The following is a 57671-nucleotide window of genomic DNA, read 5'->3' as shown; positions in this document are numbered from 1 at the left end:
AGCGGGGCTGGATGCGCTGCTTGAAGTCGGCGTTGTGCAGCAGTCCGAACTCGCGGTTGTTGACGAGTTCGTGTTCCTGGCGTTCCCGCAGGGCTTCGACGGTGAGCCTGAGTTGCTCCTCGCTCTGGTTCATCGGACCGTTGTAGAGGTCGGAGACGCGGGTGTGGATCCGCAGAACGGTCTGCGCGACGGAGAGCTCGTACTCGCGCGGCTTCAACTCGTAGTCGACGAAGGTGCCGGGTACTTCTGTCTCGCCCACGTGACCTGCCGACAGGGCGATCTCGGCCTCGCCGTGCTTGTTCTGCCGCTCCCGTGCGCGGGAGCGGAAGTCGGCGACGTGGGCCTGGAGACGGGGCGCGGAGGCCAGGACGGCGTCGAAGTCGGCGCGGGAGAGGGTGAGGAGGGTCCCGGAGGTCTCGGCGGTGACCGTGCAGTCGTGTGTGGCGTCGGGATCGAGCAGGGCGTTGTCGCCGAAGTGGCCGCCGTCCGCGAGGATGCCGATGCCGACCTCCCCGCCGTACTCCCCCGCCGAGGTCTGGCTCAGCCGGCCATGGGCGATCAGGTGGATCCGGTCCGCGGGGCTGCCGCGCTCGGCGAGGACCTCGCCCGCGGTGAAGTCCCGCTGCGTGCAGCGCCCGGCGAGGGCGGTCAGGACGTCCGTGTCGTCGAACCCGCGCAGAAGGGCCAGTTCGCCGAGTTCTTCCGGGATGACGCGCACCGTGGCGCCCTCCTGGACGAACTCGATGCGTCCGTCGCCGAGGGTGTGCCGCAGCCGTCGGTTGACGCGGTAGGTACTGCCTTGTGCTTCGACCCAGGGCAGCATCCGCAGCAGCCAGCGGGAGGTGATCTCCTGCATCTGCGGCGCGGACTTGGTGATCGTGGCAAGGTTGCGGGCGGCTGCGGCGCTCAGGGACTGCTGTGGCGCGGTGGTCCGAGCTTCCGGGGTGCTGTCGACGGACATCGAGGGGCTATCTCCTTGCACGACGGGACGCCCGGCGCAGACGGCTGCGCCGACCGGGAGACATGGGCGGAACGGACAACTCGGGGCGGGAACAGCGGCGTTCCGGCCGCCGGCACAAAGCTAGCCACCGAACTGGCCGCCTTCACCGCGGAGACGAGGCGCTTACCTCGAAGCAGTGACAATCACCTGAATGCGTTTATCGGCCCGTCGGGTGTGATCTTCCCGCCTCGCCGGACACCTGACCGGTTCCCGGCGGCGTCCGGGCCTGGACGGCGTGCGGGTTCGGCGCGCCGTGCACGGCGGTGGTGTACGGCGCCATGCCCCCGTCTCCGCCGGAGGCCCCGGCTCACCCGAGGGAGAGATGGTACCGGTGACTGCGTAAGGCGCCTCACGCGCCTGGCCGCACGCCCTGTTGGCCGCTGTTCACAGCGCGTGAGACTGACGGTCGTGGTTCGAGGAAGACCACGGTGGGACCAGTGGAAGACCAATGGAAAGGGAACGACTCTCATGCGCCGTGTCACTCCGATCGCTCTCGCCTCGCTCGCCTTCGCGGCAGCTCTCGGCACAGCCCCCGCCGCCACCGCCGCCGTTTCGGCTTTCCCGGCGGCGGTCGTCTCCGCCGCGTCCTATCACTGCGACCCGGGGCACTTCTGCATCTACAGCGGCTGGGACGGTGGCGGCAGCCGCTGTCAGTGGACGGCGGAGAAGGTCGCCAACACCGCCGACAAGTGCTCCTTCATCCGCAACGGCAAGAAGGTGCTGTCGTTGTGGAACGGAACCGGCCACCGTGTCCAGTACTACACCCAGACCAACTATCACGCGCGTGTCGGCTCGACGGCCGCCGGCCACGGCGGCAACCTCCAGGGCAGCTACCAGATCCGCTCCTTCAAGAAGCAGTAGGCCGGGATCGCTCCGGCTCTTCGGGGCCGGAGACCGACGGAGGCGGACCGGGAAGGTGGTGCCCGAGGGATGGACCCGGCCATCCCGCCCGGCGATCCTCTCGGCCGCCCCGCCGCCGTCCTCGGGCTAGGAGAGCTTCGCCTGCTGGTACTGGCCCAGGAAGAGCGGGGTCCCGTGCTCCACCCGCCACAGGAACAGCCCGGGTTCCTCCTCCACCTCGCCCGTCGGTGCCCGGAAGGCGTACGTCCGGGTGATGCCCCGGTAGGACGCGGTCCGCAGCCGGTGGGTGAGGGTGCCGCGGTCCGCGGGGCCCGTCCCCGGAGTGGCGAGGACCTGTGCGAGGAGACCGAGGGCGTCGTAGGCCTCGGCCGCGCCCCGGCCCACGCTCCGCACGCCGTACCGCTTCTTGAACGACCGTACGAAACCGGCGGCCGTCGTCAGACGGGCCGGGTCCACGAACGTCGCCGAGAAGACCCACCCCTCGGCCGCCGTCCCCGCCGCGCGCAGGAACTCGGGTGTGAGGACGGCCTCGGTCGCCGCGGGGGTTCCGGTGAAGCCTGCCGCCTGTAGCGCCCGTGCGCAGGCGGCGGCGCGCCGCGGGGACTCGCCGCAGTAGACGACGGCCTGCGCGTGTGCCGCGAGGGCGGCGGCGACGGCGGGGCCGAAGTCACCGGTGCCGGCGGCGACCTGGTGCCGGGTGACCGTGCCGTGGGACGGCGGGTTCACCATCAGGTTGTGGGCGATGAGCCAGCTGTAGTCCGGGGCCGCCTGGTCCTCGACGAGGAAGACGCGGCGGGCCGGGCGCAGGCTGGTGAGACAGCGGACCAGGGGCGCGCCCATCGCGCTGTCGGAGGGGCGTAGCTGGAACACGGAGGACGTGGGGTTCTCGGTGTCCACGGCGGCGTACAGGTCATCCGAGCCGGCCCAGGCCGTCATCATCGGCAGCAGCGCCTTCTTGTACCGGTCCTGGGCCGCGAGGGCGGTGGCGTCGGAGGTCGGCCCGATCACCGCGCAGACCCGGCCGTCCGCGACGAGGCGCCGGGCCGCCTCGTCGGCCCGGCCCGCGTCTCCCCCGTCGTCGAGGACCGTGAGGGCCAGGTCGAATCGGCGGTCCGTGCGCGCGTTGTGCTGTTCCGCGGCCAGTCGCACTCCGTGTACGACCGAGGTACCGAGTTCCTTGCCCGAGCCGGAGAGATCGGCCTGCACGGCGACGGTGCGGCGCGGCCGGGAGGCGGCGCTGGAGGACGGCCCCTTGCCGCTGCCGGCCAGCCAGGCGGCCGTGGAGCCACCGCCTGCCAGCACGACGGCAGCCGTACCGCCCAGCACCAGCAGGTGTCGGCGGCTCGGCGCGGGCGGCTCGTCCACCAGGGTCGCGGGCACCGCGGGCCGCTCGGGCTCGGGCAGGTGCAGCACCTGGGCCGAGCGTTCGGCGATGACGGCGTGCAGCCCGGGTGGCAACCAGTCGTCCGAGCCGAAGTCGCCCAGTCCGGCGCGGAGTTCGGGCACGGTCGGGCGGGCGGCCGGGTCCTTGGCGAGACAGCGGGCGACCAGGGTCCGCAGGCCGTCCTCCGTGATGCCGCCGAGGCCGGGGTCCTCGTGGACGGTGCGGAAGATCACGACGGGCGCCACTCCCCCGCCGAACGGCGGCCTGCCGGACGCCGCGTAGGCGAGGACGCAGCCCAGGGAGAAGACATCGCTGGGCGGACCCACCTCCTCGTCGCGGGCGCGGGCCTGTTCCGGTGAGAGATAGCCGGGCGTGCCGATCACCACGTCGGTCGCGGTCAGGGCGGTGGCCCCGCCGGCGCGTGCGATGCCGAAATCGATGAGGCGGGGCCCGTCGGGGGCGAGCAGCACATTGCCCGGTTTGATGTCGCGGTGCACCAGCCCGGCCGCGTGGACGGCGGCGAGCGCCTCGGCGAGCCGCGCCCCCAGTGCCCGTACGGTGTCCGGGGGCAGCGGTCCGTGCTCCGCGACGGTCTCCGCGAGCGAGGGCCCGGGGACGAAGGCGGTCGCGATCCAGGGTTCGGCCGCCTCGGGGTCGGCGGCCGTGACGGGGGCGGTCCAGCGGCCGTCGATCCGCGCGGCGGCCTGTGCCTCGCGGCGGAAGCGGGCCCGGAACCCGGGGTCGGCGGCGTGCTCGGCGCGGATCACCTTCAGGGCGGCCAGGGCACCGCCCTTGGAACGGGCGAGGTAGACGACGCCCATGCCGCCCGTGCCGATCCGCGCGAGCAGGCGGTGGCCGCCGACCGACTCCGGGTCCTGCGCGGTGAGCGGACGCACCGTCACTTCCCTTTCGCCCGCGGCGCCTTGTCCGGGGCGGGTCCCAGGTAGTGGAAGGCACCGTCGCGCACCTGGTGGACGAAGCTGGCGGGGGTGCTGAGTTGCAGGAGCTTCGGGTCGAAGACGAAGTCCCGGGTGAGACCGTGGTACGTGGCGTTCTTCAGCGGAGCGACCAGCGCCTTGCGCGCCGGGCGCCTGCCCTTGGTGGCGGTGAGCTGCCGTATCAGCAGGTTGGCCGCGTCGTAGCCCTCGGCCGCCCAGAACCCGGGCGGGTGTCCGTACCGCTTGTGGAACGCCTGGGCGAAGGTGCGGACCTGAGCCGCGCCGGGACCGATCGCCCCGGCCACGACCGTCCAGCCGGCCGCGCTCTTCTCCGCGGCGAAGCGGGGGTCCAGGGCGGGTTCGGCGGCGTACTTCGGTCCGTCGAAGCCGGCCAGTCCCTCGGCGGCCCGGATCGCCCCTTCCAAGGGCCCGGCGTAGACGAACGCCTCGATGCCGGCCCGGCGCATGTCCTCCAGGACAGGTCCGAAGTCGGTCGTGCCGGCGGGGACGACGCGCGGGTGGGTGGTGTCGCCGTACGACCGGACGACGAGGTTGACCATCTGGACGGTCTGCCAGGAGACGTCACCGCCGGTGCGGTCCAGCAGGACGCCGACGGGGGTGGCCGCGCTGGTCGCCTCCAGATGGAAGGCGAGCTTCATGGCGACGGTGCCGTGCAGGGGGCGGCCGCGCACGAAGGAGCGGACGTTCTGGTACAGGTTCTGTCCGGCGGACATGCTGATCAGGGGCAGCAGGGCCGTGTCGTAGACGGGCAGCGCGGCCTGGGTCGTCTCGTCGGTGCTCGAACCGAGCACGGCCAGCACGTCCGGGTCGTCCACGAGGCGCTGGGCCGCGGCGGCGGCCCGGTCGGCCCGGCCCGCGTCGTCGGAGGTCTTCAGCTCCAGTGTGAACGGCCTGTCGCCGCGGGCGTTGAACTGCTCCACCGCGAGCCGTGCCCCCTGCTCCTGGGACTGCCCGGCCGCCCGGCCGGCACCGCTGAGGTCGGCCTGCACCCCCAGCGCCCAACCGGGCGCGCCGGCCTGCTTCTTCCCGGTGCCGGGACGCAGGGCGGCCCAGGCGGCCACGCCCCCGCCCGCGGCGACCACGGCTGCGGCGCCGGAGGCGAGGGCGAGGAACCTGCGGCGCGACGGGGCCGGCTCGCGCGGCGCCTCGGCGAGTGTGGCCTCGATCTCGGGCAGGGCCAGCATCGCGGCCGACCGTTCGGCGACCATGCGGACGATGTCGGCGGGCAGCCACTCGGCGGTGCCCGGGGACACGTCCTCCACCAGGGCGGCGTCCAGTTCGGCCGGAGTGGGCCGGTCGGCGGGGTCCTTGGCCAGACAGCGCAGCAGGACGGCACGCATCTCCTCGTCCACGCCGTCGAGGTCGGGGCTGTCATGGACGGCGCGGTAGAGCAGGGCGTCGGCGGTGCCGCTGCCGAAGGGCGGGCGGCCGGTCGCCGCGTAGGCCAGCACGCAGCCCAGCGAGAACACGTCACCGGCCGGACCGAGGTCCCCGCCGCGGGCCATGGCCTGTTCCGGGGAGAGGAAGCCGGGGGTGCCGACGACGAGGTCGGCCGAGGTGATCGCGGTGTCGTCCAGGGAGCGGGCGATACCGAAGTCGATGAGGCGGGGGCCATCGGCGGCGAGCAGGATGTTGCCCGGTTTGACGTCCCGGTGCACCAGACCGGCGTCGTGCACCGCGGTGAGCGCGCGGGCCAGCATCTTGCCGAGCAGACGCACCGTGCGCAGGGGCAGCGGGCCGTACCGGCCGACCGCGTCGGCGAGGGACGGGCCGGGCTCGAACGCGGTGGCCAGCCACGGCTGTTCGGCGGCGGGGTCGGCACCGGTGACCTCGACCACCCAGGGGCTGTCCACGCGGCGCGCGGCGTTCGCCTCGCGGCGGAACCGGACGCGGAAGGCTTCGTCGTGCGCGTACTCGGCCTGGATCACCTTGACGGCGGCGAGCGCTCCCGACTCCGTACGGCCGAGATAGACGACGCCCATGCCGCCCTCGCCGAGCCGGGCGAGGAGGCGATGTCCGCCGACGAACGACGGGTCGGAAGGGTGCAGGGAGCGGTCGGTCACTTCCGGGCCCCCAGTTCGGTGCGCACCTTGGTCTCCATCCCGGCCACCGCCCGTGCCTGGACGGTCAGCAGGTCTCCCTGGGCGAAGCCCCTGCCGCCCTCGACGACGACGGCGATGGTCACCGGACCGAGCCTTACCTGGTCCCAGAGGTAGTACGTCGACCCCTTGCCGAGCGCCGGATCGTCGTACGTGCCCATCTCGATGAGGCAGTCGTCGGCGGAGGTGTCGCCGTTCGTGCCGTAGCCGGAGCCGATCGAGTTCAGGCCGCTGATCCGCTCGGTGGCACGCAGTTGCTGGTCGGGGCAGCGCAGCGCCTCCTCCAGCGTCTCGGCCATCTCCTGGTCGGCCTGGGCGGCGGTGCGGTGCAGGGTGACGGTGGCGGCGGCGCGGACCTCGCCCTTGGAGCCGGCCGCGGGCAGCCGGCTGTGGCGGGTGAAGGTGGCGAGGACGTCGCCGGGCAGGGGCTCCTGCCGCCAGACGCAGTCGGTGCCGAGAGCGGGCCAGGCGGCCGGATCGCTCTCGTACGGCGGGCGCTTGACGTAGCCCGGACCGTAGCTGTCCGGGCCCGCGGTGACGGCGCGGACCAGGCCGAGGGCGGCGGACGGGGTGGTGGGGACGCGCGCGGGGTCGACCGTGAAGCGCGTGGCGGGGCCGGCCGTCCCGCGCTGTGCGGCCGGTGAGGTCACGGCGGAGGAGGCGCTCGGACCGGTCCGGTGCCCGGCGTCGCCCGAGCTGGAACAGCCCGCGAGCAGCATCCCGCCGAGGGCCAGTACCACCTGTCCTTGTTGTGTGCGGCTTGCGCGGTTTGCGCTTCCTTGCCTCGTCGCGTACGTCATGAAGCCCCTCGCCATGCGCCTGTGCCAGTGTGCGACCGGAGTGAGTGTAGAGGGCAGCATCGTGCAACTCGCCCCGCTCGATGAGCTGTTGGCTGAGCCCGGAGCCGTGCTCGCAGCACCGAGGGGCGCCGGTGGGTGAGCGGGTTCCGGGCGTCCGCTACTCGGCGATTCCCGCGGCCCGCAGGCTCTCCGGGTCCTGGAACATGTCCTTGAAGTACTTCGAGCGGGTCGGAGCCACGACCACCGGCGTCGCGGGCCTTGGCGAGGGAGGAGCGCGCACGGGAAGAGAAGCCCTCGGCGTCCGCCGTCCCGGCCCGATCCCGGTGGAGGAGGAACTGGGTCTTCGGGTCGCGGTGGACGAGAGGCCCGGGGACGCCGGAGAACTCGGCGACGGAGAACTTCGCCGCGGAGATGTCCAGCGCCCGGTCGGCCGAGGCGCAGAAGCGCTCCGCGCCGTCCCGGAAGGCTTCCTGGACCCCCACCGGGAGGGATGAGTGGGCCGGTCGCGTCATCAGTCGCGGGATACGTCCGGAGAGGGTGACGTGCCGGAAGACGCAGGCGAACGGCGACACCCGCTCGCCGGAAGCGAGGTCGTGCACGGAGACGTCGTTGAACCGCACACCGTGCAGCACACCGCCGGCCCGGCAGTCACGCAGGGAGAGATCGTGCACTCTCAGCCCGGACTCCGGGTCCTCGTACTGGGCCAGGCTCCCGCCCTGGAAGGTGCAGCGTCCCCTGCCCCGGACGGGGTTTCCACGGGACTGCCCCGATGGTTGCCCCGGCGTACCTGGACGCCGTACGTCGCAGCGGGTGCCATGGGAGCGCCGTATCCGGTCCGGGACGACGCCCCGGGACCGGCCGAACTCTCCCGAGGACCGCAATGCGCGAACGCAAGGAGCGGATGTCCGACGCCGCTCACCTCCTGCAAGCCGTCGCCGCACAGCGAAACGAGGCGGCCTCCCCGGCCAAGCTCCTCGCCTCGGCCAAGCCGATGACGGCCGACGCCATGCGCTTCCTCCAGCGCGCGGCGGGCAACACGGCGGCGACGCGGCAGCTGGCTGTGCAGCGGGCCCCCAAGGAGGGCAACAACTGGGACGAGTCGCTGGTGTTCGACCATTCGGCGGACGCCAAGAAATACGGCCGGAACGTCTGGGGCTCCGCCATGGACCAGATGTCCAGCGGCAAGCGGCGGGCGCTCAGGGACTACACCGACGAGCCCAACAGTGACTTCGAGTTCGACTACCCCACCTACCGTGAGACCAACAAGTATCTCCGCGGGCAGCACGTCAAGAACGCCGGCAAAGACGGAATCGACAAGGTGAAGTCCCAGGTCAAGACGCTACGTGCGGCACTTGACGTGCAACCGATACCTGACAACGTGATCGTTTCCCGTGGCTCCGACTTCGTCCCCGACGGCATGGAGAACTCACCGTGGAAGCTTGAGGGGCGGAAGTTCACGGAACTCGGGTTCCTGTCCACCTCGCTGGGCTCGAAGCCCGTCGGGAACTACAAGCACAAGCGGTTCGTCTTCCGGTTCCGGGTGCCCGCGGGCACGCCCGCGATGTGGATGGAATACGTGTCGCACTACGGCTCGGGAGAGCTGGAGCTGCTGCTGAAGAACGACTGCAAGTACCGGGTCGACAAGGTCACCCCGGATGTGAACAAGTACGGCGAAGAGCAGTGGTACATCGACGCGACTATCCTGAAGCCTTCGAAGGAGCTCGCGGAGGCGAAGACCATGGAGGCCGCCAAGAAGACCGGCAAGCCCGGCGCGCACCACGGTGGCGGCCACCACCCCGCGCCGGGGCCGTCGTCCCAGCACCACGCATCAGGGTCGTCGTCCCACCACTACGCACCGGCGCCGTCGTCTCACCACCACTCGTACTCGGGACACAAGTACTAGCCGGTGGGGGCGGCGGGCCGCTCCAGGGGGAAACGGCCGACGCGGCACCACATCGAGCGCGCGGGAACGTCGACGCGCTGTAAGAGCACCAGCAGCAGGAACGGACGGCTGAAATTCACCATGAGTGACGGACGAGCGAACAATCCGCGCTTCGACGAGCGACTCTCCTTCACCCCCGAGCCGGGTGGCCCGGTCGACTACGCGAGCACGGCCGACGGCCCGGTCCAGTACGTGGAGGTCGTCGACGGGCAGGGCACCCTCGGCTATCTGTGGTTCCAGGACGCGTCCGACGCCGCCGACTTCATCCCGCGTGCCGACCGGGGTGTCGAAGGGATGAAGGCGGGAGTGGAGTGGGGCCGCAGGCTGCGCGCCCACAAGGAGAGCGGTCTTACGCCGTCGCGAGCCGTCGCCGAACTCTCGGCCGAGACCGCTGTTCCTGCGGGTCACGTCGCTCCGGGGGGCCCGTCCGAGGCCGCGAGCGACTCCGCCCTGCGGGCTCTCGCCCGCGGCCGGTGACTTCGTGGTCTCCGGCCATCGCCGGCGGACGCCTCACCAGCCCCCCAGCGGACCTCTCATGAGAAACGAGATCACCTTCGGGCCGGATGCCTCGCCGGTCAAGGTCCCGCTCGTCAAAGCGGTGTTCAGGGACGTGACCCCGATGCACGTCTCCCGGTCGGCCGCGTGGACCGCCGCGTCGGTGACGCGGACAGTGCTGACGGAGATCATCGACGGCGCGAGGAGAGCGGCGGCGGAGGAGGCCCGGAAGAAGCTGGTTCCGGGCGACCTTCTCGCGGCGATCGACCGGAACGTCGAGCTTGAGGTGGGCACCCACTGGTACCACCACAGCCCGACGTTTCGGGGTCTGACCGGTGTCCTGTACGACGCCGAGGGTGTCGTCGTACCTTCTCGTCAGCGCCGCGGGCCGCGCAGACCGAGTGCTGTGGCCGGCGCCCACAGGTTCGAGGCCGGGATCAGGAGGCTGCTGCGGAGCCGAGGGGTGACGGCCGTCCCGGCGATGGTCCGCGACCTGGACGGCATCGCGAGCGTGTTCCTGACGGATCTCGCCCGGGACGCGGCCGGGGTCGTCCGCGGGGGTTCCCTCCGGGCCCCGGCCGACCGTATCGGGGACGGACGGACCATCGGCAGGGATGACGTGCTGACCGCCACCACGATCCAGTTGTTCGGTGGCGCTCTCAGGCAGCAAGCCCTCGCCGGGGCAGGCGTGGCGGCGCGGGACACTTCGGTCGGCTGAGCGGGAGCGGGTGCGGGTGCGGCGCGGGGGTGGTGCGACCGATGTCGCCGCCCGCAACCCCACCTGGTGCTGCCGACCGGGCAGTTGAGACGTTCTCCCATGGCCTCCTGTGCCGACTCGGATCGTTCCGCGTCCGGGACGTAGGCGGGCAGGGCGGCGTGGCTGTCGCGCACGGCCTCGCCGCCGTACTCGAACCTCTGCCGCTCGTAGCTGGCGACCGCGGAGAGGAGGTCCTGACGGCTGGTGCGACCACCCGGATGGACAGCAGGGTGCTGTTGTCCGGGTCGGCCTGTTCGATGAGCGCCCGCAGGTCCGGGTGCCGGCCCGGCAGATCCGCGACCAGTACCTGAGATACCCCGGAGTCTCCCGGGCCGCGCTGGGCATGGTCCCGACCAACCACCTCCGGAACCGGGCACGACCGGTTCGAGTTCACCCTCGGAATGATGGTCGACAACCTCCCCCGGTCCCGCCTGAAGTGACGTGGCCGCCTGGATCACCCTCACTTGACACCCGTAACCAACAGGCGTTCACTTAATTCACCAACACTTGTTCAGTCATGTGGTCGACAAGTGTGCGCCGATGAGAGGGGCGTCATGCGCATCGCAGTGCAGAAGAACGAGGCAGCGCGCGGAGAGCGGGTCCTCGTGCCGGTGGCGAGCCTCTGATGGGCGGCTACATCGCCCTCGAAGAGGCCATCGCCCTCCCCGGGCTCGCCGAGCGGCGGCCGCCGTTCCCCCCGCCGGACAACATCGCCCCCGAGTTCTACGCCGACATGGCCGCGCGGCTCCCGGACGTCAAGGAGCTGCGGCTGCCGGACATGGATGCCAACGGCATCGCGACACAGGTGCTGTCGCTGACCGTGCCGGGCATCGAGGCCGACGCCGACCCGGTCCGGGCGGTGGAGAACGCCCGCTACGTCAACGAGTCCCTCGCCGGGATCGTGGCGGCGCACCCCGGCCGGTTCGCGGCCTTCGCGGCGCTCCCGCTCCAGGATCCGGCCGCGGCTGTCATCGAACTCCGCCGTGCGGTGAGCGAGTTCGGGTTCAAGGGTGTTCTCGTCAACGACCATGTGCAGGGGAGGTATCTCGACGATCCGCTGTTCGACGCGGTCTGGGCCGCGCTGGCCGACCTCGGCGTGCCGCTCTATCTGCACCCGGGGATGCCACCGGCCGACTCGTGGCATGTGCTCTCGGGGCACCCGGAGATGGACGGCGCGCTGTGGAGCTGGCAGGCGACGACCGGCGGGCACGCCCTGCGCGTGGTGCTCTCCGGTGTCTTCGACCGCCATCCGAACGCGCGGATGATCCTCGGCCACGCGGGAGAGTTCCTTCCCTTCCAGCTCTCCCGGTTCGACTCGCGGTACGCCACGCTCACCCACCCACGCCCGCTGCGCCGTCTCCCGTCGGCGTACTTCGGCGAGAACGTGCTGGTCACGACCAGCGGTGTGCTCTCCCCCGCTGCCGTCGAAGCACTTGTGAGGGTGCTCGGCGCGGACGCCGTCCTGTTCGCGGTCGACTACCCGTACGAGCGGACGAGCGCCGCCGTCGCCGCTCTCGAGGGCACCGCCCTCACACAGGCCGAGAAGGACAAGATCGGAGCGGGCAACGCCCGTCGCCTGCTGGGACTGTGAGGGGGCATCATGAAACTGTTCGTCACCGGTGCGCCCGGGTTCATCGGGTCCGCCGTCGTCCCCGAACTGCTCTCGGCGGGCCATCAGGTTCTCGGTCTGGCCCGCGGTGACCTCGACGACCTCGACGCGCTGCGCACCGGCGCCCGCGCGGCCACCGGCGTCGTGCACCTCGCCTTCGTCCACGACTTCGGCGACTTCGGCGACTTCGCCAAGGCCGTACGTACGGACCGTGCCGCGATCGACGCGATCGGTGCGGTACTGGCCGGAACGGGCAAGCCGTTCGTCGCCGCCGCCACCGTCCCGGCCGTCCCCGGCAGGGCCGCCACGGAGGAGGACGACCCGCAGGACACCGGGCCCCTGGCGGGGCGGGCCCAGAACGCGCGCGCCGTGCTCGCCCTGGCGGCGCGGGGTGTGCGTTCCGCCGTCGTACGGCTGCCGCACACCGTCCATGCCGAGGGCGGACGCGGAGGGTTCGCGGGTGCGCTCTTCGACCTGGCCCGGCGCGGCGGCGTGTCCGGCTACGTGGGAGACGGTTCCGCCCGCTGGCCCGCTGTCCATGTCCGCGACGCCGCCCGGCTCTTCAGGATCGCCGTGGAGGAAGCCCCCGCGGGCAGCGTGCTGCACGCCGTGCACGAGGAGGGCGTCACCCTGCTGGACACGGCGACGGCGATCGGACGGGCGCTGAGCGTCCCCGTCCGGTCCGTCGAGGCGGACGCGCTCGGGTTCCTCGGACACCTCGCCACCGTGGACAAGCCGGCATCGAGCGCACGCACGCGGCAGCGGTTCGGGTGGTCCCCGTCCGGCCCGCGTCTGCTGGCCGACCTGGATCCTGAGGGCGCCTGACTCTGACTCGTCCCCCAAAGATGCGGTGAACGACCGAGAAGGCGAGGGTTTCCGCTTGCCGTGGCGCCGGGCGGTCAGAGGCGGAGCAGGTCGGTCGAGACCGCCCAGAGGCGCTCTGCGGTGGCGGGATCGAGCGCCCATTCCTTGACCCCGTGCGGGTGCTGTGCGAGGTCGGCGTCGTTCGTCACGATGCAGGCCTCCCGCCCGTCGTCGAGGTAGTGACCTCCGGAGCGCGCGAACTGCGGGGCGACGGCCGCGACGATGCTGGTGGCAGCCCCCTGCTCGACCGTCTTGTAGGCGAAGACTCCGGCGGCTTCGGCCGCGTCGAGCGACTCCTTCTGCCGTGCGGTGAAGTTCCGTTGCAGTCCCGTCGCGACACCGCCGGGGTTCACCGCGTTGGCGACGATGCCGTCGGATGCCCACAGCCGGCTCGCCTCGACGGCGAAGAGGGAGTTCGCCGTCTTCGACTGGGCGTAGGCGATCTGCGGATCGTAACCGCGCCGCTCGAAGTGGAGATCGTCGAAGTCGATACCGGCACGCATGTGCGCCGTCGAGCTGACCGAGACGATCCGTGCTCCGTCGCGGTCGGCCGCTCCGAGGGCCAAGGCGCCATGAAGGCCGGTGGCGAGCGCGAAGTGGCCGAGATGATTCGTCGCGAATTGCAGTTCCCAGCCCTCAGGCGTGCGTTCGAGCCCGCCGGTGACCACGCCCGCGTTGTTGATCAGCAGGTGCAGCGGACCGTCCCACGCGTCGACGAACCGTGTGACGGCGGCCCTGTCGGCAAGGTCGAGCCGGACGACTCGGGGCCGTGTCCCGCCGGTCGACTTCCCGATCGTCTCGGCGACGGTGTCCCCCGCCGTCGTGTTCCGGACAGCAAGCGTCACCTCCGCCCCGGCGGCGGTCAACGCGCGCGCGGTCTCGATCCCGATCCCGGAGGAGGCTCCCGTCACGATCGCGCGGACACCGGTGAGGTCGACGCCCCGCAGTACCTCGTCCGCGGTGCTGGCGGCGGTGAAGGGCGTGGAGACGGGTTCGCGAGCGGTCATGGCGGTCACTATACGTACTGAGCTTGGTTTGTATAGTTGGACTACCGCTCGTAGGGTCGGTCCATGACCAGGTCCACGACCAGCTCCACCACCGGCGACTCCCCGGCCGCCGTCACCGACACCGACCGCCGGACCATGGTTCTGGACTCCGCCATGGTCACGTTCGCCCGATTCGGCTACCGGAAGACCTCGATGGAGGAGGTGGCACGGGCCGCGGACATCTCCCGACCCGGGCTCTACTTCCTCTTCTCCTCGAAGGAGAGCCTGTTCCGCGCCGCCGTCACCCGGGCGCTGGAACGCGACATCGCAGCGGTCGAACACGTCCTGGGCGACACCGGCCGTCCTCTCGGAGAGCGCCTTCTCGATGCGTTCGACCACTGGGCCGGCCGCTACATCGGCCCGCTGGCCCGCGATGTGGCGGTGGTCATCGAGGACAACCCCGGCCTGCTGGGGGAGATCGCCGTGACCACGCCGCAACGCTTCGAGCAGCTGGTCACCGACGCGATCGCCGCCGAGACGGGACAGGTGACGGCCCGGCAGATCGCCCAGACGCTGATCAGCGCCTCGACCGGCCTGAAGCACCAGGCGGCGGCACAGGAGTTCTATCTCGAACGGCTGAAGGTCGCCATCGATCTCCTGATGCGCTGAATACGCCCGCCTCTTCTTTTAGTTTGAAAAACCAGCGAGAAAGAATTTTATACCTTGGTACCGTGGCCTCGACGCCGCTCGAAAAGAGGAGGAGAACGTGTTCACGGTGGAAGAAATACCGGAATTCCGTATCGCCTATCTGAGACGAACAGGTCCCTATGGGGAGGCGAACGGAATACAGATGGAGAAGCTGAAGTCCTGGGCCGCGGCGAACGGTCTGCTGAGCGCCGGCTCCGCCGTCCTGGGCATCGCCCGCGACGACCCCGCCCGCACTCCGCCCCGCGACTGCCGCTACGACACCTGTCTCGTACTGCCCGACGACACCGAAGTCCGCCACCCCGAGGTCCAGGCCGGTCATATAGCCGGTGGCCGCCACGCGGTCCTCACCACCGCGCACACCGCCGAGGGCCTCGCACACGCCTGGGCCGGCCTGTTCGACGGACTTGCCGCACAGTCCCTCACCTTCGACACCGCACGCCCCGTCCTCGAACGCTACCGGCCCGCCATGCTCGCCCGGCACCTGTGCGAGATCTGCGTCCCCGTTCTCTGACCCGGCCGGCGGCCCGTATCCCCCGCGGGGGCAATCGGACAGACGTCGCCCTGACCCGGGACCCGCTCACAGGTGCCGGTGCCCAGGTGGGTTCCTAGCCCATGTCGTCGGCGAGGGCGAGGCGGGCCGTGACGCGCTTGCCGACCGGCTCGCGCTGTGCCGTGAACTCCTGGGCGACGGCCCTCACGATCTCCAGGCCGTGCTGCCCGACGCGGGCGGCGTCCGCGGCTCGGGCGACGGGCAGCACCGGATCGCAGTCCCACACCGCGATCTCGACCATGTCGCCGGTGATGCGCAGGTCCAGCGCGGCCGGGCCGGGAGCGTACTTGCGGGCGTTGGTGACCAGCTCGCTCACCACCAGCTGCGTCAGATCCATCGCCCGCTGCGAGACGGGCAGACCGTGCTCGGCCCGCGCCCTGGTGAGGAAGTCGACGGCCAGCCCACGGGCGCGGGCGATGCCGGGGCCGCCCCCGTCCAACGCGGCCGTGGTCCTCAAACCCTGTCCGTCCGGCGTGATGCCGTCCTCGCCCACCGGCGCTGTCACCACTGCTGCCGTCCTCACTGACCAGATCCCGTCACGCGCGCATACCCCCGCTCGTGCGGAGCACGCCCCGCACCTTGTCGGCTCGTCCGCGCCGTGCGGGGCGGTACTGCCGGGCGAGGTCGCGGTGTGCCAGTATCACCCGCATGGCCGAAGGACACACGACAGACACCCAAGCCGCCGCCCAGGCACCCCAGCCGGTCGGGCTGTCGGTCACCGCCACCACCTGCGACGACGTCCGCGTCCTGACCCTGGCCGGGGAGATCGACCACGACACCGGCGAGACGCTCCGCCGGGCCCTGGAGGCCCCCGGACCCGCCCGCGTCGCGGTCGACATGCGGCAGGTCACCTTCATGGACTCCAGTGGCATCAACCTGCTCCTCAACGGCCACCACGCCGCCACAGCGGCGGGAGGCTGGCTGCGCCTGGCCGCCCCGTCCCCCACGGTGCTGCGCACCTTGCAGATCGTCGGCGTCGACGAGGTCATCGGCTGTCATCCCACCCTCCCCGACGCCCTGGGCCGCTGAGCGTCGCCGCCGGCGTCTTGGGGCTCGCGGCGGCCGTCCGGCGCACGGCCGCCTCACACGTCACGCCGGAGACGCCGGAGCGACGCCGCCGGCCCGTCCTCCAAGTCGCCCGCTCCGACCGCCCCTCCGTGCCGCCGCTCTGCCGGGTGACTCCGGGGGATCTGGCCGGTCGGGCGCCCGGGTCTCTGGTCTAAGCTACGGAGTCGCGTTGCTCTCACAGAGCAGCACCGGGACTTTCAGGCAGCGGAAGCCCGGGTTTCGCGGCAGGTCCCTCGGGCCCGCCGGGGAACCGACACGTCGCGCGGAGTGTCCGCAGCGCTGGGGGCTGCCCTTCTGCTGAACCGGCATCGCGTGAACACACCCTCGGGGGGTTCACGTGAATGATCCGTGCGTGCGTGGCCAAGGGGATTTCGGGCATGGACGAGCGGGACGAGGATGCGCATGACCAGCGAGGGGACCAAGGCTGTCGAGGCCGTGCCGGACGCGCGGGAGCTGCGGCAGCTCCTGGCGGGTCTGACGGCCGTACGGGACGGTGACTTCGGCACCCGACTGCCCGAGGACGCCGCCGGTCTCATGGGCGACATCGCGACCGTGTTCAACGGCATGGTCGATCAGCTGTCCGTGTTCACCTCCGAGGTCACCCGGGTGGCCCGGGAGGTGGGTACGGAGGGGACGCTCGGCGGGCAGGCGGAGGTGCCCGGGGTGTCCGGGACCTGGGCCGTCCTCACGGATTCCGTCAATGCCATGGCGGGCAACCTGACCACGCAGGTCCGTGACATCGCCCAGGTGGCGACCGCCGTCGCCAAGGGCGACCTGTCGCAGAAGATCGACGTCCCGGCGCGCGGCGAGATCCTTCAGCTGAAGAACACCGTCAACACGATGGTCGACCAGCTCTCCGCCTTCGCCGACGAGGTCACCCGCGTCGCCCGCGAGGTCGGCACCGAGGGCCGCCTCGGCGGCCAGGCCAAGGTGCCCGGCGTCGCCGGTGTGTGGCGGGACCTCACCGACTCCGTGAACTTCATGGCGGGCAACCTGACCAGCCAGGTCCGCAACGTCGCCCAGGTGACGACGGCGGTGGCCAAGGGCGACCTCTCGCAGAAGATCACCGTGGACGCCCGGGGCGAGATCCTGGAGCTGAAGAGCACCATCAACACGATGGTCGACCAGCTCTCCGCCTTCGCCGACGAGGTCACCCGCGTCGCCCGCGAGGTCGGCACCGAAGGCCGCCTCGGCGGCCAGGCCGACGTCAAGGGCGTCAAGGGCACCTGGCGTGACCTCACCGACTCGGTGAACTCGATGGCGGGCAATCTGACCAGCCAGGTCCGCAACGTCGCCCATGTGGCGACCGCCGTCGCCAAGGGCGACCTCTCGCAGAAGATCACGGTCGACGCCCGGGGCGAGATCCTGGAGCTGAAGACGACCATGAACACGATGGTCGACCAGCTCTCCGCGTTCGCCGACGAGGTCACGCGCGTGGCCCGCGAGGTCGGCACCGAGGGCCGCCTCGGCGGCCAGGCCGACGTCAAGGGCGTCTCCGGCACCTGGAAGGACCTCACCGACAACGTCAACGTGATGGCGTCGAACCTGACCGGGCAGGTCCGCTCCATCGCGCAGGTCGCCACCGCCGTGGCCCGGGGCGATCTGTCCCGCAAGATCACGGTGGAGGCCGAGGGCGAGATCGCGGCCCTGGCCGATGTGATCAACACCATGGTCGACACGCTCTCCGCGTTCGCGGACGAGGTCACGCGCGTGGCCCGCGAGGTCGGCACCGAGGGCCGCCTCGGCGGCCAGGCCCATGTGCCGAACGTGGCGGGCACGTGGAAGGATCTCACCGACAACGTCAACTCCATGGCGGACAACCTGACCGGCCAGGTGCGCAACATCGCGCTGGTGACGACCGCGGTGGCCCGGGGCGATCTGTCGAAGAAGATCGACGTCGACGCGCGCGGCGAGATCCTGGAGCTGAAGACCACCATCAACACGATGGTCGACCAGCTCTCCGCGTTCGCCGACGAGGTCACCCGCGTCGCCCGCGAGGTCGGCACCGAGGGCCGCCTCGGCGGCCAGGCCGAGGTGGAGGGCGTCTCCGGCACCTGGAAGCGGCTGACAGAGAACGTCAACGAGCTGGCGGGCAACCTGACCCGCCAGGTGCGGGCGATCGGCGCCGTGGCCAGCGCCGTAGCCGAGGGTGATCTGACCCGGTCCATCACCGTGGAGGCGTCCGGCGAGGTCGCCGAGCTGAAGGACAACATCAACTCCATGGTGGAGTCCTTGCGCGAGACCACCCGGGCCAACCAGGAGCAGGACTGGCTGAAGACCAATGTGGCGCGGATCTCCTCCCTGCTCCAGGGGCACCGGGACCTGCCGGTGGTGGCTGAGCTGATCATGGAGGAGCTGACACCGCTGGTGTCCGCCCAGTACGGCGCCTTCTACCTCGCCGAGGACGGGGAGCGCGGCCCCGAGCTGCGGCTGGTCGGCTCCTACGGCCGGGCCGAGGACGACATCCGGCCCACCCGCTTCTCCTTCGGCCGCTCGCTGGTCGGCCAGGCCGCCCACAGCCGCCGTACCATCGCCGTCGGCGACCTGCCTGCGGGATACGTCACCATCTCCTCCGGGCTGGGCCAGGCCGTTCCGCGTGCGCTGATCCTGCTGCCGATCCTGTTCGAGGACCAGGTCCTCGGCGTCATCGAGCTGGCGTCGCTCACCGCGTTCACGCCGGTCCACCAGGACTTCCTGGAGCAGCTGCGCGAGGCCCTCGGCGTCAACGTCAACACGATCGTGGCGAACGCCCGTACCGACGAGCTGCTGGAGGAGTCCCAGCGGCTGACGGCAGAACTCCAGGCCCGCTCCGCCGAGTTGCAGTCCCAGCAGGACGAACTGCAGCGCTCCAACGCCGAGCTGGAGGACAAGGCGTCGCTGCTGGCGGACCAGAACCGCGACATCGAGGCGAAGAACCTCCAGATCGAACAGGCGCGGCGGGAACTGGAGGCACGGGCACAGCAGTTGTCGCTGGCCTCGAAGTACAAGTCGGAGTTCCTGGCGAACATGAGCCACGAGCTGCGCACCCCGCTCAACAGCCTGCTCATCCTCGCCCAGTTGCTGGCGCAGAACCCCTCGCGCAACCTCACGCCGAAGCAGGTCGAGTACGCGGGCATCATCCACTCGGCAGGCAGTGACCTGCTGCAACTCATCAACGACATCCTCGACCTTTCCAAGGTCGAGGCGGGCAAGATGGACGTCACTCCCGAGCGGGTGCCGCTGGACCGGCTCATCGAGTACGTGGAGGCCACGTTCCGGCCCATGACCACGCAGAAGGGCCTGGAGTTCGACGTCAGCACCGCGGCCGGTACGCCCGCGGACCTGCTCACCGACGACTCCCGGCTGCGGCAGATCCTGCGCAACCTGCTGTCCAACGCGGTGAAGTTCACCGAGCAGGGCAGCGTGGAACTGGCCATCGAGTCCGCCACGGACGACGAGGTGCCCGAGGGGGTCGTACGCGGCGGCGCCGTCGTGGCCTTCCGGGTCAAGGACACCGGCATCGGCATCTCGGAGCAGCACCTGGAGTCGATCTTCGGCGCCTTCCAGCAGGCGGACGGCACCACGAGCCGCAAGTACGGCGGCACCGGTCTGGGCCTGTCCATCACGCGCGAGATCGCCCATCTCCTGGGCGGCGCCGTGGTGGTGGACAGCACGCCGGGCCGGGGCACCACCTTCACGCTGTTCCTGCCGGTGGCCCGGCCCGACTTCGAGCGGCTGCCCCTCATCGGCCGTCCCGCTGAGCAGGCACCGGACGAACCGGCCGCTCTCGCCGGGCCGGTGACCGGAACGGTGCAGGCCGCCGGTCCGGCCCGGCAGCACCCGCGCCGGCTGCTCGTCGTCGAGGAGCGGTCCCGTGGGCTGCTGACCCTGGTCGCCGAGAGCGTGGTCGCGGACCTGTCCCGGCACAGCGCGGACGACGGCACCGCGCTGCCCGCGGTGGACGTCATCACCGCGGTGGGAGCGCAGGAGGCGGCGGGCGCGCTGGCGGCCAGGCCCTGCCACTGCGTCGTCCTGGACCTCGACATGCCCGAGGGCGAGGCGGACCGGTTCCTGACGGCGCTGCACAGCGACTCCGGGCTGACGGGTGTGCCCGTGCTCGTCCACGGCGGCCACCGTGCCGACGCGGGCTCGGGCGAGCTGCTGCGCCGGTACGGGGACGACGGGTCCGTGGAGTTCCTCTCCGGCCTGGACGAACTGCGCGAACGCATCGTCCTGCACCTGTCGGCCGAGGAACCCGGGGACGTGCTCTCCCTCGTACGGCCCGAGGAGCCCCATGACCTCGCGCCGCCTGTCGACGCGAGCTTCCGGGGCCGTACGGTCCTGGTCGTCGACGACGACGCGCGCAACCTCTTCGCGCTCAGCGGGATCCTGGAGATGTACGGCTTCCAGGTGCTGCACGCGGAGAACGGGCGCAAGGGCATCGACACCCTGCTCGGCAACCCCGGCATCGCGCTGGTGCTGATGGACGTGATGATGCCGGAGATGGACGGCTACACGGCCACGGCGGAGATCCGCAAGCTGCCCCGGTACGCCGATCTGCCGATCATCGCCGTCACCGCGAAGGCGATGCCGGGTGACCGGGAGAAGTCCCTGGCGTCGGGGGCGAGCGACTACGTCACCAAGCCCGTGGACGCGCACGACCTGATCGCCTGTGTCCGACGCTGGCTGTCCGCGTGAGCGAGCGAGCACCCTTCAGCCGAGGAGCATCCGCATCGTGAGCACCACCGAAGAACCGCACGGGCCGCGGGACACCGAGCACCGCCCGGAGCCGGTCGCGCCCGTCCTGCCGGCCGCCCGCGGCGCCTCGGCGCCGCCGGACGCGCCCGGCCCCGCACCGGCCTCGCCCGTCGGCAGGCTGGCCGCCACGGTGGAACGGCTGCGCCGCGAGGTGCGCAGCGCGCAGGCGGAGGCGGAGGGCCGGGCCCTGGTCGAGATGGCCAAGGGCATCCTGGTCGAGCGGCTCGGGTGCGGTCCGGCACAGGCGGCCCGGCAACTCGCCGAGCTGACCGCGCAGGCCAGGATGACGACGCTGGAGTTCGCGGTCGAGGTCATCAACCAGGCCGCCCGGGACCGGGTGGCGGAGGTCACGGACGCCTTCCTGGCCGCCGCCGGTGGCGCGGTGGAGCGCGACACCGCCGCCGTACGGCTGCGGGCGGCCGAGAGCGGGGTGCTGGCGGCCGACGACACCCAGGCCGTCGCCGACTCCCTGCTGGAGCACGCGTTGCGTCCGCTGGGCGCGGTGGCCGTGGCCGTGTGGGCCGCGGGCGCCGACGGCTCGCTGACCCTCGTCGGCAGCGCCGGGTTCTCCCCGGCGGATGCCACCCGATGGCGGTACGTCCCGCCGGAGGTGGCGACGGTGGCGCGCCGCGCCCTGACCGAGCGGGCCGGGCAGTGGCTGCCTTCGCTCTCCGGAACGGGGCTGCCGACCATCGGCCGGCACGCGCACCCGGACGGCGGCCGGGTCGCGGTCCCCGCGGGCACCGGCGGCCGCATCCACGGCGTGCTGGAGATCGCCTGGCCCGAACCGCTCGAACCCCAGCCGCCGCAGATCGTCCGGCAGGTGGACGCCCTGGCCGAGCTGTGCGCGCACACCCTGGAGACGTACACGCTGCACCGGGACGCGGGACACGAGCCGGGGATCCTGCCGCCCACGGCCGAACTGATGGACCTGGCGGACGGGTTGCACGATCCCGCCCTGGTCCTGGTCCCGCACGTCGACGGCTCCGGGCAGTTGGTCGACTTCCGCATCCAGCACGTCAACAGCCGCTTCCTGGACCCGGCGGGCCGCCCCCGCGCGGTCGTCAACGGGGCGTTGCTGCTGGAGGCGTATCCCATGGCCGCGGGCAAGAGCGAGCTGTTCCAGCGGGTGGAGCGGGTGTGGGCCACGGGCGAGCCGTTCCGGGCCCGGCGCATGCAGCTGATGTCGCTGGTCGACCAGGTGCCGCTGTCGACGGTCGCGGACATCAGCATCAGCCGGCACGGCAGCAGCGTCCTGCTGCTCTGGCGCATCGAGGACGAGACCGCACGGCTGGCGAGCCTCCTCCAGCACGCCCAGCGCCTGGGCCGTATCGGCGGCTTCGAGGAGAACCTGCTCACCGGGGAGATCACCTGGAACGACCAGCTGTTCCACCTGTACGGGCGTGAACCGGCCGGTTCGCCGGTGCCTCTGGAGGAGTTGCCCCAGCACGCGCACTCCGACGACGCGGTGCCGCTCGGCAGGTTCCTGCGGACGGTGCTGCACCAGCGCAGGCCGGCCTCCGCGGCGTTCCGTCTGCAACGGCCCGACGGGGTGACCCGGCACATCCGGGTGGTCGCGGAGCCGGTGCTGGACACCGACGGCCGGCTGTTCGCCGTCCGGGGCGCCTACCAGGACATCTCCGCCCAGCACTGGACGGAGGTCGCGCTCGCCGCCACCCGGGACCAGCTCGCCCACACCGAGCAGCAGGCGACCGAGCGCAACCGGCTGACCCTGCAACTGCAGCACGCCATCATGCCGCCGACGCAGGCTCCGCTTCAGGTGTCGGGGCTGGAGATCGCCGTGCGCTACCGGCCGGCGGAGACCGAGCACCTGGTGGGCGGCGACTGGTACGACACCGTGGTGCTGCCGTCCGGGCTGGTGCTGCTGTGCGTGGGCGACGTCGCCGGGCACGGCATCGAGGCCGCGACCAGCATGGTGGTGCTGCGCAACGCCCTGCGCGGGCTCGCCGTGACCGGGGCGGGGCCCGGCCAGTTGCTGTCGTGGCTGAACATCGTGGCGCACCACCTCACAGGCGCGGTCACCGCCACCGCGGTCTGCGCGCTGTACGACCAGGACCGCCGGGTCCTGCGGTGGGCGCGGGCGGGCCACCTTCCGCCCGTGCTGGTCCGCGGGCCGGAGGCCACTCCCCTGCCGCTTATCAAGGGCCTGCTGCTGGGCGCGGTGCCCGACGCCGTGTACGAGGAGGCGGAGCTGGAACTGGCGTCCGGGGACACCGTGCTGATGTACACCGACGGGCTGATCGAGCGCCGGGACCGGAGCGTGGAGGAGTCCCTGGCCCACCTGCTGGCCACGGCCCGGACGGCGCCGAGGACGCTGGACCAGCAGCTCGACCGCCTGCTGACCTACAGCAAGTCGGACACGGACGACGACACCTGCGTCGTCGGCACCCGGGTGGTGTAGGCCGGGACGGCTGTCCCGCACACCTCCGGCGGCCGGCCTCCCGTGTGTGTGGTGCGTTCGGGCGCGTGTTTCAGCGTACGGGCCGGGGCCAGGGAGGGCGTCGCGGGCCGAGCGCGGTCAGGGCCGCCCGGTCGCGCGAGCCGCCCGGTCCGCCACGGCCACCACCTCTCCTCGTTCCTCGGCGGCCGTCCTGGGGCACGTCCCCGGCGTCCGCCGCCGCAGGCGCACCGGCGCCTGAACGGCGCGGCACCGGCGCCGCTCCCGAGGAGCAGCGCGAGGAGCGGCAGGGACGGTCCGAGCCGGTGGACGGGTGCGGTCCGGGAGAGGGCCGAGGCGCGCCGGGGTCAGCGTGGTCGGCCGAACAGCCGGGAACCGAGGGGGTGTTGGCGGTCGAAGCCCGGGAGGATGAGGAACGTCGCTCCGGCGGTCGTGGTGGTGAAGCGCAGCAGTGCGTCGGAGGTGTCCATGTGGGTGAGGGTGGCGGTGAAGGTCCGCAGGTCGTTCTGGAAGCTGATGAAGAGCAGGCCGGGTGCGGGGTCGTCGATGCTGTAGGAGCGGCGGAGCATGAGGCCGGTGCCGACCACGGCGGGGTTGGCCCTGCGCGCGTGGGCGTCCGCGGGGACGAGATAGCGGCCGTCCGCCGTCTTGGCGCCGAGGTCCGGCCCCGCGGCGACGGGACCGCCGGAGAGGGGGGCGCCGTCGGCCCTGCGCCGCCCGAAGACCGCTTCCTGCTCGGCGACGGACAGCGCCGCGAACCGCGGCAGATCGAGTTCCATGCGCCGCAGCACGGCGAGGGTGCCACCGGCGACCTCGGGCGGTCCGGTCAGCCACAGGTCGCGCTGTTGTTCGGCGGCCGTGTGCGGGCCCACGATGCCGTCGATGAAGCCCAGCGGGTTGCGGGGCGCGGTGAGGCCGTTGCCCAGGGGCACGTCCGCACCGCGGCGTGCGGACTGCCGCCAGCGTTCGCGCAGGCGTGCCCCGGCCTGGTCCAGGAGCGCGGCGGCGGCGACCGGGAGGAGCAGCGCGTCACCGGCGCAGATCTGCATCAGCAGGTCGCCGCCGCGTGCCCGTGGGGCGATCCGCTCGCGGGAGAATTCCGGGAGGTCCGTCGCACCGGGCAGTGCGGCGTCGGCCGCCCGCACCAGGCGGGGGCCCACGCCGACGGTCACGGTGAGGTCGCCCGGCGGCAGGCCCAGCAGCCGCGGGTCGGTGCCCGCGACGAGGGCGCTCACGGTCTGTCCGAGTTCGGCCAGCAGCGGGCCGGGAGCCACGTCGGGGCCGAGGTCGGCCACCACGGCGAGCAGGTTGCGCTGGGCCGTCCGGGGACGTGTGATGCCTGCCTGGTGGCGGCCCGCCGCCGGAACCGTCACGGGCGTGGCCGGTGCGGAAGGAGCGCCTCGGCCCGGCCGGGCCGGGTCCGGTGTGCACCCGGCGGTCAGCCCGGCGGCCACCATGGCACCGGTGACATCGAGGAACCTGCGGCGCGACGGGTGGGGGGCGGCTCGGCGCATGGAGCGAGGGTGCCACACCGAGAGCCCGCGCGCCGGTGAACCGCCATACTCCGGCGCGCGGTCGGGGCGCCGTGCCAGACTGGGATCATGCCTCGATTAGCTCTTCGCGTGCTGGCGGCCGTACTGGGCACGCTGTCCCTCGCGGTCGGTTGCGGCGGTGGTGGCGACGGGCCGGACAAGGGGCGGCGGCCGGACGGTGCGCAGGTGACGATCCGGGTGCCCGCCGATGCCCCGACGATCTCCTCCGCGGTGTCCCTGGCCCGGCCCGGCGACCTGGTGCTGGTCTCCGCGGGGGTGTACCACGAGTCGGTGCGGATCGGCACGGCACGTGTCACGCTGCGCGGTGTGTCCCGGGACAAGGTCGTCATCGACGGCCGGCTGCGGCAGCCGAACGGCGTGGTCGTCGCGGCACCCGGGGTCGCCGTGCAGAACCTGACCGTGGAGAACAACACGCAGAACGGCGTCCTGGTCACCGGTTCGGCGAAGGCGGCCGCCGGGATGCCGGGGCGCAGCGGTGGTTACGACACCGGCGAGGAGCCCGTCACCTTCCTCAAGTCGTTCCTGGTCTCGTACGTGACCGCGACCCGCAACGGCCTGTACGGCATCTACGCGTTCTCCGCGCAGAACGGTGTCATCGAGCACTCGTACGCGTCGGGCGCCGCCGACTCGGGGATCTACGTCGGACAGTGCAAGCCCTGCCGCATCGTGGTGCGGGACAACGTCGCCGAGCTCAACGCGGTCGGCTATGAGGGCACCAACGCCGGTGGAGACATGTATGTGGTCGGCAACCGGCTGGCCGGCAACCGGGTCGGGCTCACCACCGACTCGGACCACCAGGAGAAACTGCTCCCGCAGCGAGGTGCCGTGGTCGCGGGCAATCTGATCGCCGCCAATCAGCAGACGGCCACGCCGCAGCAGGCCGACGGCGGGTGGGGCATCGGCGTCGGCGTCGACGGCGGCAGCGACAACGAGTTCACGCGCAACCGCGTCACCGGCAACAGCAGCGCCGGGCTGGTGCTGACCGCTTCGGCCGACCTGCCTCCGGTCGGCAACCGGATCGTGGAGAACACCTTCACCGGCAACGGTGTCGACGTCGGCTGGACGTTCCCCACCGCCACGCGGGGGCGGGGCAACTGCCTGCGGGGCAACGCCCTGCGTACCACCGTGCCCGCACGGCTCGCGGAGGTCGCGGCCTGTCCGCGTCCGGCCGCATCGCTCTCCCCCGCCGGCAGGTGGACGGCGCCGACGGCACCCGGCGGCATCCCGTTCACCGAGGTCGCGGCGCCGGGTCCGCAGCCGCAGTTCCCCCGGGCCGCCACCACGGGCGCCACCGCCGTCCCCGCCGTCCCCGCCCTGCCGAGGACGGCGGACATCCCGTTGCCGCCGGTGTCGCTGCTCGCCGCGAACGCGCGGGTGCGGGTGTCCTGAGCCGCGGCTACCGGCTCGCGGCGGCTCCGGGCAGCGGTGCGACGGTAACGTAGCGGTGGGTGTCGAAGTCGATGTCCACCGGCTGCGACTCGGATCCCACGCTGACGCGGACCCGGTACATGGTGCCGTCCGGGCCGAGCCAGTAGCGCACGTTGCCCGCCGTGCCGGAGCGGTGCTCGGCGGCCGGCCCGGTCATGATGTCCACCCGGTGCCCGTGCACCTCGTCCCGGCCCTGCCAGGCTGCGCCGTTCTGCGGCAGCAGTTGGGCGTTGTCCGGCCGGTCGCTGCCCAGGCCGAGCGCGATCGCCAGTGAGCTGTCGAGTGCGCTGCCGGACGCCAGCAGGGGACGGCGGTACCAGTCCGAGCGGGGCGGCACCGCGGGGGCGTACGCCGGAGCGTCCGCCATCGGGTGGACGGACACCGAGGTGGCCGTCCAGCTGATCAGCCCGTCGCTGGAGGTGCCGCGCCCGGTGCCGTGCACCACGCCGTAACCGGCCTTGCCCCGGTAGTCGACGGATGCCGTGACGGTCAGTGCTCCGGCGGTGCCCGGCACGGTGATCGTCATGGCGCGGCCGTGCGCCTGGTAGTTGCGGAACCGCGTGATCGCCAGCCGGTTCGCCTCGTCCGAGGTCAGGGCGCGCGGCCCGCCGGGGCCGGAGCCGCCGCCGGTGACCAGGAACCCGGCCACGGCGGCCACCGCGGCGACCGCCAGGCCGATGGCGGCGGCGACGGTCCGGCGTGACCGCCGCCATCGGCGTCCTGTGGCCGCACCGTCCGGTGGAGCCTGCCGTCCTGTCACGCTCCGGGTGCGGCTCGACGCTGACACTCTTCGCCTCATCCCTTCTTCGCTCGCGGCTGCCGCACCGCCGGGCGGTCACGGCGTCGCCCGACGGTCGGCAGATCGCTGTCGGCCAGGTGACTCAGTGCTTGCGCAGGCGCCGCCGGCTCACGAACGCGACGACCAGACCGCTGCCCACCAGCAGCCCGACGAGAGCGATCAACTGCGGCACCCCGGACATACCGGTGTGCGCCATCGAACCCGGGCCTGAGTCGGCCGGGGCCGGGTTGTTCGCGGGCGGTGCGGGGGACGGCGGCGCGGAGGCCGGCGGTGAGGCCGGGCCCGGCGACGGAGTGGAGGTCGGCGACGGAGTCGGGGTGGGGCTCGGGCTCGGTGCCGCCTTCGGGATGTACACCCCGGCGTCGATGGTGTGATCGACGCCCCCGGGCCTGTCCGGTGCCGTGACCGGTGCGCGGCCGTCGCACAGGGGGCCGGTGGTCGGCGGGGTCACATCGGAGTCGTGCGCGCGGTCGCCACCGGCCCGCGGGAGGGTGAACCTCAGCTCGCTCGCCTGGGGTTGCTCGGGCACCTGGCCGGTGTCCGCGGTGCACACGTCGAACCGGACCGTGTATTTCGCGCCCGGTGTGAGCTGGTAGTCGGCGCCGACACCGCCGAAGTAGTACTCGCCGGCGGCATCGGTCCTGGTCGTCGCGACCTGTTTGCCGTCCGCGTCCAGCAGGTCGATCGTCGCCCCCGGCAGCAGTACGTGCCCCGGGTCCTGGATGCCGTTGTGGTCGCCGTCGAACCACACGACGTTGCCGATCTGGACCGGGGCGTTCGCCGCGGCGTACGCGATGTCACCGAGTCCGCCCGCCTTGCCGAACCCGCCCTGTTCCTGGCTCACGAACTGGAAGCCGTTGGCGGTCGGGTTGTTGCCCGGTCCCTGACCGGTCGTGATGTCGTGGTACCCGGTCCCGGAGGTCGCCACGTGCACGACCGGGTCGAACTCCGTGCTGACGACCCACTGCTGCTGGGGGATGTAGGCCACCGAGCCCAGCGCGGTCTCCTGGTGCGCGTTGGCGTAGAAGTCGCCCGGGAAGTACTCGACGACCCCGGCGCCCTGGCCGCCGCTGTCGGCGGGGGTGGCGTGGTTCGGGCAGCTTCCGGTGCCTTCCCACTGGTACTCACCGGTGGCGGTGGCGCAGACCATGGTGATGTCACCGCCGGACATGCCGTTCTCCGCCGTGTCGTTCCCCGGGCGCGGGTCCAGGCCGCCCCAGCTGAGCACGTCCATGAACCGGTCGCGGAAGCCCAGGACCATGGAGCCGTCGCGGCCGAAGGCGAGGGAGGCCAGCTCCGGCTGCGGGTCGATGAAGACGCTGCCCGACTTCCGGTCGTCCCACGAGTCGGGCCGGGTGTTCCACGGGTTCCAGTGGGTGGCCCTGTCGCCGGAACCGAAGACGCTGCCGCGTTCCTGCGTGAGCGGGTGGCTGAGCACCGTGGTGAACCGCCTGCCGTCGTAGACGGAGACGACGGCCTTCAGGTCCGCGCGCCGCTGTGTGCTCTCCGCGCTGCACACGCCGCCGACGTACAGCGTGTTGTCGTGGACCTGGAGACCGAACGGCCGCCAGTCGCCGGGGCTCGCGCACCCCGGGTCCGGGATCGGGACCGTCGCCCGGGGCGCCGCGGCGGTGGCTGCGGTCGCGTCGAAGCTCACCAGGCTGCGGGAGCGGAGGTTCACCGCGTAGAGCGTGGCCCCGTCCTCCGACAGGGCGAGGCCGCCGATGCTCTCCTTGCCCGGCGCGTCCGTGAATCCGGGATCCTTGATCAGGTGCGCGGTGTCGTGCCGTGTCACCGCGGCGTCCGGCACCTGCGCGAACAGCCGCGGCGCGCCCGAGCCGTCGACCGGCACCGTGTAGACGGCGCCCCCGCCCTGCGGGCCGTAGGCGGTGTACCGGCGGGCGAACGCGCTCTGGAACAGCCGGGTCCGGTCCTTGTCGTACGCCAGCCCGAACGTCGTGCCGACCTGGTCCTGCGTGGCCAGCGTGGTCGGGCACGCCGTGTCCGTGGGGCAGGTGCCGCGGACCTTCGTCCCGAACGCCACGAGCGCCCGCTCGTCGGTCCCGCCGGCGCCGTTGTGGACGGGCACGAAGTACCGCGTGTCCGGCAGCGCGTAGTCGGCCGGGTCCCACACCCCCGTGACCACCGAGGCGTCCTTGCCGTCCGACACGTCCACGAAGGACGTGAAGCTGTCGAAGTGGTTCTCCGCCGTCGACGCGGGTGCCGCCCTCAGATGGCCGTCGTACGGTGCCGGAACGCTGACGTCGACGCGGTAACGGCCGCCGCTCAGCACGTCCGAGGCGGGTACCGCGACCTTTCCGGTGGCGTCCGTGACGCCGGTGACATGGTGTCCGGCGGGGTCGGAGACCTCGATCTTCATGCCCCGCTGGGGCACGTCCATCGTCGCGTTGAGCACGCCGGTGCCGAAGAAGTCGCGCAGCACCTCGACCGTCAGCGTGCCGTCGGCGGCGGCCGAGGACGGTGCGGACGTCGCTCCCACGGCGCCGCCCGCCAGTAAGAGGACCGACAAGCCCGTTCGCGCGAGCGGATCCCTGAATCTCCAGGCCGACCGGCGTGAGTCTCTTCCGACTCGTTTCATGGCATCACACTCCACGGAAAAGAAAAAAGGCCCACCGCTGTGGGGTGGGCCGTTTTGTGGTGAGCGTTCGGGATATCACCGGCACGCCGTAAGCATCGCGGGCGAGGAAAAGCGAACGTGCGTGCGCAGCCTTCGGCAGGACTGCTCTGCATCGCCGGTTCCCGCAGCTCAGTCACGTCGTCCTCGCCCCCGCCGCCGACCCGCCCGGCCTTCGTCGCGGGCAGCGCGCGATATTCTATGCACCGAAGTCTCGCCGCCACAGCCACATCCCTGAAATCCGCCGGGACCGCGAGATTCACCGAGCGGCGGGGAACGGCACTCGGAAAAATGTGCGACAGCGCCACGATGGCCGGATCCGGCCAGTATCGAATATCAAACGCCCGTACGACATTTCCGGGAAATGGCCCCCACGCAGGGAGATCGGCCGGGCGGCGGATCCTGTCGCCCGACGCCACCTGACCCGCGGCGGGGCGGACCGCGTGGCGGGTGGCCGGTCGTCGTCGGTCGTCGGTCGTCCGTCAGGGCCCGTCCGCGGGCACGGGCGAGAGCCGGTATCCGCCCTCACGGAGGACGACACGGCCGGCGGTGGGCGGTGCGAAATGCGTGCCCAGTACGAGTGTGTCCGTCCCGGCCAGCGAGGCGAGCAGTGCGCGGCGCGTGGTCTCGGACCGCCGCGGGTCGATGTCGACGCAGGCGCCGATGCCGGGGTGGGCGAACTGCACCGGGTGGTGGACGCAGTCGCCGGTGATCAGCGCCGTCCGGTCGCGGCCGGTCAGCTCGACGGCGATATGGCCGGGGGTGTGGCCGGGGGTGGGCAGCAGGCGCAGACCCGGGACGACGTCGACGCCCTCGGCCGGGATGTCGACGAGGTCGAGCAGTCCCGCCTCCTCCACCGGGAGCACCGAGTCGCGGAACATCTGCGCGCGCGCCTCCTCCATGCCGTACCCGGCCCAGAACTCCCGTTCGGTGCGGGAGGTCAGGTACCGGGCGCGCGGGAAGGTCGGAGTCCACTCGCCGTCCGCCTTCCGTGTGTTCCAGCCGACGTGGTCGGCGTGCAGGTGGGTGAGGATCACCAGGTCGACCGAATCCGGAGGGAATCCGGCGGCGGTGAGGGCCCGGAGGTAGTCCGTGTCCAGGTCGTGCCAGGCGGGGTTGGCCCGTTCCTTGCCGTTGCCGATGCCGGTGTCGACCAGGACCCGCAGGCCGCCGAGGGTGAACGCGAAGCTGTGGCTGTCGAGGCGCAGGGTCCCTTCGGCGTCGGCGAAGTGCGGGCGCAGCCAGTCCTCGGCGGTGACGAGATCCGGGGTGGCGCCGGGCAGCAGCCAGGCACCGGTGGCGGGCGGCAGCGGGATCTCGTCGACGCGGTGGACGGTGACGTCACCCAGGGTCCAGGAAGGGGCGGGGGCCGGTCGGCCGGCCGGTGCGGTGCTCATGGTCGCTCTGTCCTTCGGTTCTCGTCCGGTTCTTGTCCGGTTCTTGTCCGGTTCTCGTCACGGCAGGCAAGTCGCCGGTGCGCGGGCGGGCCGGGCTTCCCTCCCGCCGGCCTGCGGCGCACGGAAGTCCTGCCCTTAAAGCCATGGGTTTGCGTTAGGTCACGGTAGCGCCTACGGTGGGCTAACGCAAAGATTTCGCTTTTGGTGTCGGAGTGCGCGCTTCGCCGCTCCGCTCCGGCGCGAAGGCCGCAGCCCACACGGACTTCATTCCGAGCGACCTTCAGCCCAGAGCGACCTTCAGCCCGAGCGTCCTTCAGTCCGAGCAGAGGAGATCCATGCCCTCCGGAGACATCACCCCGTCCGAAGCGGCCCGCTGGGCCGCCCGCGGCGGGCTCCCGCTGCCGGCCGACCGCCACGGCGCGGTCGCGGCCACCGCGAGCCACATCCACTCCGTCGTCGCGGTCCTGCGCGAGCTGGACTTCGGCGACACCCCGCCCGCCCCCGCCTACCGAGCGGCGCAGGAGGCGCACGATGCAGCCGTATGAACTCTCCCTGACGGCTGCCGCCGCCGCGATCAGGTCCCGGCAGCTGTCCCCCGTCGAGCTGACGGACTCCGTCCTGGAGCGCATCGCGCAGCGGGAGCCGCACCTCGGGGCCTATGTCACCGTCACCGCCGAGCGCGCCCGCGCGAGCGCACGCGCGGCCGAACGCGAGATCGCGGCAGGCCGCCACCGCGGGCCGCTGCACGGCATCCCCATGGGCGTCAAAGACCTGATCGATGTCGCGGGCGTGGCGACGACGGCCAGTTCCCGGGTCCGCGCGGGCCACCGCGCGCAGGCCGACAGCACGGTCGCGGCGCGCCTGGCGGAAGCCGGTGCGGTCCTGCTGGGCAAGACACACACGCACGAGTTCGCCTACGGCCTGACCACCCCGCAGACCCGCAACGCCTGGGACCAGGGCCGGATCGCGGGCGGCTCCAGCGGCGGGTCCGCCGTGGCCGTCGCCGCCGGAACGGCGACCTTCGCGCTGGGCACCGACACCGGCGGTTCCATCAGGGTGCCCGCCGCGCTCAACGGAGTGGTCGGCCTCAAGCCGACGTACGGGCTCCTGCCCCGCCACGGCGTCACGTCCCTGTCCTGGTCGCTGGACCATGTCGGCCCGATCACCCGCACCGCCGGGGACGCGGCCCTGGTCCTGGCCGCGCTGACCGGGCACGATGCCCGCGATCCCGTCTCCGTTCCCGCACAGGCACAGGCACAGGCACAGGCCACGGACTACCGGCCGGACGCGGGGACGGACCTGGCCGGTCTGCGCGTCGGTGTGCCGCGCACCTACTACTTCGACCATGTCGGTCCCGAGACCGAGGCCGCCGTCCGGCTTGCCGTCGACCGGCTCCAGGCCCTCGGGGCACGTCTCGTCGAGGTGGAGATCCCCATGACGCGCTACATCCAGGCCACCCAGTGGGGCCTGATGGTGCCCGAGGCCACCGCGTACCACGAGGACACCCTGCGCACCGCTCCCGAGCTCTACCAGCCCGATGTCCGCATCCTTCTCGAGGCGGGCGAACTGATGACCGCCGGGGACTATCTGCGCGCACAGCGTTCCCGCACCCTCATGCGACAGGAGTGGGCCCGTCTGTTCCGGGACGTCGACCTGATCGCCGCCCCCACCGTCCCGATGACCGCCGTCAGGGCCGGCGAGGAGACCGTCACCTGGGCCGACGGCACGGTCGAGAGCGTCTCCGACGCCTATGTACGCCTGTCCTCCCCCGCCAACATCACCGGCATGCCGTCCCTGTCCGTACCGGTCGGCCAGGACGCGGCGGGGCTGCCCGTCGGCATGCAGCTTCTCGGGCGGCCGTTCGAGGAGGACGTCCTCCTGCGGGTCGGCCACGCCTACGAGCAGACCCGGCCCGCCCGCGCTCCCGCACCGGGCCGCGCGGCTCGCCGGACGCCGCCAGACGCAATGATGTCGCTTTAAGCTGGTGCGTATGAGCAGGCAGATGGTACGGCCCGGCGGGCGCAGCGCCCGGGTCCAGGCATCGGTGCACGCCGCCGTGCGCGAACTCGCCTCCGAGGTGGGCCGCGACGCCCTGACGGTGCCGATGATCGCCCAGCGCGCGGGCGTGACGCCCTCGACGGTCTACCGCCGCTGGGGGGACCTCCAGGAACTGCTGTCGGACGTGGCGGTCGAGCGTCTGCGGCCCGAGACCGCGCCCGGGGACCACGGCACCCTGTCGTCCGACCTGACCGTCTGGGCCGAGCAGTTCCTGGACGAGATGTCCTCACCGGCCGGCCGCGCCTACGTCCGCGACGCCCTGCTCGGCGACCCGGACGGCGGCAACGCCGGCCAGTGCTCCGCCTACGCCGCCGAGCAGATCGGCGTCGTCCTCGGCCGGGCGGCGGAACGCGGGGAGGAGACACCCGGCGTCGAGACGGTCGTCGACCATGTCGTCGCCCCTCTGATGTACCGCATCCTCTTCCGCCCGGACGGGCTCGACACCGCGTACGCGCGCCGGCTCGTGGCAGCGGTCCTCGGTCCGGCCGGTGGGTCCGGGCCGGCCGGTGGGTCCGGGCCCGCGCATGCCGGGCGGGACGGGGCGGCCTGAGGCGCCTCTGTCACGGAGGCCGCCCGATCGGGGCGACGGGGTCAGCCGCGGCGGCCGGGCAGCATGGTCAGCGCCTGGGAGCGCCGTGCGACGAGGTCGTCGTAGGTGCCGTCGCGCTCGGCCCAGCGGTGCGCGAGGGCGCCCTGCACGAGGATCTCGTGCGGGGTGGGGTCCTGTGCGAGCAGGCGCATGGCCTCGGTGGCGAAGCCGTCCAGGGGCAGGGCGTGCGGGTTCACCTTCTCCTGGCCCGCTGTGGCGACGGCCGGGGGGACGAGTTCGACGACGCCGACGCCGGTGCCGTCGAGCTGTGCGCGCAGTGCCTCGGAGTAGGCGTGCACCGCGGCCTTGGAGGCGGCGTAGCTGGGCATGGGCGGGAAGGGGAGGAAGGCGATGCCGGAGGTGACGGTGACGAAGGTGCCGGAGCCGCGCCGGACCAGGTGCGGGGTGAAGGCGTCGATGACCCGGATGGTGCCGAGCAGGTTGGTGTCGATCGTCGTCGCCGCCGTCTCGAAGTGCGCGGGGTCGCGCAGGTCCTCCAGGAGCATGACGCCCGCCATCGTCACCACCGTGTCCAGCTCGGGGTGACGGGCGAGCACGGTGTCACGGGCGGATGCCCCCGCTGCGCCACGCGTTCCGCATTACGGTGTCGGTATGAAGGGTGTCGGTATGAAGGACGAGGAATCCGGCAACCGGCTCGGCAGTTATCTCCGCGCCCGGCGCGAGCTGGTCTCCCCGGCCCAGGCGGGGCTCCCGCCCGGGGGCAACCGCCGCGTGCCGGGCCTGCGGCGTGAGGAGGTCGCCCTGCTCGCCGGGATCAGCCCCGACTACTACCTGCGTCTGGAACGGGGACGCGAGAGGAACCCCTCGCCGCAGGTCCTGGAATCGCTCGCGCGTGTCCTGCGGCTCGATGCCGTCGAACGGACCTATCTCCTCGGCCTCGCGACGGCGCGTCCCAGGGCGCCGCGCCGCAGGCGTCCCGAACACGTACCGGCGCGGGTGCACGAGCTGCTCGCCCACCTCCAGGTGCCCGCGTTCGTCGAAGGGCGCGCGTTCGACGTGCTGGCCTCCAACGCCATGGCCGTCGCGATCTCCCCCCGTCTGCGGCCCGGCGAGAACCGGCTTCGTTCTCTTCTTCTCGATCCCGAGGAGCGGGCGTTCCAGCAGGACTGGACGCGAGCGACCGCCGATGCCGTCGCCGCCCTTCGCGTCACCGTCGGCGACGACACGGACAACCCCCGGTTCGTCGAGCTGGTCGGGGAGCTGGCACTGTCCAGCCAGCGGTTCCGCGCCCTGTGGGCCCGCCACGACGTCCGCGCCCTCGACGGAGGCACGGCCACGGTCCACCACCCCGTCGTCGGTGAACTGCGCCTGCACCGCGACAAGTTCCCCGTCGACGATGTCATCCTCGTCGTCTACTACCCGGACAAGGGCGGCGAGAGCGACGAGAGGCTCCGGCTACTCGCCGCGCTCTCCCCCGCGGACCCCGCCCGGCCGGCTCACGGCGGACCGGCGGACGGCCGGCACCCCGGCACACCCTGACGGACACACACACCTTTGCTGCGGCGTCCCGCTCACCGCGACCGCGTGGACCGGCCGCGCCCGGCGGACGTGTACGCCTCCCAGTCGGCGTTTCCGCCCGCGCCCATGACTCCGGTGGCGGCCGCGAGGTCGGCGGCGGGTGTGCGCCTCATCTCCCGGCGGGCGACATGGGAGACGAGGGTGGGGAACAGGGGGCGCAGCGGCTGGCACCAGCGCAGCCAGGGGGGTGCGTAGACACGGGCGGCGCGGTGTGCGACACCGGCGGTGAGCCAGGCGGCGACCTGCTCGGGCGTGTGCACGCGGCGGGCGAACCGCGGCTGGTGGGAACGCAGGGCGCGCAGTACCGGGTGGTCGTCGATGCCGGTGAGCATGTCGGTGCCGGTCCAGTGCAGGTAGGCGATGCCGACCGCGATCCCGTCGGGTTCGGCCTCGCCGCGCAGGGCCTGCGCGAAGGACTCGGCGCCCGCCTTGGAGGCGCAGTACGCGCTCATCATGGGGGCCGAGCCGAACGCGGCGGTGGAGGCGATCTGGAGGAAGTAGCCGTGCGTGCGGGCGAGCTGCGGCAGGAAGGCGCGCGCGGTGTTGGCGGAGCCGGTGAGGTTGACGTCGATGACGCGCCTCCACAGTCCGGCGTCGGTCAGCCGGAAGGGGCCGCCGGCCGCGACGCCCGCGTTGGCGACGACCACGGACGCGGCTCCGAGCCGGTCCGCCACCTGCCGCGCGGCCTCGTCGAGCGCCTCCGGCTCGGTGACGTCGCACTCGACGCACAGGCTCGGGGTGCCGAGCGAGGCCGCGGCGACGCGCAGGGACTGCGCCTCGCGGCCGAGCAGGGCGATGTGCATCCCGGCTGCGGACAGGTGCCGGGTCAGGGCCGCGCCGATGCCGCGGGCCGCTCCGGTGACGACGGCGACGCGGCCCCGCAGGGGCGGGACGTGAGCTGCCGCGGTGCCGGACCGCGGCTGTGGGGTGAGGTGCATGTGGGGCCCTCGCTCCGGACCGTACGCGGTGGGGGGACGGGACGTGCCGTGGGTGGTGGGCACGCCCGGCGTCGCTGGGACGCGTCAGTGGCGACGGGTACCCGGGCGGCTCGCGCGTACACGTCCCGCCCCGCTGCCCCGGCTCGGCGGGCCCTGAGTGCGCGGGCGGGGGCGTCGGTCCGTGCCCGACCGTCCCGGCCCCCGTGCTCGCCGGGCCGGTCCCGGCCGTCCCGGTTCCGGCCCGGCGGGCGGGGGGCCGCTTCCACGGTGGCGTACGTGCCGGGCGCGGTGCGGTGACAGGTGCCGCCGCCGCTCCTCGGTCGCGGTCACAGGCCCACGTCCCGGCTGCGGATGTCCTCGATGGACTCCCGGCGGACCAGCAGCCGTGCGAGGCCGTCGCGTACGGCGACCACGGGCGGGCGGCCGACCAGGTTGTAGCCGGAGGCCATGGACAGGTGGTAGGCGCCGGCCGCGGGGAGCGCGAGGAGGTCGCCGGGGCGGACGTCGGCGGGGAGTCCGGCGTCGGAGGCCACGATGTCGCCGGCCTCGCAGTGCCGTCCCACCACGGTGACCCGCGCCGGGGCCGCCGTGCTGTTCCGGCCGGTCAGGCGGGGTGCGTAGCGGACGCCGTACAGGGCGGGCCGGGGGTTGTCGCTCATGCCGCCGTCCACGGCCACGAACACCTTTCCGCCCGAGTGCTTCACGGCCAGGACGCGGTACAGGGCGATTCCGGCCGGACCGGCGATCGCCCGCCCCGGTTCGATGACCAGCCGGGGGACGGGGAGTGCGGCCGAGGCGCACGCGTCGGCGAGTTCGGTGCGGACCCTGCGTGCCAGCGACGCCGGGTCGAGGGCGTCGTCGCCGGGCCGGTAGGCGATGGCGTGGCCGCCGCCGAGGTCGAGTTCGGGCAGGACCAGGCCGTGCTGGTCGTGCAGGCGGGCCATCAGGCCGACCATGCGGCGTACGGCCGCGAGATACGGCTTGATGCCGGTGATCTGCGAGCCCAGATGGCAGTGCAGGCCGGTGAGGCGGAGCTGGGGCTGGCCGAGGATGCGTGCGATGGCATGCTGGGCGTAGCCGTCCGCGATGGACAGCCCGAACTTCTGGTCGTCCGTGCCGGTGCGGATCTTCTCGTGGCCGCCCGCGCTGATGCCGGGCACCACCCGCACCATGACCTTCTGGCGGCCGCTCGGGCCCACGGCGGCGGCCAGCCGGGCGATCTCCGAGGGGCTGTCGATGACGATACGGCCGACACCCAGCCGGAGAGCCGTCTCCAGGTCCCGGGGGGACTTGGCGTTGCCGTGGAGCACCATCCGCTCCGGCGGGAAGCCCGCGGTGACCGCGAGGTCCAGTTCGCCGGCCGAGCAGACGTCGAGGCCGAGGCCCTCCTCGTCCATCCAGCGGACCATGGCCCGGCACAGGAACGCCTTGGCGGCGTAGAGGACTTCGGCGTCCGGGAAGGCGTCCCGGTAGGTCCGGCAGCGGTGCCGCACCTCGGCCTCGTCGAGGACGTAGACGGGCGTGCCGAAGCGGTCGGCGATCTCCGCGAGCGGTACTCCGCCCACGGCCAGGTCGCCGGGGCGGGGCTCGGTGGTCGAGGCGGGCCACACCCGCGGCGCGGCGGGCGTCTCGGGGAGGGCGGGTTCGTGAACGGTGGTCATCGCCTGCTCTTCTCTCGGCCGACGCGCTGGGCCGGGGCGGTCAGTGCCGCTTCCAGGACGGCCGGCGCCGGGCCGGCCGGGCCCGGGGGCGGGGCCGTGAACAGCGGGTCGATCGTGACGGTGACGGCGCCGAGCGGTGCGGCCAGTGCGCGCAGCGCGGGCTCGGCGAGGCGGATCCAGGCCTGACCGGCGCCGAGCGTCGTGGTGAGCCTGCGCTCGGAGGTGAAGCCGACGGCCGTGCGGTCGCCGAGCGGGGTGCGGAAGAGGCGGGCCGCGCAACCGCGGGGGCCCGGCCGGACCGGGACGTACAGGGGGCCGGCCGGGGACCGATCGGACGGCTCGGGGTCCTCGGCGGACAGGAGTTCTTCCATGGAACACCTCCGGAAAGGGAGCTGAGAGGCCCCGGACGCGGGGAGGCTGACCGGGGCTCGCCATCGACGTTATGCCCGCCCGCGCCCGGTCCCGGCCGTCCCTGACGAGATGTTGACCGGGAGCGGGGGGACCTTGACGCGATGGTGACGCGCCTGGTGGGCGGCTGTCCGAGGGACCGCCGCAGGAAGCCGGACGCCGTACGCCGCCGGAGCCGGGGCGGCCGCGGCCGTCCGGCCGCCTCGGAGCGGGTCATCGGTGAGCCGTCGCCGCCCGCGGGGTCCGCGGGACGCACGGCCCGGTGCCCGCCTGCGCGTGCCCCGGGGGCCGGAAGGGCATCCCGGCACGTCCCTCTGGGACTCTTGTTTTGCTCGTCACCACTTCTATAGGTTCGCCTGAAATCGGCCACGGACGAGTGGAGCGGATGTGCACCCCCAACAGGACCGGTACAGAGCCGAGTTATCCGGTCGGCGGACAGCCTGCTCCTTTCCCGCCGGGGTCCCCGGGCTGATCAGGGAGGCGGCCGGCGGCAGGCCCGACGCCGTCGCCGTCGAATGCGCGGGCGAGAGCCTGACGTATCGTCAACTAGAGCTTTGGTCCGACGAGTTGGGTCGTCTTCTGGGTGCCGAGGCGCCGCCGGGGCGGCCGGTGGCGGTGGCCGTTCCGCGGGGTGTGCACCTGCCCGTGGCGCTGCTCGCCGTCTGGAAGGCGGGGCTCTCCTATCTCCCGCTGGACGCGGACGATCCACCGGAGCGCCTGCGCCGCGTGCTGGACGTGTCGCGCAGCACGCTGGCGCTGGTCACCGACGCCACGCGGAGCCGTGTGGCCGGACCGGGACTGCGCACCGTCACCGTGCCCGCGCGGTTCGAGGGCGCCGCTGACGCGGAACCGGCGCCGCTCCCGCCGGTCTCCGCCGAGCAGCCCGTCTACGTGCTGTTCACCTCGGGGTCGACGGGGACGCCCAAGGGGGTAGTCCTGGCGAGCACCGCCCTCGCCAACCGCCTGGTGTGGATGCGCGACGCCTACGGGGTGGGGCCGGGGGACCGCGTCCTGCAGAAGACACCGGTCACGTTCGATGTGTCGGGCTGGGAACTGTGGCTCCCTCTGATCTCCGGTGGCACATGTGTCCTGCTGCCGCCCGAGGAGCATCGCGACCCGGGACTGGTGGCGCGCGCCATCCGGCAACAGGGCATCACCCTCTGCCATTTCGTCCCCACCATGCTCCGTGAGTTCCTGCGCCATCGCGACGCGGCCCGCTGCACCTCCCTGCGGCACGTCTACTGCAGCGGTGAACCGCTGCCGCTGGAAGTGGCGCGCACCTGTGTGAACACCCTCCCCGCCGCGTTGCACAACCTCTACGGCCCCACCGAGGCCGCCATCGACGTCAGCCACTGGACGGTCCCGGCGTCGGCACCGGACATCGAACGCGTCCTCATCGGCCGGCCGGTCGACAACTGCACCCTGCTCGTCGTCGGCGAGGACGGCCGCACGGTTCCCCGGGGCGGCGAGGGCGAGTTGTGCATCGGGGGCGTGCCCCTGGCCCTCGGCTATCTCGACGATCCGGAGCGGACCGCCCGCGCTTTCGTGTCCGCCCCGGCCGGTTCCGCCGTCCGCCGGATGTACCGGACGGGCGACCGGGTGCGGCTGGGCGAAGGGGGCCTGGAGTACCTGGGACGGACCGACGACCAGGTGAAGATCCGCGGGCAGCGCATCGAGCCGCAGGAGATCGAGCACCATCTGCGCTCCCATCCTTCGGTGGAGGAAGCCGTGGTGGTGGCGGTCCGGACCGGTGAGGACACCGCACTCGTGGCCTGGGTCCGCGGGGCCGGTGCCGACGTCTCCTCGCGCGCGCTCACCTCCGCGCTGCGCACCCATCTCGCCTCCGTCCTGCCCCCCGCGTACGTGCCCGCGCACTATGCGCCGCTCGACGAAGTCCCCCTGACCAGCAGCGGCAAGCTGGACCGGGCCGCGTTGCGCTCGCGCGCCGCGCAGCGCCTCGGCACCGGGCGGATGGCGTCCGGCTCCCGGCACGTACCGTCGGCGGGGCGGCCCCTGCTGGCGGCCCTGCTGCGGGAACGCGACGCCCGTACCGGCACGGCCACGTCCCGCGAAGACTCCCGCTGACCGGACGGCCGTCCGCCGTCGGAATGCCGACGCGCCTCCGGTCGTCCGCCTCCTCCTCTCATCCCGGCCGCTCCCCCACCCATGGGGGGGGCAGGCCCCCACGCGTCACCCGCGCCACATCCCGGCGCCCACACGATCTGGAGCCGTCCCATGCCGGTCCGCCCCCCGCGACAGCAGCAGACCGAGGAGTGTCCCCCTCCCCGGACCGTGTTCGACCTGGTGGCCCAGCAGGCCTCCCGCCGGCCCGGCGCGACCGCGGTGATCTCCGGCGAACACCGCACCTCCTACGAGGAGTTGGTGGTTCTCGCCGCCGGGATCAGCGCCCTCCTGCCGACCGCTCCGGGAAGCCGGACGGGCATCTGTATGGGCCGCGACGAGCGCACGGTGGCCGCCTTCCTGGGGGTGTGGCGGGCAGGCGGTTCCTGTGTGGCCCTCGATCCCGCGCTCCCGCCGTCCCGGCTGGCTCACATGGTCCGCGCCGCCGGGATCCGCGAGGTGCTCACCACCGCCGTACTGGCACCCGTCGTCGCCGCGGCCGGAGCGCGCCCCCTGATCGTCGACGGTGTCGCGCACCGGGACGCCGCGGGCGGTCCCGCCCCGCGTCCGGCGCCGCCCGGCGAGGAGGCGTACGTCCTGTTCACGTCGGGCTCCACCGGCGTTCCCAAGGGCGTGGTCATCCCGCACCGCTCCGTCCTCGCCCTCCTGCGGTGGATGAGCCGCACGATCGCACCCGCGCACCTGGCGGTGGGGCTGGCGTCCGCGTCGCTGTCCTTCGACGCGTCCGTCCACCAGATCTTCGGCCCGCTGTGCGCCGGAGGAAGCGTCGTCCTCGCCGACGACGTCCTGGCGCTGCCCGATCTGCCCGCGCGCGACGAGATCACCATGATCAGCGCGCCGCCGTCCGCGCTCGCGATGCTGCTGGAGCGCCCGCTGCCGCCGGGGGTGCGCCGGGTCAACGCCGGTGCGGAGCCGGTGCCGCGCCCGCTGGTCGACCAGCTGTACGCGCAGCCCGGCGTGGAGGCCGTGGTCAACCTCTACGGGCCCACCGAGTGCACCGTCTTCTGTGCCACCCACCCGATAGGCCGCCACGAGACGGGCACGCCGCCCATCGGCACGGCCGTCGCGGACTGCGAGCTGACGGTGCGCGACGCTGGGCAGCGCGTGGTGCCGGACGGGACGGCGGGCGAACTGTGGGTCGCCGGGCCGCTGGTGGGGCTCGGCTACCTGGGGGATCCCGAGGCCACGGCGGCGAGCTTCGTCGCCGATCCCGCCGCACCGGGCGGCACCCGCTACCGGACGGGCGACCTGGTGCGCCGCGCGAACGGTGTCCTGCACTACCTCGGCCGTCTCGACGAGCAGGTCAAGGTGCGCGGCTTCCGGGTCGAGCCCGGTGAGGCCGAGGCGGTCCTCGCGACGCTGCCGGGCGTACGCCACGCCGTGGTCCTCGCCCGTCCGGACGGCACCGGCGCACACACGCTGCACGCGCACGTGGAGACGGGCGGCACCGCTTCGGCGCCACCGGCCGAGGAGGAGATCCTCCGCGTGCTGCGGGACCGCCTCCCGCACTACCTCGTGCCGTCCCGCGTCCTGGTGACGGACCGCCTGCCGCGCAGCAGCAACGGGAAGGTCGACCGCAAGGCGCTCGCGGCCGTGCTGCCTGCCGCCGAAACGGCGGAGCCGGGCGAGGCCGCGCGGCCGGGAGCGGAGACACGGCTGGCGGCGATCGTCGCCGAGGTGCTCGGCCTCGCCCGGCCGGTGGGCCGCACCGACCGCTTCGACCTCCTGGGAGGACACTCCCTGGCCGCCGCGCGTGTCCTCGCCCGGGTCCGCGCCGAGTGGGGAGCGGCCGTCCCGCTGGGCGCCTTCCTCTCCGAGCCGACCGTGGCGGCGCTGGCCGGGCTCGTCGGCGTCGCGCCCCCGATGCCCGCGCCGTCACGGCTGCCGGACGCCGTCGCATCCCCGCTCGGCGACATGCAGCGCGAACTCTGGCGGACCCGGCAGATCAGCCCGGAGCCCGGCGTCACCACGGAGGCGTTCGTGCTCGGCGTCGACGGCGCCGTCAGCACCGACGCGATCCGTACCGCCCTCGACGCGGTCGTCCTGCGGCACGAGGCCCTGCGCACCGTCGTCCGCGAGTCCGGCGGGGGCCCGGTGGCCCATGTGCTGCCCGCGGCACCCGTGCCCTTCACCGAGCACGAGGCGGCACACCGCACGGCGCAGGAGACGGAAGCGCTCCTGGACGCCGCGGCCCGGCAGGTCTTCGCGCCCGACGACACACCGCTGCTGCGCGCCACGCTCGTCCGTACCGCCCCGGACCGTGCCCGGCTGGTGCTCGCCGTGGACCATCTGGCCTTCGACGGGTGGTCGGGCGGCCTGCTCCTGGAGGAGCTCGCCGCGGCGCTCGGCGGCCGGCCCGTGCCGGAACCGGCCGTGCAGCTCGGTGACGTGGCGCGCTGGGAGGAGCAGGTGCACACGCTCTCCTCCGCGGCCGACCGCGCGTTCTGGCGCGACGAGCTGCACGGGTCCCTGCCTCCGTGGGACCTCGCTCGCCGGGCCCGCGCGGGTACGCCCGCCCACCGGGGTGCCCGGCTGGTCCGCCCTCTGCCGTCCGGGACCGCCGCCGCCGTACGGGACCTGGCGGCCTCCTCGGGCGTCTCGGAGTTCGCGGTGCACCTGGCGGCGCTCCATGTGCTGATGGGCCACTGGACCGGCCGGCACGACCTTCTGGTCAACGTGCCGGTGGCCCGGCGTCCCGTACCGGAACTCGACCGGGTCGTGGGTCCGCTGCTCTTCGTCTCCCCGGTCCGGGTCCGCCGCGCGCCCGGCGAGAGTTTCCGCACCGTGGCCGCGCGGGCGGCACTCGCCCGCAACCGGGCGCTGGCCCACACGGCGCTCCCTGCCGCAGCGCTCGCCGAGGCGGCCGTCGCGGCCGGGCTCCCGGTCCGTCCCGGCGCGCCCCTGACGCCCGTCTCGCTCTCCATGCGTCCCGCGGAGGCGCCCGTCGAGGCCGTCGCGGGGCCGGTGACCCTGCGGGTGCTCGGCGAACGCGACACCGGCGTCGCGAGGGACGACGCCACCTTCCTCGTCAACACGACGGTGTCGGGTACCGAGATCCATCTCGTCCACGACCTCGACTGCTTCGGCGAGGCGGCGGCGGCCGCTCTGCTGGACGGGTTCCTCCAGGTCCTCGCCGAGGGCACCGCGGCGCCCGACCGCTCCTGCTCGGCCCTCGTGCTGCCCCCGCCGCCACCCGTGGTGAGAGCGGAGGATCCCGGGGAGCGGCGGCGCGCCGCGCCGTCCACGGTCGTCGAGGAGTTCCTGGCGGACACGTGGGAGCGGCTGCTGCCGGTGAAGGACGTGGCGGCCTCCGACTCGTTCTTCGACCTCGGGGGAACCTCGCTGACGGCGATGCGGGTCGCCGGTGAGATCTGGGACGCGCTCGGGGTCGACGTGTCGGTGCGCACGGTGTTCGCCCTGCCGGTGCTGCGCGAGCTGGCCGCCGAGGTCGAACAGCGGGCGCTGGCCGCACTGGACGCGGCTCAGGACCCGGCGGACGAGGAAGGCACGTCATGAACGACACGACGGCCGCGGCCTCGGGCACCGACCAGGACCGCTTGCGCGCCCTGCTGTCCGCCCGCAGGTCGCGGGGTCCGCAGGACGCCCCGCCGCGGCAGGAGGGCCCCGTACCGCTGAGCCCCGCGCAGCAGGCGATGTGGCTCGCCTCCCAGCTCCAGCCGGACAGCAGCGCGTATCTGGTCCCGGTCCTGCTGCGGATGAGCGGCCCGCTGGACGGCCCGGCGCTGCGGGCGGCGCTGCGGGCGCTCGCGGAACGGCACGACGTGCTGCGCAGCACCGTCGACGCGTCGGGCCCGTCCCCTGTCCTGGTCACCGGTCCGGCCTCCGCGGTCCCCCTGGACTTCGTGGACCTCCGGGACGCCCCGGATGCCGGGGCCGAGCTCGACCGGCTGGTCCAAGACCATGTGCGGCGGCCGATCGCGCCCGAACACGAATGCCCGCTGCGCGTCGCCTGCTTCCGCCTCGGCGAGCAGGAGCACGCGCTGCTGCTGGTCCTGCACCATCTGGCGACCGACGCCGCCTCCAACGGCCTCCTGGTCTCCGATCTGGCCGCGCTCTACACCCACCACCTGGGACAGGGACCCCTTCCCCCGCGCCCGCCGCAGTACGCGGAAGCCGTCGCCGACCGGTCCGGCGACCTGACGGAGCGTCATGCTCCGTGGTGGACGGAGCGGTTGAGCGACGCGTGCCCTGTGCTGGAGCTGCCCGCGGACCGCCCCGCCCGGCCGGTCCCCTCCGACGCGGGCGACGGCGTCCCCCTCGCCTTCCCACCGGACCTCAGGGCACGCCTCGCCGCCCTCGCCGCCGACAACGGTGTCACCCTGTTCATGGTGCTGCTGGCCGGCTGGCAGGCGCTGCTGGCCCGGGTGTCCGACAGCGAGGACATCTCCGTCGGCGTCCCGGACGGCGGGCGGCACTCGGCCCGCGCCGGACAGGCCGTCGGCCCGTTCGTCAACACGGTCGTGATGCGGACGGTCCTGTCCCCCGCGTGGTCGGGCCGGCGCCTGCTGGCCGAGGTGCGCGACGTCGTGCTCGACGCGCTGAGCCGGGCGGACGTCCCCTTCGAACGCGTCGTGCGGGACGTGCGCGCCGCACGCGCGGAAGCCGCCGCGCCCCTCTTCGACACGATGGCGAACCTGTACGTCCGGCCCGGCCCCACCCACCTCTTCCCCGGCCTCACCACGCGGTTCACCGAGATCGCGACCGGCGCCGTCAAGGCCGAGCTGGCGCTGCACTGCTTCGAGGAGGGCGCCGAGGGCCCTTTGAGCGGAGTGCTGCAGTACCGCCGCGAGCGCTTCGACGCCGCGACGGCGCGACGGCTCGCCGACTCCTATCTGCGCGTACTGACGGCGCTGGCCGAGGACCCCGGGCGGACCGTCGGCGACCTGCTCCCGACGGACCCGGAGGAGGGCGTCCTGTACGGGCCGGTCCGCGGCTATCCGACGGAGCCCGTGCCCGAGCTGGTGGCGCGCTGGGGACGGACCGCACCCGGGCGGGCGGCGGTCGTGGCGGAGGACGGCTCCCTGACCTACGGCGAACTGGACGCACGGGCCACCCGCGTCGCCGCCGCCCTGCTCACCGCCGGAGTCCGTGCCGGTGAGCCGGTGGGGGTGCTGGCCGAGCGGGACGTCCACCTGCCCGTGGCGCTGCTCGGTGTGCTCAAGGCCGGCGCGGCCTTCGTCCCCCTGGAACCCGCCCATCCCGACGAACGGCTCGCCCGTACCGTGGCGGCGTCCGGGGCGCGATGCGTGCTGGCCCGCCGGTCGTCGGCCGGCCGTGTGCGGGCGGCGCAGGCACTGGTCACCGAGGACGTGTCCACCGCGGACGGCGGCGACGGCCGGTCACGGCCGGGCCCGCAGGTGCGCGAGGACCAGCTCGCCTACCTCATCTTCACGTCCGGGACGACCGGCACGCCCAAGGGCGTCGGGGTGGAACACCGTTCCCTCACCCACTATCTGCACGCCGCCCTGGAGCGGATCGACGGGCACGGCCGGTCCTTCGCCCTGCTGTCCACGGCGGCGGCCGACCTCGGGTACCTCTCCCTGTTCGGGGCGCTGGTGAGCGGCGGCACGCTGCATCTGCTGGAGCGCGAGCGTGCCATCGACCCCGTCGGCCTCGCCGCGTACTTCGCCGCCCATCCGGTGGACGTCGTCAAGATGGTGCCCAGTCATCTCGAACTCCTCGCGGCGCACGGCGACCTGGCCCAGGTGCTGCCCCGCCGTGTCCTGGTGCTCGCCGGGGAGGCGTGTCCGCCCGAGCTCGTCGTGCGGGTGCGGGCGGCGCGGCCCGCTCTGCGGCTGCACAACCACTACGGTCCCACCGAGACGACCGTCTCCGTCCTCGGATGCGAGCCCGCCGGCACCGGTGACCCGGGGGCCGGCGCCTCCGTACCGCTCGGCACGCCGTTCCCCGGCGCCGTCTGCTACGTCGTCGACCGCGCCGGGCGGCCGGCACCGACGGGCACGGCGGGAGAACTCTGGATCGCCGGTCCCGGCGTGGCCCGCGGTTACTCCGGGGACACCGAGGCCACCGAGCGCGCCTTCGTCCCCGATCCGGTCGGCGGAACGCGGCGCTGCTATCGCACGGGAGACCGGGTGCGCGTGCGCGCCGACGGTCTCCTGGAGTTCCTCGGGCGCCTGGACGACCAGGTCAAGGTACGCGGGTACCGGGTGGAACCCGGCGAGGTCGCGGCGGCCTGCCGGGCGCTGCCCGCGGTGCGCGAGGCGGTCGCACTGGCCGTCGGCGACGCGCACCGGCGCCGCCTGGTCGCCTGGCTCGTCCCCGCCGACGACCGGGTCCCGCTCGACACGGCGGCCGTGCGTTCCGCCCTGCGCGCGCAGCTCCCCGACCACATGGTCCCCTCGGCCCTGGTCCCGCTGCCCGCGATCCCGCTGACCCCGAACGGCAAGGTGGACCGCGCGGCTCTGCCCGTACCGGAGAGTCAGCAGGTCCCAGGCGGCACCGCGCCGCGCAGCGCCGCCGAGCGGCGTGTCGCCGCGGCCTGGCAGGAGGTGCTGGAACTCCCCGGCCAGGACCTCGACATCGACGCCGACTTCTTCGCGCTGGGCGGGGACTCCCTCGGCGCGCTGCGCGCCGCCCGCCTGATCGACCCCGCTCTGCGGGTCGTGTCCCTCTTCACCCATCCCACGGTGCGGGAACTGGCGACGTTGCTCGACGATCCCTCGGCGGCGGGCACCGGGCTGCTCCAGCGGCTGGCCGGGCCTCCCGGCGGCACGTCACCGGAGCTGACCGTCGTCTGCGTCCCCTACGGGGGCGGCACCGCGGCCTCCTACCAGCCCCTCGCCCGCGAACTCGCCGCACGGCGGCCCGGCGTGCAGGTGCTCGCCGTGGAACTGCCCGGCCACGATCCCGCGCGCGCGGACGAGGAACTGCGGTCCCTCACCGACGTCGTGGCCCGGGTGCGGGACGAACTCGCCGAACGGGACACCGGCGAGGTGCTGGTCTACGGGCACTGCGTCGGAACGGCGTCCGCGGTGGCGCTGGCCCTCGCGCTGGAGGAGACGGGACGGGAGCTCGCCGGTGTCGTACTGGGGGCGGCCTTCCCCAGCGCGCGGCTGCCCGGCCGGGTGTCCGCGCTGGTGCACCGCTGGTTCCCCGACGACCGGCGCACGTCGGACCGCGCGTACCACGACGTGCTGCGGGCGCTCGGCGGGCAGCTGGAGGAGGAGACGCGGAGCGCGGTGATCCGCGCGGTCCGGCACGACGCGCGCCAGGCGGTCGACTGGTTCACCGCCCGCTTCGACAGCCGCGCGCCGCGGCGGCTGCGGGCACCCCTGCTGTGCGTCGTGGGCGACCGCGACCGCACCACCGAACTCTTCGAGGAGCGCCACCGGGAGTGGACGGCCGTCGCCGACGACGTGTCCCTGGCGAGCATCCCGCACGCGGGCCACTACTTCCTCAAGCACCAGGCCGCCGACCTGGCCGCTCTCATCGAGGAACGACTCTCCTCGCCACCGGCCCCACGCCCCGCGCCGGCCGAGCCGGGCGGCGCCCCCGCGCGGCGCGACCTGCGCCGGTTCGGGCTCTTCGCCCTCGGCCAGACGGCGTCGATGACCGGTTCCGCGCTCACCTCCTTCGGCCTCGGCGTCTGGGTGTTCCAGAAGACGCACCAGGTGTCGTCCTACTCCGTGATCACCATGCTGGCGATGCTCCCGGCGTTCCTGGCCGCTCCTCTGGGCGGCGCCGCCACCGACCGGTGGGACCGGCGCCGGGTGCTGCTGGCGTGTGCCGTCGTGTACGGCGTCACCCTGTCCGGTCTCATCGCCGCGGCGGCGACCGGGACGCTCCGGGTGTGGGAGGTCGCGGTGTTCGCCGCGCTCACCTCGCTCACCGCCGCCTTCCAGCGGCCCGCCTATCTCGCCTCGGTGGCCCAGCTGGTGCCCAAGCCCTACCTCGCCCAGGCCAACGGCGTGGTGCAACTGGGCACCGCCCTCAGCACCCTCATCGCGCCGGTCCTGGGCGGTGCGCTGATCAGCGTCGCCGGACTGGCCGCGGTGGTCGTCATCGACCTGGTCGCCGTGCTCGCCGGCGGGGCCGTCCTGCTGCTCGTGCGCTTCCCCGACCGGCTCTTCCGCCGCCGTCGCGAGGGGTTCCTGCCGTCCGTCACGGGCGGCTGGCGCTTCCTGGCGCGGCGGCCGCCCATGGTCGCGATGGTGCTCTTCTTCGTGGTCGTCAACTACGTCACCGCGACCACCACCGTGCTCACGGCGCCCCTCGTGCTGTCCACCGGCAGTCCCGCCGTGCTCGGCCTGGTCACCGCGGCCGGCGGACTCGGCGCCGCGGCCGGCGGCCTGGCCATGGCGTTCTGGGGCGGCACCCGGCGCCGGGCCGACGGCATGATCGGCATGACGATCGGGATGGGCCTGGCGAACGCGCTCATCGGGCTGCGCCCCGAGCCCGTCCTCATGGGGGTCGGCCTGTTCCTGTGGTGGGTGTGCAACGCCGTCCTCAACGCCCACTGGCTCGCCATCCTCCAGGCCAAGGTGGGCCTGGAACTCCAGGGCCGGGTCGTGGCCACCAACCAGATGCTCGCCACGGGGCTGATGCCGCTCGGCTTCCTGCTCACCCCCGTCCTGCTGCACCACGTCGTCGGCCCGCTCGCCGGGCACGCGCCGTTCTCTCAGATCGTCGGCGGTACGGGGCCGGGCCGGGACATGGGGCTCCTGATGGTGGGCGGCGGTCTGCTGCTGGCGCTCTGGGGCGTGCTCGGGCTGCGCTACCGCCCGCTGCGCCACATCGAGAGCCGCCTGCCGGACGTCTCGACGGCGGGCGTCGTCGCCGACGACCTCGACACGCTCCAGGACGAGGCGGACGCCCTGCTGCGCCGGAGCACCGCCTGACACCGCCGGCCCACCTGGCACGGCCGGTCCGCTCCGGCCGCGCCGCATCCGCGCCCCGCGCCTTCGCGCCCCGCCCCGACGCACCCCACGGAACCAGAAAGACGTGATCATGCACCAGCTCCTGCACAGCGACGACGCTCTGCCGGCCTCCCCTCTCTTCACCACCACCCTCACCCTGCCCGGCTGCGCCGCCGACGCCTGGGTCGTCGTGGACAGCACCGTGCACGGCCTCGCCATGGGAGGCACCCGTCTGACCGAGACCGTCGACGAGCGCGAACTGGCTTCCCTGGCACGGGCGATGACCCAGAAGCTCGCCCTGATCGACCTGCCGATCGGCGGAGCCAAGGCGGGCATCCGCCCGCGTGCGCCCCTCACGGACCGCGACGGCCTGATGCGCACCTTCGGCCGGGTGAGCCGCCCGCTGCTGCACGGCGGTGTGTATCTGGGCTGCGACCAGGGGATCACGCCCGCGGACCGCGACGCCTGCTTCGCGGCGGCCGGCTACGACCTCACCCAGGTCCCCGGCGCCACCCGGCTCGACGTGCCGTGGGAGCAGTTCTACCGGAGCATGTCCGACATCACCGGCTTCGGCGTCGCGACCGCCGCGCTGAGCACGCTGGAGGCCCAGCGGTCCACCCGTCCCCAGCGCGTCGTGGTGCAGGGCTTCGGCGCGGTGGGCCGGGCGGCGGCCCGCCATCTCCAGCGCGCCGGGCACCGCGTCGTGGCCGTCGCCGACGTCGTCGGCACCCTGGCCGATCCGGCCGGTCTCGACACGGACGGGCTGATCGCGGTGACCTCGGCGGACGGCACCGTCGACCGTGCGCGGCTGCCGGACCGGGTGCGCTCCCTCGGTCCCGGCCGGGCCTGGCTCACCGTGGACGCGGACGTGCTGATCCTCGCCGCCTCGGCCGACGCCGTCGACACCGCCTCGGTGCCGGACGTGCGCGCCCGCGTCGTCGTCGAGGGCGGCAACCTCAGCTGCGGTCCGGCGGCACGCCGCCTCCTGCGCGAGGCCGGGCACACGGTGCTGCCCGATGTGGTGGTGAACGTCGGCGGGGCCGCGCTCACCGGGGCCGTCCTCACCGGAGTCGCGCCGTCCGGGCTGCCCGCCCCCGGCCTCGCGGCCTGGCTGCGCGCCTGGATCGCGGGCAAGATCAAGCGGAACTGCGCCCTGGTGACCGAGTTGTCGGACCTCGGCCGCGCCGATCCCGTCACGGAACTCCTGGCGGACCGGGCGGTGCACCGGTGACGGGACGTCCCTGGCACGCCCCGAAGGTGTTCGTCGCCCACACCGCGATGGCCGCGGACCTGCTGCCGCACCTGGAACCGGTGCCCGCGGAGCAACTGGCCCCCGCGCTGCCCGGCCTGCCGGCGAGCCGGCTCGGCGAGGTCGAGGTACTGATCGGCCAGCACTTCCCGGAGCGCTCCCTGCCGCTGCTGCCCAACCTGCGCTGGCTGCACCTCACCGGCACCGGCACCGACCATCTCGCCGCCGCCGGACTCGCGCCCGGGACGCTGGTGACCACCTCGGCCCGGGTGCCCGCCGAACCCGTCGCGGAGTACGCGCTCTCGGCCCTGCTGATGCTGCTCAAGGACCTCTCGACCCTGTCGGCACGACCCCAGCGGCGCCCCTGGTACGCCTCCTCCGCCACCATGCTGAGCGGCTCGACCGTCCTGGTGGTGGGGGCCGGGCGGATCGGCCGGGCCGTGCTGCGCAGGCTCGGCGCGCTGGGCGCGCGGTCCGTCGCCGTCACCCGTACCGGGCAGGTGGCGGTCCCGGAGGCGGACCGCACCGTGGGAGCGGACCGTCTGGCCGAAGCCGCCGCGGACGCCGACCACGTGGTGTGCTGCCTTCCGGCCGCCGAGGGGACCCGGCGTCTCGTCGGCGCCGCGGTGTTCGCGGCGCTGCGGCCCGGTGCGGTGCTGGTCAACGTCGGCCGCGCCGCCACCGTGGACGACGAGGCCCTGTCCGAGGCCCTGGAGACGGGCGCGCTGCGCGGGGCGTTCCTCGACGTCCACCACACCGAGCCGCTTCCCGCGGACGACCTACGGTGGCGGACGCCGAACCTGGTGGTCTCCCCGCACTGCGCGTTCGCCTTCCCCGGGGAACCGGCCGCGGTGGCCCGGACGTTCAAGGACAACCTCGACGACCTGCGGGCCGGCCGCCCGGCACGGGACGCCGTCGTGGTCCCGCTCCCGCACGGGTGAGGTGCGCGGCGTCTTCCTGACGTGCTCCCGGACGGCGCGAACGCCCGGTCCGGGAGCACGGACGCCGGTGTGCGCGCTCATCCGCTGCTGTCCGGGGCGCCCTCCCCCGGGGTGATCAGCCTCGTCTCATAGGCGAGGACGACGGCCTGGACGCGGTCGCGGAGGTCGAGTTTGGACAGGATGCGGCCGACGTGGCTCTTGACCGTGGTGGTGCTGAGGACGAGGCGGGAGGCGAGTTCGGCGTTGCTCAGGCCCGTCGCGAGCAGGCGGAGGACCTCCAGTTCGCGTGGGGTGAGGACGGACAGGTCGCGGTGCGGGGCGGCGGTCCGCGGTTCGTCGTGCCCGGCGAAGCGTTCGATCAGCCGGCGGGTGATCGCGGGGGCGAGGAGGGCGTCGCCGGACCGCACCAGCCGCAGGGCGGCGACCAGGTGCTCCGGGCTGACGTCCTTGAGCAGGAAGCCGCTGGCGCCGGCCGTGAGCGCGGCGTAGACGTAGTGGTCGAGGTCGTACGTGGTGAGGATGATGACGCGGGTCTCGTGCGGGCCGTCGCCGCCGAGGATGCGCCGGGTGGCCTCGATGCCGTCCGTCCCCGGCATCCGGATGTCCATGAGCACGACGTCGGGCCGGGTGCGGCGGACCGCGGCGACGGCCTCGGCCCCGTCGGCCGCCTCGGCGGTCACCTCGATGCCGGCCGCGGCCAGGATCATCCTGAAGCCGGTGCGTACGAGGGCCTGGTCGTCCGCGATGACCGCGCGCAGCGGCCGGGTCTCCGCCGTCATCGTGCGCTCCGCGGGATGCGGGCCGTGACGCGGTAGCCGCCGTCCCGGGTCGGACCGGTCGTCAGTTCACCGTCGTAGACGGCGAGTCGCTCGCGCAGCCCCAGGTGGCCACGGCCGCCGCTCTCCCCCGGCGGGGCCTTCCGCGTACCACCGGTGTCCGTGATCTCTATCAGCAGGCTGGTGTCGGTGTAGCCGATGGAGAGGGACGCCTCCGCTCCGGGCGCGTGTCTGACGGTGTTGGTCAGTGCCTCCTGCACGACGCGGTAGGCCGCGAGGTCCACGCCCGGTGGCAGCGGCTGCGGCGGCAGCGACAGCCCGACGCGCACGGGCGTCCCGGCGGCGCGTACCCCGTCGATGAGCGCGTCGAGCCGTGCGAGCCCCGGCTGGGGCTCCAGGCCGTCGGGCTTCTCGTGGTCCGGGGCTGCCAGCAGGCCCATCACATGGCGCAGTTCGGCCAGGGCGGCCCTGCCGCCCGCCTCGACGGCCAGCAGGGACTCCTTGGACTGCTCCGGGAGCGCGTCCATCACCGTGCGGGCCGCACCCGCCTGGATCACCATCACACTGACGTGGTGGGTGACGACGTCGTGCAGTTCGGCGGCGATACGGGCACGCTCCTCCTCGACGGCCCGGCGCATGGCCTGCTCCCGGTCCGCCCGCAGTTCGGTGATCCGGTCCCGGCTGGCGGCCAGCCGCAGGTGCAGGAAGCGCACCAGACTGGCCAGCATCCCGGCCACGAGCAGGACGAACCCCGGGCTCGACCAGCCCGGGAGCACGGGATCGGCAGCGCGGAACACCACGCCGGCGAGCACGGCGGCGGCCAGCAGGGCGGCGACGGCCACGATCCGGTGCCGGCTGTGCACCACGGCGCTGTAGGCGGCGACGACGCAGGCCAGGACGGTGATCCAGGAGGCGGAGACGCCGAGGGCCAGGCTCGCGCCCAGCACCGCCGTGAAGACGGTCAGCGGGTGACGGCGCCGCAGCGCGAGCGGCAGCGTGGACAGGACGACGAGGGTCCAGGCGACGGGAGGAGAGTCGTCCTGCGCGGGCGCCTGCCCGGGGCCGGGCGGCGGCGGCAGGGGCAGCCCGTCGCCGCCGTCGATCCGGGGCGGGGCGATGCCCACGGGCCCGGCTCCGGGGTGGCGCGCGGCGACGATCAGAGCGGCGGCGGTCACGACGACCGCCAGCAGCACGTCGGCGCGTACCGCCCGCCCGGACAGCGGGGCGGTCTTCGGCTCGGGGCGCAGCGCGTCGAGGAGTTGTCGCCGTCTGCCGCACCGGTCTTCCGTCTGCATCCGCACATTGTGCTGCGTTCCGCCACCGGCCCGCGTCCGCCTGTGCGATCAGGGGGATCGTCCCCGGGTCCTCGTCCTCAGGTAGGAGGGCCGGGCCGGATCCCCCGCGGGGAGGGGGCGATGTCGCTTCAGCGGCCGACGCGCCCCGTCGGCGACGGCTCGTAGGTTCACGGGGCCGCAACGGCAGATGCCTCTCACGACCGTAAGGACGGGCCGCTCGCATGACCGAACTGATCCAGCTGAAGGGTGTGGCGAAGCGTTACGACGGCTCCGGCGCACCGGCGCTCGGACCGCTCTCGCTCACCGTCGCCCGGGGCGAGGCCCTTGCCGTGACCGGGCCTTCCGGCAGCGGCAAGTCCACCCTGCTGAATCTCGTCGCCGGTCTGGACCGGCCGACCGACGGCGCCGTGGTGGTGTCCGGCCGGCGGATCGACCGGTTGAGCGAGCGTGCCCTCGCCACGTTCCGCCGCCGGCACATCGGCATGGCCTTCCAGTTCTTCCATCTCCTCGACGACCTCACCGTCACCGACAACATCCAGCTCCCGGCCCGGCTGACCGGGATTGGGCGGCGCGAGGCCGCCTCCCGCGCGGACGAGCTCATGGAGATGCTGGGCATCCGCAGGCACGCCCGCGCCTGGCCGGGCCGGCTGTCGGGAGGCGAACGCCAGCGGGTCGGTTTCGCCCGAGCGCTCGTCAACCGGCCCGAGCTGCTGCTGGCCGACGAGCCGACGGGTGCGCTCGACACCGCCTCGGGCCACGGTGTGCGCGATCTGCTGCGGGACCTGCACCGCGGCGGGCAGACCATCGTGCTGGTGACGCACGACCTGGCGCTGGCCGAGGCGGTGGCGAGCCGCGCGATCCACCTGGTGGACGGTCACCTCACCGCCCTCGACTCGACCGCGCGGACCGCCCGATGAGCCGGTTCGGTGCCGGCGCGCTGAGCCGGGTGGTGCGCAGCGGGGTGCGCCGACGGCCGGTGCAGGGCGTCGTGATCGCGCTCACCACGCTGATGGCCGTGGCGTCCGCCGTGGTCGCCGGGTCGCTGATGGCCACCGCGTCCGCGCCCTTCGACCACGCCTTCGCCGCGCAGCGTGGCGCGCACATCACCGCGCAGTTCGATCCGGCCAGGACGAGTGCGGAGCGGCTGGCACGGACGGGGCGGCTGCGCGGTGTCACCGCGAGCGCGGGGCCGTACCCGTCCACGCAGTTCCGGCCGGTGGACCGGACGGGTTTCCGGCTGCCGCCCCTGACCCTGGTCGGGCGCTCCGGTCCGGACGGTGACGTGGACCGCGTCGAACTGAGGTCGGGCCGGTGGGCGCGCACGCCGGGCGAGATCGTGCTCAGTCCGTCGTTCGAGGGACCGGGGGCCGGGATCGGTTCCGTGCTCCGGGCCTCGGACACCGCGGGCGCCCCGGCTCTCACGGTCGTCGGCTTCGCGCTGTCGGCCAGCAGGACCGCCGACGCCTGGGCGATCCCGGAGCAGGTCGACGCGATGGCATCGGGGGGCGGCGTCGTCACGCGTCAGATGCTGTACCGCTTCGGCTCGGCCGCTACGAAGGAGCAGATCCTCGCCGACCGGGCGGAGCTCGTCGCCGCGACCGGTCCGGGGACGCTCGTGGGTATGCGGTCCTGGCTGGACACCAGGCGGGCGGCGGATCAGGGCGCGGCGGCGGCCGTGCCGTTCGTGACGGCTTTCGGTGTGCTCGGCATCGTGATGTCGGTGGTGATCGTCAGCAGTGTGGTCGGCGGGGCGGTCGGCACCGGTATGCGCAGGATCGGCATCCTCAAGGCCGTCGGCTTCACCCCGCGCGAGGTCGTCCGGGTCCATGTGGCGCAAGCGGTGGTCCCCGCCTGTGCCGGCATCGTCCCGGGAGTCCCGCTGGGCAACCTGCTGGCCGTGCCGATGCTGGCGGACACCGAGTCGCTGTACGGCACCGTCTCCCTGTCGGTGGCCTGGTGGGTGGATGCCGCGGTACCGGCGGCCGCGCTGCTCGTCGTGGCGCTCGCCGCGCTGGTGCCCGCGCGACGGGCCGGGAGGCTGCACACGGTGGAGGCGCTCGTGGCCGGCCGGTCCCCGCGCACCGGGCGCGGGCAGCGCGCCCACCGGGCGCTGGGGCGCCTGCCGCTGCCGCGGCCGGTGACCTACGGTCTCGCCACCGCCTTCACGCATCCGGTCCGTGCCCTCGCGACGCTGCTCGCGGTGGCGTTCGGCACGGTCGCGGTGACCTTCGCGGTGGGGCTGGTCTCCTCCCTGGGCGCGGTCGCCGCCTCGCAGGATCCCGGGAGCCGCGCGGCGGTCACGGTCACGACGACTCGGCCGCACACCGCCGCTCCCCCGCCGCCGGTCCCCGCCGCGGGCGGCGGTGCGGGCCCGGCTCCCGTGAGCGGCGGAACTCCCGACGCGCCCGTGTCCGGGGAGGCGGACCCGGCGAAGGTCCGGGCGGCCATCAGGTCCCGGCCCGGCGCCGCCTCGTACTACGGCAGGCTCAGCACCGAGGTCAGCGTGGCCGGAGTCTCCGGTTCGGTGCGGGCCGACCTCTACGAGGGCGACGCGCGCGACGCCCGCTACGAGATGCTCGCCGGCCACTGGATCGACGGCAGGGGCCAGGTCGTCGTGCCCGCCCGCTTCCTGGAGCGGACCGGCACCAGGCTCGGCGACACGGTGCGGATCACTTGCGGGAAAGAGAGCGCCGAGCTGAGGATCGTGGGTGAGTCCTTCGACACCTCGGGCGACCGGCTGGAGATCCACGCGGACATGGCCGACTTCCCGTCGGCCGAGCCCGACACGTTCCTCGTGGAGGTGGAGCCCGGCGTCTCGGCGGTCGAGTACGCCCGCGCGCTCGCGTCGGCCGTCCGGCCGCTGGGCGGCGACGCCACGACCGTCCCGCCGCCGCGGCGGAAGGGGCTCGTCCTCGTCATGGACGCGATGGCGGTGCTGCTCACCGCCTTGCTGACCGCCGTCGCCGGCCTCGGTGTGTTCAACTCCGTCGTCCTCGACACCCGAGAACGCGTCCACGACCTGGGGGTGTGCAGGGCGGTCGGCATGACGCCGCGGCAGACCGTGAGCCTCGTGCTCGCCTCGGTGGCCCTGACCGGCACGGCCGGCGCTCTGCTGGGCGTCCCGGCGGGGTACGTGCTGCACGGCCTCGTCATGCCCGTGATGGGGCATGCCGTGGGCACCGCCATGCCGCCGTCGGTCCTCGACGTGTACTCGCCGGCCCGGCTGCTCCTGCCGGGGCTCGGCGGGGTCGTGCTCGCCCTGCTGGGCGCCCTGGTTCCGGCGGTCCGGGCGGCCGGGACCGGCACGGCCGACGCGCTGCGCGCCGAGTAGCGGCGGTCGGCCGGGAGCCCGGCGCGGCGACACCTCTTCCCATGGCCCCGAACCGGAACCCCCAAGTGTCACCAGGGCGTTGACAGGTGAGACTTGGGGCGAGGGAGGGCACTGTGACGCAGGAGCACACGCGGGATCCCTGGCGGCTGCTGCTGGTCGAGGACGACCGGGAGCTGGCCGGGCTGCTCATCGAGGTGCTGGGGGACGAGGGGTACGCGGTGGACGTCGCGGCCGACGGGCAGCGGGGCCTGCACCTCGGTCTCACCCGCACGTACGACGTGCTCGTCATCGACCGGCGGCTGCCGGTGGTGGACGGCCTCGATCTGCTGCGGCGGCTGCGGTCGCGTCCGGTGCGCTCGCCGGTGCTGCTGCTGACCGGGATGGGCAGCGTGCACGACCGGGTGGACGGCCTGGACGCGGGCGCCGACGACTATCTGGTCAAACCCTTCGATCTGGATGAACTCACCGCCAGATTACGGGCGTTGTGCAGAAGATCGCTGGAGGCGACCGATGTGCTGCGGATCGGGTCCGGCCGCCTGCACGTCGGGCGCCGCGAGGTGGTCCTGGCGGACGGGGAGCGGATCGCCCTGGCCGCGCGGGAGTTCACGCTGATGTGGGCGCTGGCCCGCCGCCCGGACACCGTGTACTCGCGGGCGGAGCTGCGCCGGATCGTCTTCGAGGAGGCGCACGCGCCGTCCATCGTCGACACGTATGTGTACTACCTGCGCCGCAAGCTGGGCCGCAGGGCGGTGCGCACGGTCCGCGGACTGGGCTACCGGCTGGGGGCGTTGTGAGGG

The 57671-nt window shown here is 73.4% G+C and carries 41 protein-coding genes and 1 pseudogene (2 of these 42 cut by a window edge); 26 read left to right on the top strand and 16 right to left on the bottom strand.

Annotation, left to right across the window (positions count from 1 at the left end; genetic code table 11):
• Window positions 1-961, bottom strand: the 5' portion of a protein-coding gene (locus R4Z62_RS33570) for a family 2B encapsulin nanocompartment shell protein (protein WP_491521803.1). Its footprint begins 458 nt before the window's first position; the window shows 961 of its 1419 coding nt (coding positions 1-961); the start codon lies at window positions 959-961; its stop codon lies beyond the left edge, outside the window.
• A 507-nt stretch (window positions 962-1468) separates the two neighbouring features.
• On the opposite strand from R4Z62_RS33570, the gene R4Z62_RS33565 reads away from it, so the two are divergent.
• On the top strand, window positions 1469-1861 hold the full coding sequence (locus tag R4Z62_RS33565; protein ID WP_382845545.1) for a peptidase inhibitor family I36 protein: 393 nt from the start codon (window positions 1469-1471) through the stop codon (window positions 1859-1861).
• A gap of 126 nt (window positions 1862-1987) precedes the next feature.
• On the opposite strand, the gene R4Z62_RS33560 is transcribed toward R4Z62_RS33565, so the two are convergent.
• From R4Z62_RS33560 to R4Z62_RS33550, 3 genes are read right to left on the bottom strand one after another with little or no spacing between them, the layout of a single operon-like run.
• Window positions 1988-4141: a bifunctional serine/threonine-protein kinase/ABC transporter substrate-binding protein gene (locus R4Z62_RS33560; RefSeq protein ID WP_491521802.1), complete on the bottom strand. Its 2154-nt coding sequence runs from the start codon at window positions 4139-4141 to the stop codon at window positions 1988-1990.
• 2 nt (window positions 4142-4143) lie between these two features.
• Window positions 4144-6267 carry a bifunctional serine/threonine-protein kinase/ABC transporter substrate-binding protein gene (locus R4Z62_RS33555; RefSeq protein WP_491521801.1) on the bottom strand — a complete coding sequence of 708 codons (2124 nt, stop codon included), beginning with the start codon at window positions 6265-6267 and terminating at the stop codon, window positions 4144-4146.
• Complete coding sequence (locus R4Z62_RS33550; RefSeq protein WP_491521800.1) at window positions 6264-7043, bottom strand: hypothetical protein; 780 nt, start codon at window positions 7041-7043, stop codon at window positions 6264-6266. Before R4Z62_RS33550 ends, R4Z62_RS33555 begins: the two co-directional genes overlap by 4 nt.
• Before the next feature lie 269 nt (window positions 7044-7312).
• Between R4Z62_RS33550 and R4Z62_RS33545 the strand changes: the two genes are divergently transcribed.
• From R4Z62_RS33545 to R4Z62_RS33520, 6 genes are all read left to right on the top strand, one after another.
• Entirely contained in the window at window positions 7313-7597 is a 285-nt protein-coding gene (locus R4Z62_RS33545) for a hypothetical protein (RefSeq protein ID WP_491521799.1), read from the top strand.
• Between the two features lie 386 nt (window positions 7598-7983).
• Entirely contained in the window at window positions 7984-9006 is a 1023-nt protein-coding gene (locus R4Z62_RS33540) for an ADP-ribosyltransferase (RefSeq protein WP_064537128.1), read from the top strand.
• 120 nt (window positions 9007-9126) lie between these two features.
• The gene (locus R4Z62_RS33535) at window positions 9127-9522 is read left to right on the top strand and encodes a hypothetical protein (protein WP_079159214.1); all 396 of its coding nucleotides are present in this window, start codon (window positions 9127-9129) and stop codon (window positions 9520-9522) included.
• Between the two features lie 58 nt (window positions 9523-9580).
• Window positions 9581-10258 (top strand): hypothetical protein, encoded by a 678-nt coding sequence (locus R4Z62_RS33530; RefSeq protein ID WP_491521798.1) that lies wholly within the window; start codon window positions 9581-9583, stop codon window positions 10256-10258.
• Window positions 10259-10922: 664 nt separating this feature from the next.
• Window positions 10923-11888, top strand: a complete 966-nt coding sequence (locus tag R4Z62_RS33525) for an amidohydrolase family protein (RefSeq protein ID WP_491521797.1) — start codon at window positions 10923-10925, stop codon at window positions 11886-11888.
• Window positions 11889-11897: 9 nt separating this feature from the next.
• Entirely contained in the window at window positions 11898-12731 is an 834-nt protein-coding gene (locus R4Z62_RS33520) for an NAD-dependent epimerase/dehydratase family protein (protein ID WP_491521796.1), read from the top strand.
• Window positions 12732-12805: 74 nt separating this feature from the next.
• Here the strand turns inward: R4Z62_RS33520 and R4Z62_RS33515 are convergent, their stop codons facing one another.
• Window positions 12806-13777: an SDR family NAD(P)-dependent oxidoreductase gene (locus R4Z62_RS33515; RefSeq protein ID WP_491521795.1), complete on the bottom strand. Its 972-nt coding sequence runs from the start codon at window positions 13775-13777 to the stop codon at window positions 12806-12808.
• 153 nt (window positions 13778-13930) lie between these two features.
• On the opposite strand from R4Z62_RS33515, the gene R4Z62_RS33510 reads away from it, so the two are divergent.
• Together R4Z62_RS33510 and R4Z62_RS33505 are read left to right on the top strand one after the other, a co-directional pair.
• The gene (locus R4Z62_RS33510) at window positions 13931-14425 is read left to right on the top strand and encodes a TetR family transcriptional regulator (protein ID WP_382845574.1); all 495 of its coding nucleotides are present in this window, start codon (window positions 13931-13933) and stop codon (window positions 14423-14425) included.
• A 97-nt stretch (window positions 14426-14522) separates the two neighbouring features.
• The gene (locus R4Z62_RS33505) at window positions 14523-14975 is read left to right on the top strand and encodes an AraC family transcriptional regulator (RefSeq protein WP_382845523.1); all 453 of its coding nucleotides are present in this window, start codon (window positions 14523-14525) and stop codon (window positions 14973-14975) included.
• A gap of 94 nt (window positions 14976-15069) precedes the next feature.
• Here the strand turns inward: R4Z62_RS33505 and R4Z62_RS33500 are convergent, their stop codons facing one another.
• A complete protein-coding gene (locus R4Z62_RS33500) occupies window positions 15070-15519 on the bottom strand; it encodes an ATP-binding protein (protein WP_491521794.1) in 450 nt (149 codons plus the stop codon).
• 143 nt (window positions 15520-15662) lie between these two features.
• Here R4Z62_RS33500 and R4Z62_RS33495 point away from each other — a divergent pair, with 143 nt between their 5' ends.
• The 3 genes from R4Z62_RS33495 (at window position 15663) to R4Z62_RS33485 (ending at window position 23241) form a co-directional block, all read left to right on the top strand.
• Window positions 15663-16043, top strand: a complete 381-nt coding sequence (locus R4Z62_RS33495) for an STAS domain-containing protein (protein ID WP_355484025.1) — start codon at window positions 15663-15665, stop codon at window positions 16041-16043.
• 441 nt (window positions 16044-16484) lie between these two features.
• Complete coding sequence (locus R4Z62_RS33490) at window positions 16485-20759, top strand: HAMP domain-containing protein (protein WP_491521793.1); 4275 nt, start codon at window positions 16485-16487, stop codon at window positions 20757-20759.
• A 37-nt stretch (window positions 20760-20796) separates the two neighbouring features.
• A complete protein-coding gene (locus R4Z62_RS33485; protein WP_491521792.1) occupies window positions 20797-23241 on the top strand; it encodes a SpoIIE family protein phosphatase in 2445 nt (814 codons plus the stop codon).
• 344 nt (window positions 23242-23585) lie between these two features.
• Here R4Z62_RS33485 and R4Z62_RS33480 read toward each other — a convergent pair whose 3' ends face one another.
• Entirely contained in the window at window positions 23586-24752 is a 1167-nt protein-coding gene (locus R4Z62_RS33480) for a Dyp-type peroxidase (RefSeq protein WP_491521791.1), read from the bottom strand.
• 87 nt (window positions 24753-24839) lie between these two features.
• Here R4Z62_RS33480 and R4Z62_RS33475 point away from each other — a divergent pair, with 87 nt between their 5' ends.
• Complete coding sequence (locus tag R4Z62_RS33475) at window positions 24840-26180, top strand: right-handed parallel beta-helix repeat-containing protein (RefSeq protein WP_491521790.1); 1341 nt, start codon at window positions 24840-24842, stop codon at window positions 26178-26180.
• A gap of 7 nt (window positions 26181-26187) precedes the next feature.
• Here the strand turns inward: R4Z62_RS33475 and R4Z62_RS33470 are convergent, their stop codons facing one another.
• The 3 genes from R4Z62_RS33470 to R4Z62_RS33460 all read right to left on the bottom strand — a co-directional run bounded on the left by R4Z62_RS33470 (window position 26188) and on the right by R4Z62_RS33460 (window position 31050).
• Window positions 26188-26868, bottom strand: coding sequence for a hypothetical protein (locus tag R4Z62_RS33470; RefSeq protein WP_491521964.1), 681 nt, complete (start codon window positions 26866-26868; stop codon window positions 26188-26190).
• A gap of 232 nt (window positions 26869-27100) precedes the next feature.
• Window positions 27101-29518, bottom strand: a complete 2418-nt coding sequence (locus R4Z62_RS33465) for an SdrD B-like domain-containing protein (RefSeq protein WP_491521789.1) — start codon at window positions 29516-29518, stop codon at window positions 27101-27103.
• A 617-nt stretch (window positions 29519-30135) separates the two neighbouring features.
• Entirely contained in the window at window positions 30136-31050 is a 915-nt protein-coding gene (locus tag R4Z62_RS33460; RefSeq protein WP_491521788.1) for an MBL fold metallo-hydrolase, read from the bottom strand.
• Between the two features lie 335 nt (window positions 31051-31385).
• On the opposite strand from R4Z62_RS33460, the gene R4Z62_RS33455 reads away from it, so the two are divergent.
• From R4Z62_RS33455 to R4Z62_RS33445, 3 genes are read left to right on the top strand one after another with little or no spacing between them, the layout of a single operon-like run.
• The gene (locus R4Z62_RS33455; RefSeq protein ID WP_355482097.1) at window positions 31386-31595 is read left to right on the top strand and encodes a hypothetical protein; all 210 of its coding nucleotides are present in this window, start codon (window positions 31386-31388) and stop codon (window positions 31593-31595) included.
• Window positions 31582-33030 (top strand): amidase, encoded by a 1449-nt coding sequence (locus R4Z62_RS33450; RefSeq protein WP_491521787.1) that lies wholly within the window; start codon window positions 31582-31584, stop codon window positions 33028-33030. Before R4Z62_RS33455 ends, R4Z62_RS33450 begins: the two co-directional genes overlap by 14 nt.
• Window positions 33031-33040: 10 nt before the next feature.
• Complete coding sequence (locus tag R4Z62_RS33445) at window positions 33041-33658, top strand: TetR/AcrR family transcriptional regulator (RefSeq protein ID WP_355482093.1); 618 nt, start codon at window positions 33041-33043, stop codon at window positions 33656-33658.
• A gap of 41 nt (window positions 33659-33699) precedes the next feature.
• On the opposite strand, the pseudogene R4Z62_RS33440 reads toward R4Z62_RS33445, so the two are convergent.
• Window positions 33700-34272 (bottom strand): annotated as a pseudogene (locus R4Z62_RS33440) (SDR family NAD(P)-dependent oxidoreductase); the annotation flags it as partial.
• A gap of 52 nt (window positions 34273-34324) precedes the next feature.
• On the opposite strand from R4Z62_RS33440, the gene R4Z62_RS33435 reads away from it, so the two are divergent.
• Window positions 34325-35197, top strand: coding sequence for a helix-turn-helix domain-containing protein (locus R4Z62_RS33435; protein ID WP_491521963.1), 873 nt, complete (start codon window positions 34325-34327; stop codon window positions 35195-35197).
• 32 nt (window positions 35198-35229) lie between these two features.
• Here the strand turns inward: R4Z62_RS33435 and R4Z62_RS33430 are convergent, their stop codons facing one another.
• The 3 genes from R4Z62_RS33430 to R4Z62_RS33420 all read right to left on the bottom strand — a co-directional run bounded on the left by R4Z62_RS33430 (window position 35230) and on the right by R4Z62_RS33420 (window position 38206).
• On the bottom strand, window positions 35230-36174 hold the full coding sequence (locus R4Z62_RS33430; RefSeq protein WP_491521786.1) for an SDR family oxidoreductase: 945 nt from the start codon (window positions 36172-36174) through the stop codon (window positions 35230-35232).
• 326 nt (window positions 36175-36500) lie between these two features.
• The gene (gene lysA / locus R4Z62_RS33425) at window positions 36501-37835 is read right to left on the bottom strand and encodes a diaminopimelate decarboxylase (protein ID WP_491521785.1); all 1335 of its coding nucleotides are present in this window, start codon (window positions 37833-37835) and stop codon (window positions 36501-36503) included.
• Window positions 37832-38206 (bottom strand): SAV_915 family protein, encoded by a 375-nt coding sequence (locus R4Z62_RS33420; protein ID WP_355482087.1) that lies wholly within the window; start codon window positions 38204-38206, stop codon window positions 37832-37834. Before R4Z62_RS33420 ends, lysA begins: the two co-directional genes overlap by 4 nt.
• 424 nt (window positions 38207-38630) lie before the next feature.
• On the opposite strand from R4Z62_RS33420, the gene R4Z62_RS33415 reads away from it, so the two are divergent.
• From R4Z62_RS33415 to R4Z62_RS33395, 5 genes are all read left to right on the top strand, one after another.
• Window positions 38631-40328: an amino acid adenylation domain-containing protein gene (locus tag R4Z62_RS33415; RefSeq protein ID WP_491521784.1), complete on the top strand. Its 1698-nt coding sequence runs from the start codon at window positions 38631-38633 to the stop codon at window positions 40326-40328.
• 150 nt (window positions 40329-40478) lie between these two features.
• Entirely contained in the window at window positions 40479-43901 is a 3423-nt protein-coding gene (locus tag R4Z62_RS33410; protein ID WP_491521783.1) for an amino acid adenylation domain-containing protein, read from the top strand.
• Entirely contained in the window at window positions 43898-49264 is a 5367-nt protein-coding gene (locus R4Z62_RS33405; protein ID WP_491521782.1) for a non-ribosomal peptide synthetase/MFS transporter, read from the top strand. Before R4Z62_RS33410 ends, R4Z62_RS33405 begins: the two co-directional genes overlap by 4 nt.
• A gap of 109 nt (window positions 49265-49373) precedes the next feature.
• Complete coding sequence (locus R4Z62_RS33400) at window positions 49374-50513, top strand: Glu/Leu/Phe/Val dehydrogenase dimerization domain-containing protein (RefSeq protein ID WP_491521781.1); 1140 nt, start codon at window positions 49374-49376, stop codon at window positions 50511-50513.
• Complete coding sequence (locus R4Z62_RS33395) at window positions 50510-51472, top strand: D-2-hydroxyacid dehydrogenase (protein WP_382845474.1); 963 nt, start codon at window positions 50510-50512, stop codon at window positions 51470-51472. The genes R4Z62_RS33400 and R4Z62_RS33395 overlap by 4 nt, the downstream gene beginning before the upstream one ends.
• A 77-nt stretch (window positions 51473-51549) precedes the next feature.
• Here R4Z62_RS33395 and R4Z62_RS33390 read toward each other — a convergent pair whose 3' ends face one another.
• Entirely contained in the window at window positions 51550-52251 is a 702-nt protein-coding gene (locus R4Z62_RS33390; protein ID WP_064537107.1) for a response regulator, read from the bottom strand.
• Window positions 52248-53543: a sensor histidine kinase gene (locus tag R4Z62_RS33385; protein WP_491521780.1), complete on the bottom strand. Its 1296-nt coding sequence runs from the start codon at window positions 53541-53543 to the stop codon at window positions 52248-52250. The genes R4Z62_RS33390 and R4Z62_RS33385 overlap by 4 nt, the downstream gene beginning before the upstream one ends.
• A gap of 221 nt (window positions 53544-53764) precedes the next feature.
• On the opposite strand from R4Z62_RS33385, the gene R4Z62_RS33380 reads away from it, so the two are divergent.
• The 4 genes from R4Z62_RS33380 to R4Z62_RS33365 all read left to right on the top strand — a co-directional run.
• Window positions 53765-54460: an ABC transporter ATP-binding protein gene (locus R4Z62_RS33380; protein WP_491521779.1), complete on the top strand. Its 696-nt coding sequence runs from the start codon at window positions 53765-53767 to the stop codon at window positions 54458-54460.
• On the top strand, window positions 54457-56874 hold the full coding sequence (locus R4Z62_RS33375) for an FtsX-like permease family protein (protein ID WP_491521778.1): 2418 nt from the start codon (window positions 54457-54459) through the stop codon (window positions 56872-56874). The genes R4Z62_RS33380 and R4Z62_RS33375 overlap by 4 nt, the downstream gene beginning before the upstream one ends.
• 113 nt (window positions 56875-56987) lie before the next feature.
• On the top strand, window positions 56988-57668 hold the full coding sequence (locus R4Z62_RS33370) for a response regulator transcription factor (RefSeq protein WP_199785557.1): 681 nt from the start codon (window positions 56988-56990) through the stop codon (window positions 57666-57668).
• Window positions 57665-57671: the 5' end (the start) of a sensor histidine kinase gene (locus tag R4Z62_RS33365; RefSeq protein WP_491521777.1), read on the top strand. 1322 nt of this gene lie beyond the right edge of the window; only the first 7 of its 1329 coding nucleotides appear in the window; the start codon lies at window positions 57665-57667; its stop codon lies beyond the right edge, outside the window. Before R4Z62_RS33370 ends, R4Z62_RS33365 begins: the two co-directional genes overlap by 4 nt.

This window comes from Streptomyces sp. PL-25 (genome assembly GCF_058344915.1).
Note: the sequence above shows the minus strand (reverse complement) of the source record. Positions and strands in the feature narration are given on the sequence as shown.

What these genes read in the sequence shown, in the direction of transcription:
- R4Z62_RS33565 (WP_382845545.1), top strand. Translation starts at nt 1,469, where the DNA reads ATGCGCCGTGTCACTCCGATCGCTCTCGCCTCGCTCGCCTTCGCGGCA.
- R4Z62_RS33540 (WP_064537128.1), top strand. Translation starts at nt 7,984, where the DNA reads ATGCGCGAACGCAAGGAGCGGATGTCCGACGCCGCTCACCTCCTGCAA.
- R4Z62_RS33535 (WP_079159214.1), top strand. Translation starts at nt 9,127, where the DNA reads ATGAGTGACGGACGAGCGAACAATCCGCGCTTCGACGAGCGACTCTCC.
- R4Z62_RS33530 (WP_491521798.1), top strand. Translation starts at nt 9,581, where the DNA reads ATGAGAAACGAGATCACCTTCGGGCCGGATGCCTCGCCGGTCAAGGTC.
- R4Z62_RS33525 (WP_491521797.1), top strand. Translation starts at nt 10,923, where the DNA reads ATGGGCGGCTACATCGCCCTCGAAGAGGCCATCGCCCTCCCCGGGCTC.
- R4Z62_RS33520 (WP_491521796.1), top strand. Translation starts at nt 11,898, where the DNA reads ATGAAACTGTTCGTCACCGGTGCGCCCGGGTTCATCGGGTCCGCCGTC.
- R4Z62_RS33515 (WP_491521795.1), bottom strand. Translation starts at nt 13,777, where the DNA reads ATGACCGCTCGCGAACCCGTCTCCACGCCCTTCACCGCCGCCAGCACC.
- R4Z62_RS33510 (WP_382845574.1), top strand. Translation starts at nt 13,931, where the DNA reads ATGGTCACGTTCGCCCGATTCGGCTACCGGAAGACCTCGATGGAGGAG.
- R4Z62_RS33495 (WP_355484025.1), top strand. Translation starts at nt 15,663, where the DNA reads ATGGCCGAAGGACACACGACAGACACCCAAGCCGCCGCCCAGGCACCC.
- R4Z62_RS33490 (WP_491521793.1), top strand. Translation starts at nt 16,485, where the DNA reads ATGACCAGCGAGGGGACCAAGGCTGTCGAGGCCGTGCCGGACGCGCGG.
- R4Z62_RS33480 (WP_491521791.1), bottom strand. Translation starts at nt 24,752, where the DNA reads ATGCGCCGAGCCGCCCCCCACCCGTCGCGCCGCAGGTTCCTCGATGTC.
- R4Z62_RS33475 (WP_491521790.1), top strand. Translation starts at nt 24,840, where the DNA reads ATGCCTCGATTAGCTCTTCGCGTGCTGGCGGCCGTACTGGGCACGCTG.
- R4Z62_RS33460 (WP_491521788.1), bottom strand. Translation starts at nt 31,050, where the DNA reads ATGAGCACCGCACCGGCCGGCCGACCGGCCCCCGCCCCTTCCTGGACC.
- R4Z62_RS33455 (WP_355482097.1), top strand. Translation starts at nt 31,386, where the DNA reads ATGCCCTCCGGAGACATCACCCCGTCCGAAGCGGCCCGCTGGGCCGCC.
- R4Z62_RS33450 (WP_491521787.1), top strand. Translation starts at nt 31,582, where the DNA reads ATGCAGCCGTATGAACTCTCCCTGACGGCTGCCGCCGCCGCGATCAGG.
- R4Z62_RS33445 (WP_355482093.1), top strand. Translation starts at nt 33,041, where the DNA reads ATGAGCAGGCAGATGGTACGGCCCGGCGGGCGCAGCGCCCGGGTCCAG.
- R4Z62_RS33435 (WP_491521963.1), top strand. Translation starts at nt 34,325, where the DNA reads ATGAAGGACGAGGAATCCGGCAACCGGCTCGGCAGTTATCTCCGCGCC.
- R4Z62_RS33430 (WP_491521786.1), bottom strand. Translation starts at nt 36,174, where the DNA reads ATGCACCTCACCCCACAGCCGCGGTCCGGCACCGCGGCAGCTCACGTC.
- lysA (WP_491521785.1), bottom strand. Translation starts at nt 37,835, where the DNA reads ATGACCACCGTTCACGAACCCGCCCTCCCCGAGACGCCCGCCGCGCCG.
- R4Z62_RS33420 (WP_355482087.1), bottom strand. Translation starts at nt 38,206, where the DNA reads ATGGAAGAACTCCTGTCCGCCGAGGACCCCGAGCCGTCCGATCGGTCC.
- R4Z62_RS33410 (WP_491521783.1), top strand. Translation starts at nt 40,479, where the DNA reads ATGCCGGTCCGCCCCCCGCGACAGCAGCAGACCGAGGAGTGTCCCCCT.
- R4Z62_RS33405 (WP_491521782.1), top strand. Translation starts at nt 43,898, where the DNA reads ATGAACGACACGACGGCCGCGGCCTCGGGCACCGACCAGGACCGCTTG.
- R4Z62_RS33400 (WP_491521781.1), top strand. Translation starts at nt 49,374, where the DNA reads ATGCACCAGCTCCTGCACAGCGACGACGCTCTGCCGGCCTCCCCTCTC.
- R4Z62_RS33390 (WP_064537107.1), bottom strand. Translation starts at nt 52,251, where the DNA reads ATGACGGCGGAGACCCGGCCGCTGCGCGCGGTCATCGCGGACGACCAG.
- R4Z62_RS33385 (WP_491521780.1), bottom strand. Translation starts at nt 53,543, where the DNA reads ATGCAGACGGAAGACCGGTGCGGCAGACGGCGACAACTCCTCGACGCG.
- R4Z62_RS33380 (WP_491521779.1), top strand. Translation starts at nt 53,765, where the DNA reads ATGACCGAACTGATCCAGCTGAAGGGTGTGGCGAAGCGTTACGACGGC.
- R4Z62_RS33375 (WP_491521778.1), top strand. Translation starts at nt 54,457, where the DNA reads ATGAGCCGGTTCGGTGCCGGCGCGCTGAGCCGGGTGGTGCGCAGCGGG.